We start from the raw sequence: 57,671 nt of genomic DNA, 5'->3' as shown, positions 1-57,671 counted from the left end.
TATTATTCCTGTTAACGCAGAAAAGAACAGACTATCAACATGCACGTTCCAGAAACTAGCATCCTTCCCACTAACCAAAGCGAAGTTTTGCAAAGAAAACGTTAGGTTAGTAAGGTGGTGCTCAATGTATCCGGACGACGTTAGCGCTTCACTTTGCGCAGCCATAACTCATCCTATTTTTTTTTGTTAACGAATAATACTGGCGCACAGAGATTAATCCCAAGAGCCAGCAAATAGGTTAATTTAAGGGGAAGCAAGTCCACCTTCATATACATGTAGGCAACATAAAAAAGCACGACTGTAATAAGGATTTTCAACGTTTCGCCAGTATAGAAAGACGCGGCGACACGCTTTGCTGCGCGGGCCCCACTGAACATAAAAGCAAAAATTGCAAACACTGTGTTAGCAATGACAAAAATGCCACCCCCGACCAGCGCAGAAAGTCCCCATTCAGCATTTACCGCAATCGCTGTTCCTGCTGCCACAAAAATAACCGCACCGAACTCGATCATCAACAATTGCTTTGCAAGCTCTCGCCCTGGTCTCGCTAATGCCGCTACCATGTATTCTTTCCTCTACATCTAATTTCTAATTCTCAACGATGAAAACTAATTTTCTTAAAATGCTGAGAAGTTCGCGGAAATTATACGGCGAGATATGCTGAATGCAACGAAAATAATGCACAAAATGACAAGTTTGTTCGCAGTCTGACAAAATCGCGGTAAATCCCAGTGTTTACCTATAATTAACGCAAATCAATTTGCTGGATTAACCTTGTAAACGAGCAAGTATCTCTTCAAACTTGTGAGGTTCATCAACATTAAGCGTCATTTTAGTTCCACCTTTACTGGTACGGACAATTGACACTTTAACTCCCAATAACTTGGCTAAACTCTCCGACATTTGATGTGTTTCTTGGTCTTGAATCCCTTTTTTTTCTTCAGTTTGCGGGGACAAGCATTTTTTTACCAAACGTTCGGTTTGACGCACAGTCAAATGTTTACTTGCCACTTGCTCTGCAACCTCTTGCTGCTGCTCGTCGTTGAGCATAAGCAGCGCTCGTGCGTGGCCCATTTCCAATTTTTTTTCGACCAATAGATCTTTGACGAGCTCTTGCAATTGATTCAGTCTCAGTAAATTAGTGACAGTTGTTCTCGACTTACCAATCGCATCGGCGACTTGCTGGTGAGTGAGCGAAAATTCATTTTGCAATCGTTCTAAGGCCTGAGATTCTTCTATCACATTCAAGTCTTCACGTTGGATATTTTCAATCAATGCGATTGCCACGGCCGCGCGATCGGTCACGTTTTTCACTAAACATGGCACCTGCTTTAATCCAGCATGTCGAGCGGCTCGCCAGCGCCGCTCTCCGGCGATGATCTCATAATGACCGTCTTCTAATTGGCGAACAACAATAGGCTGAATGATACCTTGCGATTGGATTGATGCTGAGAGTTCGTGAAGCGCATCCGCCGACATATCTTTGCGTGGTTGGTATACCCCTGGACGCAACTGGCCGATAGAAAGCTCGATTAATTCGCCATCTGATGATAACGCTTGGCTCTGGGACGCCACCTGCTGCTTTTCTCGCGCTAACGAACTGGTTGCCAACAAGGCGTCAAGCCCTTTGCCTAAACCTCGTTTCGACATTCAATTATTCCTTTTGGTCAACAAGTTAAACGGGTATTTCTTCTCGGCGCAGCATTTCTCCCGCCAAGGCTAAATAAGCCTTCGAGCCTGCGGAATATTTGTCGTAATACATGGCTGGCTTCCCATGGCTCGGGGCTTCCGCTAAGCGAACATTACGCGGGATTACCGTACGATAGACCTTACTGCCAAAATGCTTTTTCAACTGGTCAGAGACTTCGTTAGACAGGCGATTACGTGGATCAAACATGGTTCTGAGTAAACCTTCTATTTTGAGGTTCTCATTCACAACGGCGGCCAATTTACTGATGGTATCCATTAAAGCAGTTAAGCCTTCAAGGGCAAAGTACTCGCATTGCATCGGTACCAGCACTGAGTCTGCTGCCGCCATGGCATTAATAGTAAGAAGGTTTAAGGAAGGGGGGCAATCGATAAAGATAAAGTCATATTCATCTTTAACTGGGGATAACGCATTTTTTAGACGGACTTCACGAGCAAAGACTTCCATCAACTTAATTTCAGCGGCAGTGACATCACCATTGGCGGCGATTAAATCGTAATGGCCAGAGGTTTGACGGCAAACCACATCGGCAAAAGGGGTATCTTCGACTAATAAATCGTAGGCCGTGGCCTCAACCTGATATTTATCGACCCCACTTGCCATTGTTGCATTGCCTTGAGGGTCGAGATCTATTACCAAGATTTTGCGTTTGGTTGCCGCCATCGAGGCGGCAAGATTAATGCAAGTTGTTGTCTTTCCTACGCCACCTTTCTGGTTGGCAATGGCTACGATTCTTCCCACAGCATTCCTCGCTTTTATCCCTTTCGCGATAAGATGACAAGATGTCGCTCTCCCTCCAACTGAGGTACCTGCAAAGCTTCAATACGATTCACAGAGCTCCAGCTCGGCAATTGATCGAGTTCATCTTGCAATAACTGCCCCTTCAGGGCATAAAACTGGCCGTTCTCAGCATGAGGTAAGTGATGACACCACTCAAGCATATCAGACATTGACGCAAACGCGCGGCTGAGCACACCATCAAACTTTTCTTCCGGTTGAAATTCTTCAACACGGGCTTGCACTGGGGTAACGTTGGTTAAACCAAGTTCGTGTACCACTTGTTTAATAAAACGAATTCGCTTTCCTAAACTGTCTAACAAGTAAAACTGCTGATCTGGGTTAGTGATCGCTAATGGAATACCTGGCAACCCCGGTCCCGTGCCGACATCGATAAATCGCTGACCTTGCAAATGCTGGCCTACGATGATGCTATCAAGAATATGCTTAACTAGCATATCCATGGGATCACGAACTGAGGTTAAATTATACGCTTTATTCCACTTATCCAGCAAAAGAACAAACTTTACCAGCTTCTCTTTTTGCTCAACAGGGAGAGTTAGGTCCGCGAGAACCAGCAACTCATCTAACTTTGCGGTTAATAATTCCATTATGCGACTTCACCTTTTTTAAGCATGCCGTGTTTTTTCAAATAAACAAGTAAGATAGAGATTGCAGCTGGTGTAATACCTGAAATACGTGATGCAATACCAATAGATTCTGGTTTAGCGTTGCTCAGCTTCGCAATCACTTCATTCGACAAGCCCTTTATATCTGAATAATTCAAATCGTAAGGCAGTTGTGTATTCTCGTGGCGTAGCGATTTTTCAATTTCATCTTGCTGGCGCTGAATATATCCATCATATTTCACTTGAATTTCAACTTGTTCTGCCGCTTGTAGATCGTCTAATACCGGACCAAAATGGCTGAGTTTCGTTAATTCTGAGTAAGTCATCTCAGGCCTACGTAATAAATCTTCACCGCTAGCTTCTCGAGCAATCGGCGTTTTCAGCACCGCATTTAATTGCTCAACACCTTCAGACTTAGGATTAATCCACGTTTGCTGTAAACGAGTACGCTCTTGAGCCATATGCTCAACTTTCTCGTTGAATCTTACCCAACGCTTATCATCCACGAGCCCCAACTCACGCGCTTTTTCAGTTAAACGTAAATCTGCGTTGTCTTCACGTAGCAACAAGCGATATTCCGCGCGCGAAGTAAACATGCGGTAAGGTTCTTTGGTTCCCATTGTCGACAAATCATCAATCAAGACACCCATATACGCTTGATCGCGACGCGGGCTCCAGCCTTCTTTCTCTTGACTGTATAGACTGGCATTGAGGCCTGCCATCAAGCCTTGCGCTGCCGCTTCTTCATAACCCGTTGTGCCATTGATTTGTCCAGCAAAGAACAGGCCGTTAATAAATTTGGTTTCGTAAGTTTGTTTCAGATCCCGAGGATCAAAAAAGTCATACTCGATCGCATAGCCTGGTCGGACAATATGTGCATTCTCAAACCCTTTCATCGACTGAACAATTTGTACCTGCACATCAAATGGCAAGCTGGTGGAAATACCATTTGGATACAGCTCATGAGTCGTCAACCCTTCTGGCTCGACAAAAATCTGATGACTGTTCTTATCAGCAAATCGCATAACCTTGTCTTCGATTGACGGACAATAACGTGGACCAATACCTTCAATAACCCCAGCATACATTGGGCTGCGATCTAGGTTGCGACGAATGACATCGTGCGTTTGCTCATTGGTGTGAGTTATGAAGCAAGGGATTTGACGTGGGTGCTGCTGACGATTGCCCATAAATGAAAATACAGGTGCTGGATTGTCACCATGCTGAACTTCCATGACTGAGAAATCGATACTGCGCGCATCAATACGAGGCGGGGTACCGGTTTTAAGTCGATCAACTCGAAATGGTAACTCGCGCAATCGAGCGGCGAGAGCCAAAGCAGGAGGATCGCCTGCGCGGCCTCCTGAGAAGCTTTCCATACCAATATGGATCTTTCCACCAAGGAAGGTTCCAACGGTGAGTACAACCGCTTGAGCGTAAAATTTGAGGCCCATTTGAGTGATCACACCGAGTACGCGATCTTGTTCCACGATCAGATCGTCCACTGATTGCTGGAACAAGGTTAAGTTTTCAGTATTTTCCAACGCAGTTCGAATATAAGTTTTGTACAAGGCACGATCGGCTTGTGCGCGTGTGGCACGAACCGCTGGCCCTTTCGATGCGTTGAGAGTTCGAAACTGAATTCCTGCGTGATCAATGGCATTGGCCATTATGCCGCCCATTGCATCCACTTCTTTGACTAAGTGACCCTTGCCAATCCCACCAATCGCAGGGTTGCAGGACATTTGGCCCAAGGTATCAATGTTGTGTGTGAGCAGAAGAGTTTTCTGGCCAGTACGGGCTGATGCTAATGCTGCTTCCGTTCCAGCATGACCCCCACCAACAACAATGACGTCAAATTTTTCGTGATAAAGCATGGATGACCTCAATAAAAATTGAACAATGAACGGACAAAAAGGACGCGTATTCTACCTTCTTTCTTGAGTAGTGAAAATCGCTTTCGTGTTTTTTTCGAGATCCTAAAAGAATATGGTTACTTTGATAGATCTATATAGATCTTTTTACTAGATCTATTATTAGGATCCACCATATCTGTGGATAAGCGATAAATGATCAACAAGATCATGGTGTTTGGGAGGATCGTTTTTTGTGTTTTTGATCTGATCAACACGAGGATTAGCTGGGATCAAAATGGCATGTTATACACAGGCCAATTGACAGCGCAAAGTTATTAATTGGATAACTATAGGTTGATCACTGATTAGATCTATAGTTATCCACAGGCATGGCGATAAAAAAGCGACCATTCAGTCGCTTTTTGTCAGTGAGATTTGTCTTTTATAGGTCTTGGATGTGCTTATCCAGCCATTCTTCAGCCACGTCTTCTGGTACCGGATCGGTGAGAACGTCGATGGTTAGACACTCGCAAATGGCCTTCGCGCCCAACTTTTTAAGCAGCTGAAAGGCATCTTGGCCTGCTTGGCAAAATGTGTCATAGCTGCGATCGCCGATGGCAACCACCGCAAATCGAACCTGACTAAGATCAGGCATTTTTTCTTGCAGTGCGGCGATGAAAGGTTGGATATTATCTGGAAATTCCCCAGCGCCATGAGTGGAAGTGATCACTAACCAAGTATCTTGCACAGGGATGGCATCAAGATGTGGGGTATTGTGAATTTCATTGGCTTTATCGTGTTGCTCTAGCAACTCACTTAAATGATCGGCGACATATTCTGCGCTGCCCAGCGTACTGCCAATAATGAGATGGATCATGCTATGTCTCCGTTATTTACCAATACAAAAAGATGAGAATATACGGCCAAGCAGATCATCGGAACTAAACTCTCCGGTGATTTCATTGAGCTGCTGTTGGGTTATTCTCAGCTCTTCCGCTAGGATTTCCCCTGCCATGTAGCCTTCTAACTGTTGTTGGCCAATCTCAAGATGTTGCGCGGCACGCTCGAGGGCATCAAGGTGGCGGCGGCGAGCCATAAAGCTACCTTCATGTCCACCTGCAAAGCCCATGCACTCTTTTAGGTGGCTGCGTAGCGAATCCACCCCCTCGCCAGTTTTCGCTGACAGACGAATCAAGGTAGGGTCGTTAACGTGGCAGATACCTAGGCTTTCTCCGGTTTGATCGGCTTTATTACGTACGACAGTAATGCCGACATGTGCCGGCAGTCTATCGATGAAGTCTGGCCATATCTCTTTCGGGTCGGTTGCTTCTGTGGTGGTGCCATCGACCATAAACAGCACTCGGTCGGCTTGTTCAATTTCTTCCCATGCGCGTTCGATACCAATCTTCTCGACGGTATCCGACGCGTCACGCAGCCCTGCGGTATCGATGATATGCAGCGGCATGCCATCAATGTGGATATGCTCTCTGAGGACATCTCGGGTGGTACCAGCAATCTCAGTCACAATCGCAGACTCTTTGCCGGACAGCGCGTTCAGCAAGCTGGATTTGCCTGCATTTGGCCTGCCAGCAATCACCACTTTCATTCCTTCGCGCATAATCGCGCCTTGGTTAGCTTCTTTGCGCACCGCCGCGAGATTATCAATGATGCTTTGTAGGTCGCCAGCGACTTTACCATCGGCGAGGAAGTCGATTTCTTCTTCTGGGAAATCAATCGCGGCTTCAACGTAAATCCTTAGGTGAATGAGTGATTCAACCAAAGTATGGATGCGTTTGGAAAATTCTCCTTGCATGGAGTGCAGTGCTGATTTGGCCGCTTCTTCAGAGCTGGCATCAATGAGATCGGCAATGGCTTCCGCTTGGGTTAAATCCATCTTATCGTTGAGAAACGCACGTTCAGAGAACTCTCCTGGACGGGCTGCACGAATGCCTGGCAGGCTTAGGATGCGCTTGATAAGCATGTCCATGACGACTGGGCCGCCATGGCCTTGCAGCTCCAGCACGTCTTCACCGGTGAAAGAATGTGGGTTAGGGAAATACAGCGCGATACCTTGATCGATCGTACTGCCATTTTGGTCTAGGAAAGCAAGGTATTTTGCGTAGCGTGGCTTGAGGGAGCTGCCCGTCAATTCCTGGGCTACGTGCTGAGCTTTAGGCCCTGAGACGCGGATGATGCCAACACCGCCTCTGCCCGTTGCTGTTGCTTGAGCAACTATCGTTTCTGTCGTCATAATTATTGCCTAATAAACAGCGGCCAAATACTGGCCTCTGAACATAATGAATTAGTTGAATTGTAATCAGCTAAAACGAAAAAGGCGACCAAAAGGTCGCCTTCATATCGAGAGTCAGTGATTAGCTTTTGGCTTTCTTACTGTGCAAGCCTTTCTTTTCCAGACCACGGTAAATCAAGTTCTGCTGAATTAGCGTCACAATGTTCGACACCAACCAGTAGATAACTAGGCCTGATGGGAAGAAGAAGAAGAAGACAGTAAAGCCAACAGGCATAAACATCATGATCTTCTGCTGCATCGGATCGGTTACAGTTGTTGGGCTCATCTTCTGGATGAAGAACATACTGATACCCATCAATACAGGGAGTACGTAGTATGGGTCAGCCGCTGAAAGATCGTGAATCCAACCGAAGAAAGGCGCGTGACGCAATTCTACTGATTCACCGAGTGCCCAATATAGTGCAAGGAAAATAGGCATCTGTAGAACAAGAGGGAAGCAACCACCGAGTGGGTTTACTTTCTCTGTCTTATACAGCGCCATCATTTCTTGGCTCATGCGCTGACGATCGTCACCGATACGTTCTTTCATCGCTTGCAACTTAGGTTGCAGCATACGCATTTTCGCCATTGAGGTGTACTGCGCTTTAGTCAGCGGGTACATAGCACCACGTACGACGAACGTTAGGATGATGATGGCCAGACCCCAGTTGCCAACAAAACCATGAATCCAAGACAATAGAGAATGCAGTGGCTTAGCAATAAACCATAACCAGCCATAGTCAACAACTAGATCTAGGTGAGGTGCAACCGCTGCCATTTGGTTTTGCAGTTTCGGACCAACCCATAGAGTGGCATCGAATTTCGCTTGTTGGCCAGTGCCGATAGTCTTGTTTGGTAGACGAACACCGATGTCAGCGTAGTTACCGACAGTACGGCTGTAGATGTCTGTATTGCTTGCATCGCGAGGCACCCATGCCGCAGCAAAGTAGTGCTGAATCATTGCCACCCAACCTTGACCGTTTTTCAGATCAATAGACAGGTTGCTTTCTTTCATGTCTTTAAAGCTGTACTTCTTATAACGAGTGTCGGCAGTAGAGTACGCGGCACCGTGGTAAGAGTGTGAAGTAAAGCTGCTGCTCGCTTCTGCATTGGCCATGTTTTGGCGTAGGTGAGCATACATACCAACCGTCGCGTTGCTGCCAGAGTTATTGGCCACATCGTATTCGACATTGACTGCGTAGCTGCCGCGTTTCAATACATAAGTTTTAGTGTAAGTAATACCATTGGCCGTGTAGGTCATAGGTACACGCAGCTCATTCTGGCCTTTGGCCATAGTAAAGCTGTCGGTGGCGACTTTATAATGAGGACGCTCGCTGGTTTTTAAATCAACGCCTTGAGGGCCAACCAAACCACTTTGAGCAATAAATTGCTTACCGGCTTGATCGTCAAGCAGTGCGAATGGTGTTGCGGATTTCAACGTAGCAGGGTATTTGTTCAAGTCTGCATCTAATACATCACCGCCTACCGTGTCGATAGTCAGTGTTAGTACGTCAGTTTTAACTTGAATGGTTTTACCCGTCGACGTGACAGTTTGTTGAGCTGGAACAGGGTCTAGACCTGTGTTGCTCGTAGAAGTGCCCGGAAGGGTGTTTTGCGTTTGTGTTACCGCTGGCGTGCTAGGAACTGGGTTTTTCGTTTCATGCCACTTGTTATAGAGCAGAAAAGAAATCACAGCCAAGGCGATTAACAGGAAATTACGTTGAGAATCCATTGTTATTTATCTCGGTCTTGTTTTTGGGTAGGAGGGACAGGGTCAAATCCTCCCTCATTCAAAGGGTGGCATTTTAATAGACGTTTACCTGATAACCAACACCCTTTTACAAAACCGTGAGCTTTCAACGCATCAATGGCGTATCGAGAACAGGTTGGAGTAAATCGGCAGCGTGGGCCAATAAAAGGACTAATGATCCATCGATAAAGATAGACCAGCCCGATGGCTAGGCGCGCGAAGGGCGAGACAGGCGATGCCATAATTTATCAAACAACGTAAACATTTCTTCATTGCTTAAACCTTGCGCACTTTTTTTTGCAATGACGACAAAATCTTTGTTTGGTAGATTATGTTGTTTGTTGCGAAAGCTTTCGCGAGCGAGGCGTTTAAATCGATTTCGACCAACGGCAGTTTTAATCTGCTTTTTAGGTACGGCTAACCCTAATCTCGGGTGAGATAGTGTGTTGTCGCGAGCAATGATTGTGAAATGAGGGGAGCCAGCTCGGTGAGCTTGCTGGAAGACGGTTTGATAATGCTCGGGAGTTAACAAACGTAACTCCCGATTGAACGCGTAGGTTTTCAAAATAAACTAACGATTATTTTGAAAGGCGCGCACGGCCTTTTGCACGGCGTGCATTAATAGTCTTACGGCCGTTCTTAGTAGCCATGCGTGCACGGAAACCGTGTGTACGCTTGCGCTTTAGAACTGTAGGTTGAAAAGTGCGTTTCATGATTGTTACCTTACTGATCAGTAGTTTTAGGTTCTTCGTTAACCCGGCGTGGGCATAATTTATCTTTTAGTTAAAAGATGGATAACCGACGCCTCTCAACAAAAGAGGCGGAATTGTAATCACTGAGACTAAAAGTGTCAATGCCCAAATTCCAGCCGAGCGATTATACGAGGTATCTACAAAATCTCAAGGATCTTTACGTAAAGATCTTTGATCATTGGTTGATACCTACTTTGCTTAAAAATTTCTTTAAGCGATCATCCTGTGGGTGAGCAAAGATATCCTGTGGATGACCTTGCTCGACAATGTGGCCATCGGCCATAAAGATCACTCTATCGGCGACCTCTCTAGCAAACTGCATTTCATGGGTAACCACGAGCATGGTCTGGTGTTGCGATGCTAAGGATTTCATCAGAGCTAAGACTTCCCCAACCCACTCAGGATCGAGCGCTGAGGTTGGCTCATCGAATAATAGCAGCTCAGGTTGTAGTGCCATGGCGCGGCCAATACCCACTCGCTGTTGTTGACCGCCCGATAAAGAGGAAGGATAGCTATCTGCTTTGTCGCCTAACCCTATTTCATCGAGGATCTGCTGAGCGCGTTGATGTGCGTCTGGGCGTTTCCAACCGCGTACGGTCACTAACCCTTCAGCGATATTTTGCTTGGCTGTCATGTGGGCAAATAAGGCGTAATTTTGAAACACAAAGCCGGTTTTTTGCCGTAATTTTTGCACCGAGGACTTGCTGGCGTCACTAACATCTACCTGAACATCATCTATTTTTATCTTGCCTTGTTCGGCTTTTTCAAGAAAGTTGACGCAGCGTAGTAACGTCGATTTACCCGTACCACTGGAACCAATAATGACGACTATTTCGCCTTTTTCTATCGTTAAATCGATACCTTTGAGCACTTCGTTACCCGAAAATGATTTATGGATATTGGCTAATTCAATCATTATACGTACGCCTTATTGAGTTGTTTCTCTGCCCAGCTTTGGATGCGTGTTAATACCAGTACCACGGCCCAATAAATTAAAGCGACCGCTAAGAAGGACTCAAAAAATCGAAAACTGGACGAGGCTTCCATTTGTGCTTTGGCCATCATCTCAGCCACACCTAAGGTAAAGGCGAGTGAGGTCGATTTGATCATATCGATGTAGTAGTTCATCAAAGACGGAAACGCAATCCGAGTCGCTTGCGGCAAAATGACGCGTCTCATTGCTTGTGAGGTGGTCATCCCGACGGATAAACTTGCTTCCATTTGCGATTTGTCGACCCCGATAATCGCCGCTCGGATAGATTCGGCCATGTAGGCCGCAAAGTGCAAGGTTAAGCCAATCACAGCGGCGGTAAACGCATCAAGGCCGACGAAGGCTGGCATGATCTGAGGCAAGCCATAATAGAATAAGAACAATTGCACCAGCAGCGGTGTGCCCCGGAAGAAGCTGATGTAAAGCTGGCTAAGCTGATCTAACACTGGGATCTTAAATACGCGAATATTGGCCACTAATACCGATAAAATAAGCGAAAATACTAGCCCTAATGTTGCCATTTCTAGTGTGATATGTAGGTATTTTAGCAAGATGGGCATCAGCCCCAGCATATAATTAAAATCAAATCCCATAATTTAACCTAAGGTGAACAATTGGTGATCCGCTGGCCAGATAACGGCACAACTTGGTGTTGTGCCGGATGAACACGAGCTAGCTATTCTTTGGTAATGTCGGCGCCAAACCATTTGGTTGAAATTTTCGCCAGCGTACCATCATCTCGCATGGCTTTAATTGCTTGGTTGACTTGGTCACGCAGCATTTTGCCTTTTTTGTTATCAACAAATGGCCAAGCATTTTCAATGGTGGCAAATGGCTTGCCCGCGAGCTGGAAGGGTAAACCGGTTTTTTTGATCAGCTGCACCACAGATAAGCGATCCATGACAAAGGCATCAGCGCGGCCCAATAACACATCTTGCTCGATACCTGTGTCGTAGGTCTTAATATTAATTTTGCCGTCTTTATCATGTTGTTTAAGCAGTTGTTCAAAGTTGGACCCTAAGTTAACCGCCACAGTTTTACCGGCCAGTGATGACAATCCGGTGATTTGGTCGTTGCCTTTTTTTACCGCAATTTGTGCGCCATCGATAACGTAAGGGTCTGAAAATAAATACTTCGCTTTACGAGCGGGCGTCACGCTGATCTGATTGGAAATCGTGTCAATGTGCCCAGACTCAAGCAGACCGAATAAGCCTGAGAAGCTGGCAGTCACGAACTTGACGTTATAGTCGTTGCGTTTTCCTATTTCATTCCAGACATCTACCTCAAAGCCTTGCAGTTTATCTTGCTTAACAAAGGTAAATGGGAAGTAACGACCCGACATGCCAACTTTGACCTCAGTCGCGGCCTGCGCGGTAGCGGTAGACAGTGCTATTACCGCTATGATAGTTCGTAGCCAGTGTTTCATATTATTACTCCTCAAAACGTGAGCAGTTGATACTACATTTATCTTGACTCACAGGATAAATAATCAAGAGGTATATTGTAGAGCAAGAAAGAATAAGGACTCTGAATGAAAGGGTAGTTCATTTTCGTTCGCGCTAACGACAAATAAGTACGAGATATGCACAGAAGATCCGTTTAGAGATATCAGTCATCCACACAGTTATCACCAATAGTACGATCAGGCGATCCACCGATTAATCAGTCTAACTGTGGATCAATATGTGAGTAAACTCGGGGTGAATTGTGGGGATCTAGCAAAATACCCGTAAAAATTGTGAATAAGTTAGATCTTATTCACCGCTGGACCGATCATTTGCTGGCGATCTTGTTTATCAACAGGTAAAATTGTCTGTCTTTCCTGATCATTTTTTCTCGTGGGGTCACCGTGTCATCTTCGCTTTGGTTGCAATGTTTGCAACAACTTCAAGAAGAGCTACCAGCTACAGAATTCAGTATGTGGCTTCGTCCGTTACAAGCGGAGATTAATGACAATACACTGACGTTATTTGCACCTAACCGTTTCGTGCTTGATTGGGTTCGTGATAAATACATCAACAGTATTAATCGATTACTACAAGAGTACTGTGGTAATGATATTCCCAACCTACGTTTTGAAGTTGGCAGCCGGAAGATTAGTGTGCCTAAACCTGCAGCCCCTACGAGAACCAAAGCAGATTTGGCGGCAGAATCATCCGCACCGGCTCAGTTACAAAAAACATGGGACGATGAGGCGAGTGTGATCGCTAATATTAATCATCGTTCGAATGTGAACCCAAAACACAAATTCACCAATTTTGTTGAAGGTAAGTCGAACCAATTAGGTTTGGCCGCGGCTCGACAAGTGTCGGGCAACCCTGGCGCCGCTTATAACCCTTTGTTTCTTTACGGTGGAACTGGCCTAGGCAAAACGCATTTGTTGCATGCGGTCGGCAATGCGATTGTGGAAAACAAGCCCAATGCCAAAGTGGTGTACATGCACTCTGAACGTTTTGTGCAAGATATGGTGAAAGCGCTACAAAATAATGCGATCGAAGAGTTCAAACGTTACTATCGCAGTGTAGACGCCTTGCTTATCGATGATATTCAATTTTTTGCCAACAAAGAACGCTCTCAAGAAGAATTCTTCCATACCTTTAATGCGTTACTCGAAGGCAACCAGCAAATCATCCTAACGTCAGATCGCTATCCAAAAGAGATCAACGGAGTAGAAGACCGATTAAAGTCCCGCTTTGGCTGGGGGCTGACTGTCGCTATTGAGCCTCCTGAGTTGGAAACTCGAGTGGCGATTTTGATGAAAAAAGCGGAAGACCACCAGATTAACCTTGCTGATGAGGTCGCCTTTTTTATTGCTAAGCGCTTACGCTCAAATGTGCGTGAATTGGAAGGCGCATTGAATCGTGTGATTGCCAATGCCAATTTTACTGGGCGACCGATCACGATAGATTTTGTGCGCGAAGCACTACGAGACTTGCTTGCCCTGCAAGAAAAACTGGTGACGATTGATAATATTCAGAAAACTGTCGCTGAATATTATAAAATCAAGATGGCAGATTTGTTGTCGAAGCGTCGCTCACGCTCTGTTGCGCGTCCACGTCAGCTTGCGATGGCTCTATCGAAGGAATTGACTAACCACAGCTTACCAGAAATCGGTGACGCATTTGGTGGTCGAGACCATACTACGGTACTGCATGCCTGCCGTAAAATAGAGCAACTCAAAGAAGAAAGTCATGACATCAAAGAAGATTATTCCAATTTGATTCGGACACTTTCGTCTTAACCAGACCCAGCCCATCACCAATATTGATTAAGAGTAAACTATGAAATTTACCGTAGAGCGTCGTTATCTGATTAAGCCGCTACAGCAAGTTTCGGGCGCCTTAGGCGGCAGACCGACGTTACCTATTTTGGCTAACTTATTGCTGAGTGTTTCTGACGGCGTCTTGTCGATGACGGCTACCGATTTAGAAATTGAATTGATCAGTCGCGTGAATCTGCAAGATGAATTTGAGGCTGGCAGTATTACGGTACCTTCACGCAAGTTTTTAGATATTTGTCGCGGTTTGCCCGACGATGCCGTTATTACTTTTGTATTGCAAGGCGATCGGGTTCAAGTGCGCTCTGGCCGCAGCCGTTTTTCTTTGGCAACGTTACCCGCCAACGATTTCCCTAATATCGAAGATTGGCACAATGAGTTAGAGATTTCTCTATCGCAACAAGATTTGCGTGGCGTAATAGAAAAAACCCAATTCTCGATGGCCAATCAAGATGTTCGTTATTACCTCAATGGTTTGCTGTTTGAGATAGAAGACAGCACGCTCAGAGCCGTAGCTACCGATGGCCACCGTATGGCTGTTGCACAAACTCAGCTCTCTGGTCAGTTCGAAAAAAAGCAGATTATTGTGCCGCGTAAAGGCGTACAAGAGCTGGTGAAGGTATTAGATTCGCCTGATCAAACCGTCGTGTTGCAGGTGGGAAGCGCAAATATCCGCGCTGAAGTGGATCAATTCGTATTTACTTCTAAGCTGGTGGATGGGCGCTTTCCTGATTATCGTCGAGTGGTGCCACAAAGTACTACTAAGACGCTGCTGGCGGGTTGCGATGAACTCAAACAAGCTTTTTCTCGCGCCGCAATTTTGTCGAATGAAAAGTTTCGTGGCGTACGAGTAAACTTGGAAGCGGGTGAAATGCGTATTACAGCCAGTAACCCAGAACAAGAAGAAGCTGAAGAATTGTTGGATGTCGACTTTCAAGGTGACGCTATAGAAATCGGTTTCAATGTTAGTTATGTGCTCGACATTCTAAATACACTTCGTTGCCAACAAGTGACGATTTCCATGTCGGAAGCCAATGCCAGTGCATTGCTGGAAGATGCGCAAGATGACACTGCCATGTATGTGGTGATGCCGATCCGCTTGTAGTTGCCTAGTTAACTTTATGCCCCTTACTCGCCTGGTCATCCAGCAGTTTCGCAATATCAAAGCCTGTGATATTCAACTATCATCAGGCTTTAACTTTCTTATTGGCCCCAATGGCAGTGGCAAAACCAGTTTACTAGAAGCGATTTATTTGCTCGGACATGGTCGCTCGTTTAAGAGCTCTCTGACAGGGCGAGTCATTCAAGACCAATGCGATCAACTGTTCGTCCATGGCCGTTTTTTGACCTCGGATCAGTTTGAGCTACCGATTGGCATTAATAAGCAGCGCGATGGCACGACAGAGGTTAAAATAGGAGGGCAAGCAGGACAGAAGCTTGCCAAGCTCGCCAATGTATTGCCACTGCAGTTGATTCACCCGGAAGGCTTTGATTTATTGACGGCAGGGCCCAAACCCCGGCGAGCATTTATCGATTGGGGTGTCTTTCATACTGAACCTGCCTTCTACGAGGCTTGGGGACGTTTTAAACGTTTAGCCAAACAGCGCAATGCACTATTGAAATCAACCAGAAGCTATCGAGAAATCAGCTATTGGGATCAAGAATTGTCCCGTTTAGCTGAAAATATTAGCGCCTGGCGTCAGCACTATATTGAGCAAGTTACAAAAACCGCGCAAAAACTATGCGGTGAATTTTTACCTGAGTTTGAGATTCAGTTGAAGTATTATCGAGGTTGGGACAAAGATAGCCCCTACCTAGATGTGTTGCAAAATAACTTTGAACGAGATGTTGCCTTAGGCTACACCTTTAGTGGCCCGAACAAGGCCGACTTAAAAATTAAAGTAAATGGCACGCCTGTGGAAGATGTCCTTTCACGCGGCCAATTAAAATTGATGGTGTGTGCTTTGCGCGTCGCGCAGGGGCAACACCTCACCGAAATGACGGGTAAGCAGTGCATCTATTTGATTGATGACTTTGCTTCCGAGTTAGATAGCCAACGTCGCCAACGTCTCGCAGATTGTTTAAAAGCGACGGGGGCTCAAGTTTTTGTAAGTTCTATTACCGATCGCCAGATTGCCGATATGCGTGGCGAGAATGGTAAAGTGTTCCATGTGGAACACGGCGCAATAGAGCAGGAATAAATAGAGAGTGACTCATGTCAGAAAATTACGATTCATCGAGTATTAAAGTGCTAAAAGGGCTGGATGCCGTACGTAAGCGTCCTGGGATGTACATCGGCGACACGGATGATGGTACTGGTTTACACCACATGGTCTTTGAGGTGGTGGATAACTCTATTGATGAAGCGCTGGCGGGTCATTGTAAAGATATTATCGTCACTATTCATGAAGATAGTTCAGTGTCGGTTAGCGATGATGGTCGCGGTATTCCTACTGAAATGCACCCAGAAGAGAAAGTGTCGGCGGCCGAGGTTATTATGACCGTGCTGCATGCGGGTGGTAAGTTTGACGATAACTCGTACAAAGTTTCCGGCGGATTGCACGGGGTTGGTGTTTCGGTAGTGAATGCTTTGTCTGAGAAAGTCGAGCTGACAATCAACCGCTCCGGCTCTATTCATACTCAAACTTATCGTCATGGCGAGCCTCAAGCGCCATTAGCTGCGGTTGGCGATACCGATAAAACAGGTACGAAACTTCGTTTCTGGCCAAGTGCTGATACCTTTACCAACATTGAGTTTCACTACGATATTTTAGCGAAACGCTTACGTGAACTGTCATTCCTAAACTCTGGCGTGTCGATCAAGCTTATTGATGAACGCGAAGAAGATAAAAGCGATCACTTTGAGTATGAAGGTGGCATTCAGGCATTTGTTGGCCATCTCAACACCAATAAAAATCCAATTCATGACAAAGTTTTTCATTTTGATTTTGAACGTGAAGATGGCATTTCTGTCGAAGTGGCGATGCAATGGAACGACGGTTTCCAAGAAAGCATTTACTGTTTCACCAATAACATTCCTCAACGTGATGGCGGGACTCATTTAGCGGGCTTTAGAGCCGCGTTGACTCGAACGATGAACACCTTCATGGATAAAGAAGGCTTTTCGAAAAAAGAGAAGACCTCAACTTCTGGTGATGACGCTCGTGAAGGGTTAACCGCCGTGGTGTCGGTGAAAGTGCCGGATCCAAAATTCTCAAGCCAAACCAAAGATAAGCTGGTTTCTTCTGAAGTGAAGTCTGCGGTTGAGTCTGTGATGGGTGAAAAACTATCTGAGTTTCTCGCTGAGAACCCGAATGAAGCCAAAATGGTGTGTTCGAAGATCATCGATGCGGCTCGCGCTCGTGAAGCGGCGCGTAAAGCCCGTGAGATGACACGTCGTAAAGGCGCGCTGGATTTAGCTGGCCTACCGGGTAAGTTGGCGGATTGCCAAGAAAAAGATCCGGCTCTCTCTGAATTATACATTGTGGAGGGCGACTCTGCGGGCGGTTCAGCCAAGCAGGGGCGTAATCGTAAGAACCAAGCCATATTGCCACTTAAAGGTAAGATCCTTAACGTGGAGAAAGCGCGCTTTGATAAAATGTTGTCTTCGCAAGAGGTCGCGACACTGATTACCGCTTTAGGTTGTGGTATTGGCCGAGATGAATACAACCCAGATAAGTTGCGTTACCACAACATCATTATCATGACAGATGCGGATGTCGATGGATCTCACATCCGAACTCTGCTGCTAACGTTCTTCTACCGTCAAATGCCGGAGTTGATTGAACGTGGCTATATTTACATTGCCCAGCCACCTTTGTTCAAAGTGAAGAAAGGTAAACAAGAGCAATATATTAAAGATGAAGAGGCAATGGGCCAATATCAAGTGGCGCTGGCGTTAGATAATGCCGGGCTACATGTCAATGCTGAGGCACCATCATTAGGTGGTGAGGCGTTGGAAAGCTTGGTCCAACAATACAATGCTGGCATTAAGCTGGTTGAGCGTATGAGCCGACGTTATCCGCGTTCTTTGGTGCATGAACTCATCTATGTGCCGCGTTTGACTGCAGAACAATGCCAAGATGCGCAGAAAGTTGAGGCTTGGGGCAACCAATTGGTTGAGCAGCTAAATACCAAAGAAGTCGGTGCGAGCGAATATAGCTTTGAGATGGAGCAGCATGTCGAACTTGGCTTGAACTTGCCGAAAGTAAATGTGCGTACACACGGTGTGAACCATGAGCATGTGTTGAGCATTGATTTCGTCGGTTCTAAAGAATACGGAAAACTGGCTAGTTTGTCTGAAGCGCTACATGGTTTAATTGAAGACGGGGCTTACATTAAACGTGGTGAGCGCCGCCAGCCAGTGAACGGCTTTGCAGAAGCATTAGAGTGGCTTATCAAAGAATCACGTCGTGGCCTTAGTTTACAGCGCTACAAAGGTTTGGGTGAAATGAACCCAGATCAGTTATGGGAAACCACGATGGACCCAGACACACGTCGCATGATGCAAGTGACCATTGAAGATGCCGTTGGCGCTGACCAATTGTTCACCACTTTAATGGGCGACCAAGTTGAACCGCGTCGTAACTTCATTGAGCAAAATGCGTTGAAAGTGACCAACCTAGACGTCTAGTTACTGCTGATAAAATGGAAAACCCCGCTAAACACCACGAAGTGTTTAGCGGGGTTTTTGTTTTAATACTATGAAAAGTAACAGAAGATAAAATATTTTATCTTTTTCTCTTGAAACACTGCTACCTCGTCCTTATATCTAGTTATGAAGAGGATGCCGATAGGGCCTCTGCAACGCTTGTCCCGTATCACAGCGAGTTATTCCGCTGGCTACACAGGGAAAGCACACAACTTGAACTGAGATTCCCCATCATTTCCATGCGTATAGGCGCTATATGGAATGATCGTGAACTCTCTTAGCTTAACGCCGAATCATGTGCGTGAGCTAAGGCTATTGCTTCTTAAGAGGATAGTATTATGCGTAATTTAGACTTCACTCCTTTATACCGTAACGCGATTGGCTTCGACCGTTTGTTTAACCTAATGGAAAACAGCAACGCCAAAAACGCATCTGCCGGTTACCCTCCATACAATATCGAGCAGCAAGACGAGAACAAATACCGTATTACCATGGCGGTAGCGGGTTTTGCTGACGAACATTTGGATATCACGCAAAAAGAGAACATGCTGATTGTGCGTGGTGAGCGTCAAACTGAGCAAGAAAAAAATTATGTGTACCAAGGTATTGCTGAACGTGATTTTGAACGTAAATTCCAACTTGCGGACTACGTGAAAGTGATTGGCGCAGAGATGGAAAACGGTTTGTTGCATGTGGATTTAGAACGTGAAATCCCAGAATCCATGCAACCTCGTAAAATATCCATCAACGGTAAAAAATTAATCGAAAACGATTAATTTTCAAAAAACGGATAAAGGGCGCTCTATGCGCTCTTTTTGTTTTTTAGGGCTAGTGGTCGTGATGCTCAACAAGGTTTTTTTCAACAGCGGCCGAGTGATCGTGACCATCATTGGCATGGTGGCCTGACCCCGCCTTATACCAAACATTGGCTAGACGATACTTGCCACAGGAATTACATGTCAGAACTTGGCCTTGCTTTTGAATATACATCACTAACTCGTCTCGTTGCTCTGAGTTTTTTTTGCGTAGATCGATATGGAGATGGTCGTCCACCAAAACAAAGGGGCGATGTATCTCATGACCGGCAACCGTAAATTCTATGATATCGCCATTGAAAGTTAATCGACTTTTGGAATCATCGCCGAGATACATACCAGATAGAGAAGAGGGATCGCTACAACCGCTTAATACAATAAGCAGTGTGCCGACTCGAATAAGAGAGAGCAGTGGGTTCGTCATTTGTTTGCTATCTCCACTGTATTGTAGGGTATCCCTTACTCTAGTATAGCGGGTGAAGATAGCTCTGATCCGGTGCAGTGCGCCTCAATAGTTGGCTTCCAAGTCAGTTGTACTATATTGGAGGCAATTTTCTCTATATGCGTGGCTAGCCGTATGCTTTTTCAATCTCTTCGGCAATAATTTGAACGCCTTTGGACATCATTTCTTCTGATTGAACGTAGTTCATGCGGATACATTGACGGCCATGTGCCCAGTTTTGCTCTTGGCCAAAGAAGAAATATTCCCCAGGGACAATCAGCACACCACGCGCTTTTAAGCGCTGATAGAGCTCCATTGTGGTGATCGGCAATTCATCAAACCATAGCCATAGGAACATGGCTCCTTCAGGCTTATGAATTCGAAACCTCGGGTCGGGGATAGCATTTTGTAGCAAGTTCACCGCGAACTGAGATTTTTCTTTGTAATAGGGGCGGACGACTTGTTTGCTTAGCTTCAGTAGATCGCCACTTTCTATCATGCGATGAGCAATCGCAGGGCCAAGACTTCCCGGCGCTAAGCTGATAATACCATTTAAGTTAGTTAGCGCTTTAGTGATGGCTTCGTTGGCAATAATGATCCCACAGCGTAATCCAGGTAGCCCCAGTTTCGATAAACTTTTGCATAGGATGGTATTTTCATTCCAGAAAGGTTCGACGTCTTCAAAAATGATATTTGGGAATGGGACACCATAAGCATTATCAATGATCAGTGGAATGTTGTTGGCTCGAGCCAGCTGATCAAGCTTCTTAATTTCTTCGTTGGTTAGCACGTTGCCGGTGGGGTTCGTTGGCCGAGAAGCACAAATAGCCGCAATGGTCTCATCTACTTTAAGCTTTTCAAAATCAACATGGTATTTGAATAATCGCTGTTCAAGCAGCTCAATTTCTGGCTGGTACGACTCAAAGATGTCATCGTCGACACCGGCATCGGCATAACCGATATATTCTGGTGCAAGGGGCAGTAAGATTTTCTTGTGGCTGCCATCTAGCTGTTTGCCAGCAAGGAGGTTAAACAAATAAAAGAAACCGCTTTGGCTGCCATTGGTCAGAGTAATATTTTTGTCGCTGATATCCCAGCCATAGGTATCTTTAAGCAGAGTGGCTAGGGATTTTACGAATGCGTCTTTGCCTTGTGGCCCATCATAGTTGGTCATCGCGGAGACAAGCTCACCGCTTTTCAGCATTTCATCGGTGGTTTGATGAAAGTAATCGAGCATTTCGGGGATCGCGGCCGGATTTCCCCCACCAAGCATGATGGCACCAGGAGTGCGCAAGCCATCATTGAGATCATCCATGAGCTGGGTGATACCTGAGTATCGATTAAATTTTTCACCAAACTTTGAAAATTGCATTACGTAAAGTACCTAAGTTATGTGTATGCCTCTAATAAGTCGGTTCAACCGGACTCGATATTATCGTTAATCAACATACCTTAATGTATGGGTTGGTCAAAGTGCTATTTAGCTTGCGGGATCAAAAAAGCCCAGCTTAGTTACTGGGCTTAAAAAGTGTCGCTTACTGATTTTTAAGTCGTGGCGTTTATTTCTGCAGTAGAGAAATATCCGCGATTTCTAAGAATAAGTTGCGCAGTTTGTTTAACAGCGTGAGGCGATTACGCTTCAAAGCTTCGTCGTCGGCCATTACCATGACGTTGTCAAAGAACGCATCAACAGGCTCTCGCAAATCGGCTAACTTGCTCAGTGCTTGCTGGTAGTTACCCGTTGCAAACGCAGGCTCTAGCGCTTCAGTCATTACTTCAACATTTTCCGCCAGTGCTTTTTCTGCATCTTCTTGAAGAAGCGCGAGATCAATCTCTTGGGCTAATTCACCGTCAAACTTGGCTAAGATGTTGCCCACACGTTTGTTTGCGGCTGCCAGTGCTTCAGCTGCTTCTAATTCACGGAAGTGAGAAACGGCTTTCACGCGTTGGTCAAAATCAGCTGGTTTGGTTGGGCGACGGGCCAGTACCGCTTGGATGATATCAATGCTGAACCCAGCATCTTGATACCAAGCGCGGAAACGACCGAGCATGAACTCAATAACGTCAGTTTCAACCTTGTCGTTGGTGAGCTTGTCGCCTAGAAGCGCTTTCGCTTTCGCGATAAGGTCGGTCAAGTCTAGGTTGTAGCCGTTTTCAACGATGATACGTAGGACACCGAGTGATGCGCGGCGCAGAGCAAATGGGTCAGAGCCTTTTGGTGCTTGGCCAATACCAAAGATACCGACGATAGTGTCTAGTTTGTCGGCCATGGCAACGGCAGAAGAAATGCCGGTGCTTGGTAGATCATCGCCCGCGAAGCGAGGCATGTACTGCTCGTAAAGCGCTAAGGCAACTTGCTCATCTTCACCGTCGTGCGTGGCGTAATGCATTCCCATGACGCCTTGAGTATCGGTAAACTCGAATACCATAGAGGTCATTAGGTCACATTTAGCCAACAGGCCTGCACGCTTCGATTTTTCAACGTCGGCACTGATTTGGTCAGCGATGTAGCCAGCAAGTTCGGTGATGCGATCAGTTTTGTCTTTGATAGTACCCAGCTGCTTTTGGAAAATAGCTTGGTCGAGTTCAGGTAAACGGTCGATCAGAGGGCGCTTACGGTCTGTGTTGAAGAAGAACTCTGCATCCGCAAGACGTGGACGAACGACTTTTTCGTTACCTTCGATAACGTAGCGAGGTTCTTTAGACTCGATGTTAGATACGAAGATAAAGTTAGGCAGTAGTTTCTTGTTGTCGTCATAGACAGGGAAGTACTTTTGGTCACCTTTCATGGTGTAAACCAAAGCTTCAGAAGGTACTTTGAGGAACTCTTCTTCGAACTTCGCTGTTAATACCACGGGCCATTCAACCAAAGATGTCACTTCTTCAACAAGATCATCTTCTAGGTCAGCTTTACCGCCAACCGCTGCGGCTGCTTTTTTTGCATCGGCTAGGATGATGGCTTTACGGGCATCGTAATCGGCCATGACTTTGCCACGTTCCGCTAAGATTTCAGGGTATTGGTCAGCAGATTCAATAGTGAACTCTTGCTCACCCATGAAGCGGTGACCACGAATGGTACGGCCTGATGCAACGCCTAAGATTGAGCCTTCGATAAGTTCATCGCCGAGTAGGACAGTGAGTGTTTTTACTGGGCGGATAAATTGGATGTCCGAGTTGCCCCAGCGCATTGCTTTCGGGATTGGTAACCCTGCTAGCGCTTTGGCTGCGATATCCAATACTAATGCTTGAACGGGTTTGCCAGCCACTTCTTGTTTGAAAAGAAGCCACTCGCCTTTGTCGGTTTTTAGGCGGTCTGCTTGATCAACGGTAATGCCGTTGCCACGCGCCCAGCCTTGGGCAGCTTTGGTTGGGATGCCGTCAGCATCAAATGCGACAGAAACAGCCGGGCCGCGTTTTTCAACGATTTTATCGGCTTGGCCTTCTGCTAGGCTTGCGACTTTGAGGGCAAGGCGGCGAGGGGAGGCATACCATTTTACGCCTTCGTGAGAAAGCTCAGCGGCTTTCAGACCAGCTTCAAAATTGGCAGCAAAAGCTTCAGCTAGTGAACGCAGTGCTGTGGGTGGTAGCTCTTCCGTACCTAGCTCAATTAGAAAATTCTTCGCCATGATTACTTCTCCTCAACCTTTTTACACATAGGGAAGCCAAGTGCTTCACGTGACGCGTAGTACGCCTCGGCAACCGCTTTGGTTAGGTTGCGGATACGTAGGATGTAGCGCTGACGCTCCGTCACCGAAATGGCTTTACGGGCGTCAAGCAGGTTGAAGGCGTGACCAGCTTTTAAAATGCGCTCGTACGCAGGAAGTGGTAGCGGCTTTTCAAGAGCGAGCAACTCTTTACACTCTTTCTCACATTGGTCAAAGAATCCGAATAGGAAATCAACGTCGGCGTGCTCGAAGTTGTATGTTGATTGCTCAACTTCATTTTGGTGGAAAATATCGCCGTAAGTGATGATAGAACCGTCAGGTCCTACGTTCCAGACTAGGTCGTAAACGGAATCCACTTCTTGAATGTACATCGCTAGGCGCTCAATGCCGTAAGTGATCTCACCGGTGACGGGCTTACACTCAAGGCCGCCAACCTGTTGGAAATAGGTAAACTGAGTGATTTCCATGCCGTTTAGCCAAACTTCCCAGCCTAAACCCCATGCACCAAGCGTCGGGTTTTCCCAGTTATCTTCAACAAAGCGAATGTCGTGGACTAGCGGATCGACACCAAGAACTTCAAGGGACCCAAGGTACAACTCTTGAATATTGTCAGGAGACGGTTTCAGCGCCACCTGAAATTGGTAGTAGTGCTGTAGGCGGTTAGGGTTTTCACCATAACGGCCATCAGTCGGACGACGTGAAGGTTGTACGTAAGCGGTCGACATTGGCTCTGGGCCAAGCGCTCGTAGACATGTCATTGGATGAGAGGTGCCAGCACCGACTTCCATATCTAGTGGTTGAACAATAGTACAACCATTTTGAGCCCAATAATCCTGCAGCGCGAGGATCATTCCCTGGAAGGTTTTGATATCGTATTTTTGCATAGTCAGGTTCGCGCGATCTTGTTAAATTATTCGATAAATTAGCGGGTCAGTATAGCGATTTATCGCTTGGCCGAGTAGGGGTAATCTTGCTTATTTAATCGTCTCAGAGCAATTTTTCTGGAATTTGGCATCAAGATGAAATGTCGACCGCTAAGAAGACTTGCGAGCAGCCAGAATAGTCATTACAATTCGCCCGTCTTTGGGGAGTAGCTTACTTAACTTAACCCTATTAAGTTAAGTTTGTACGTCAACATACTTGGTGCACAATCACCATGGCGTACAAGACTAAAGCCTTTTAGTTTAGCAAGACCTTAGACAAACATCATGAACCAAGGTGGGGCATGGCGTTTGTCTATGGTTGAAATTCATCATCCCCGCCTTATTGAGTATAAATTGTGAGTGTATTAGCTGCCTCGATCACCAGTATCACTTTGGCTGAAATTGGCGATAAAACTCAGTTGTTATCTTTCCTGCTGGTAAGCCGTTACCGCAAGCCGATCCCAATCATCCTAGCGATTTTGTTGGCGACGGCTATCAATCATTTTGCATCGGCGTGGCTGGGTGTGATGTTGGCAGGTTGGTTATCCCCACAGGTTTTGAATTGGGTGGTAGTGGCAAGTTTAGTGTCGATGGCGGTGTGGATATTAGTGCCAGACAAATTAGATGACGACGACACTGTCCCCAATCGAGGGCCGTTTATGGCGAGCTTTATCGCGTTCTCATTGGCAGAGATTGGCGATAAAACGCAAGTCGCCACATCTATATTAGGCGCTCAATATAGTGACGCCGTTGGATGGGTGGTTCTGGGCACAACCATAGGTATGATGTTAGCCAACATCCCAGTGGTGCTTCTGGGGCAGTTTTCTGCGGACAAAATACCTATGGCGTTGGTTAGGAAACTGACCGCTTGTGTCTTTGTCGTCATGGCCGCCTTTGCGCTGGCGCGGATTTAGTCGCACAGACTTAGTGTTAGGCCATGCCTTTTTGGATTAAGAACAAATAAGGTAGGTCTTGAGTTTGCTCGGCAATGAGTTGGTGATCCATAAATCGGCAGAAACTTGGAATGTCTCGCGTGGTTGAAGGGTCGTCAGCTTGTACTAGCAATACTTCGCCCTCTTTCATCTTGCGAATGGTTTTTCGCACCATCATCACCGGTTCTGGGCAACGCAATCCTTGTGCATCAAGGGTATGGGTGGCGAGTTCAGAATTTAGTGTCATGGCGGTATCTACCTAGCTTTGCAATTGGAGGTTAGATAATACTTAGAGAAAAAAAATATTCAATAACCTCTTGGCAAAGCATCACTTTTCCTTTAATTTAATTAACAACCTGATAACAAGTGTATTGGTTGACGTGCAGGATCATTTGTTGTTTAGGGCGCAGAGTAATATAGCCAGTTGGTTATGTGTACCCTACGCTAGGTTGTTAGGCATTTGTAAGATTTCGTTCAGATATATTCCGACACTATCCCCAATTTCTTGGGCTTACCCGCTGACTAAGGCGGGATTTTTTTATCTATTAATCCGTGCCGCCCTCGAAAGGTTCACCGACCCTAGGTACACTTAACTCATAAAAGCCAACGGGAATAAGTGAATTGGAAATTGAGGAAGTGTACCGTCGCGATCTGAATTTACTGGTGGCGTTGCGCGTTTTAATTGAAGAATCCAGTGTGAGCAAGGCGGCGGCTAGGTTGCATTTAACGCAATCGGCGATGAGCCGGGTGTTGGGGCGATTGCGCGACATGCTTGATGATCCGCTATTTACCCGCCAAGGACAGCGCCTAATACCAACTGAAAAAGCGCTGGAAACTAATCGCATGTTTGCAGAGCCGCTGCAGGTGATGTGTCAAATGTTGTCGCAGCAGTCGTTTGAACCAAGTCAGTGTGATAAAACCTTTGTGGTAGCGACGACCGATTACGCGATGAAAGCGCTACTTCCTCATGCGTTACCGAAGATTTATCAACACGCTCCGCAAGTGGCGTTTGAATTTATCCCAGTACAACACGAGCGATTGACGGAGCAGTTGACGCACGATGGCGCAGATTTAGTCATTTGCCGACCAACGGTTCCATTAGCAGGGCTTCATAGTGAACGGTTAGGTGATGTAGGGGTCATGTGTTTGCTTGCTGCCAGCCACCCGTTAGCCGAGCAGAACCTAACTCTGGACGATTATCTTTTTTATCCGCATGCGATGATCGCAATTAGTGATGGCGTGAGGGCGTTAATCGAACAAGCATTGAGTCACCACCCTGCGCGCAAAGTCTCTCTGTCAGCATCCCATCTTGAAGTGGCCTTAGCACTGATTGACTCGATTCCATTGATCATCACAGTTCCTGCTGACTTAGCGTATTTAGTTGCTGCACGGCATAATATGGTCGTGAAACCCTTGCCGTTTTCATTTGCACCGTTTGAGTATTCGATGATTTGGCACCAGCGCAGTGAATATTCCAAATCTCAGCAATGGTTGCGAGATATGGTAAAAAAGCACTGCGGCGAAGCGCTGGACCACCCAAAAAGCAGTAAGGATGCAACATAATTCGGCTAGACCCTAGCCTAGCCGAAATGAAGCGTTAGAGTTTTATCACGACGCGGCCAGTGATTTTTCCGGCGATGATGTTATCGGCATATTCAGGTGCTTGCGCCAGTGTAATTTCAGTACACGCTTGCGCAAAGTAGCTCTCAGGCAATAGGTTGGCGAGTGATTGCCAAGCTTTTACTCGCTTATCTGTTGGGCATGACACTGAATCTACTCCTTGTAAGCGTACATTACGTAGAATGAAGGGCATAACAGAAGTCGGTAAGTCTGCGCCGCCAGCTAATCCACACGCCGCGACAGCGCCATTATAATCAATCTGTGCCAGAACTTTGGCGAGCATTTGGCTACCAACGGTGTCGATTGCCCCAGCCCATAGCTGCTTTTCTAACGGTTTCGCCGGTTGCGCGAATTCACTGCGTTCGATAACGCGTGAGGCACCAAGCTGTTTTAATAACGGCCCATTTGTTTCCACGCGGCCGGTAACCGCTGCGACACGATAACCAAGCTTAGCCAGTAGTGTGACGGCGACGGAGCCCACACCACCACTTGCACCCGTGACCAGTATTTCTCCTGAATCAGTTGTTACTCCGGCATCAATCAGCGCTTGTACACATAGCATGGCGGTAAACCCCGCAGTGCCAACCATCATGGCTTGTTTACTACTAAGCCCTTCTGGCAGAGGGACTAACCAATCAGCTTTCAAGCGTGCTTTTTGCGCCATGCCGCCCCAGTGTTTTTCGCCTACCCCCCAGCCGGTTAAAACGACTTGGTCACCAGTTTGGTAGCGTGCATCTTCTGAGCTGATGACTTTTCCCGCCAGATCGATCCCCGGCACCATAGGAAATTGACGAACGACTTTGCCTTTCCCTGTAATGGCCAGCCCATCTTTGTAATTGAGTGACGAGTAATCGACCTCGACCAACACTTCTCCGGCTGGCAACGCTGATTCGTCTAGCGCTTCAATGCTGGTGAGGGTCTGCTTATCTATTTGATTTAGAACTAAGGCTTGAAACATGTTTTTCTCCATGGGGCCGTTACGGAAGACGTACTCAGTGTAGGCCTTTCTTAGCTATGATAAAAATGAAACTTTATCATTAGTACTATGCGCTCTGTGCATGACTGGTATTTCTTTTGTCGGGTAGTGAGGGTTTGTTATTGTTGCTGTATGGAAACAGTATTTTGATTTAATGGCTATATATCAACACGACCATGTTCGACTATTATTCTCCCATCGCAACGACAGTCGTGTTGTTGCTCACTAAACAAGATATATTTGGAGCAAGTTATGAAAAAATTAGTCGTGATTACAGGTGCAAGTTCTGGTATCGGTGAAGCAATTGCACGTCGTCTAAGTGATGCGGGCCACCCGTTACTATTGTTAGCACGTCGCGTTGAGCGTTTAGAGGCACTGAAACTGCCAAACACATTATGCGAAAAAGTGGATGTGACGGACAAAGCGTCATTTGAAGCCGCGATTGCGAAAGCGGAAGAAGTGTATGGCCCAACAGATTGCATCGTTAACAACGCAGGTATGATGCTACTGAGCGAGCTAGACGTACAAGATGCGGCAGAATGGAAAACCATGTTCGATGTGAATGTGATTGGTTTGATGAACGGTATGCAAGCTGTGCTAGCGCCAATGAAAGCGCGTCAATCTGGCACTATTATTAACGTGAGCTCTATTGCTGGTCGTAAGACATTTCCTAACCACGCTGCTTACTGCGGAACTAAGTTTGCGGTACACGCAATTTCAGAAAACGTACGTGAAGAAGTGTCGGAGTCTAATGTTCGTGTGACGACCATTGCCCCAGGCGCTGTCGAAACAGAACTTCTGTCCCACACAACGTCAAACGATATCAAAGACGGTTATGAAGATTGGAAAGGGACCATGGGCGGCGCTCTGCAAGCGGATGACATTGCTCGCACCGTAGAGTTTGCTTACCAGCAGCCTCAAGGCGTGTGTATCCGTGAAATCGTGGTCGCGGCAACTCGTCAGCAACCTTAAGGTTTACTCTTAAAGAGCACCGACTCTTTGAGGTAACCACGACAGTTGCGCGGCTAGCCCGCGCAAAATAATCGGGGCGGTTTAACCTGAGCTAATGACTTTTAGTGTCTTATGATTTAGGTTAAGCCGCTCCGATTTTTTATTGTTGGCTATGAAAGAAAGAACTGATAAGACGGATTGTCGGTCTCATCTTTGTAATGGTAGCCAAGCTCTCTAACATGGCTGGAAAACTGGCCAAGATCTGATTCATCCAATTCAAAACCACATAGCACTCGACCATAATCGGCGCCGTGATTACGGTAGTTAAATAGGCTGATATTCCAGTGTGTGCCCAAGGTGCTGAGAAACTTGAGTAATGCGCCTGGGTATTCTGGAAACTCAAAGCTGTATAACCGTTCCTTGAGCGGCTTAGATGGTTTGCCGCCGATCATGTAACGAATGTGCAGTTTGGCCATTTCATCATCGGAGAGATCAACCACGGGATAGCCGCCATTACGTAAGTCTTGGATGATGCCATCGAGTTCTTCCTGACCGGATTGCAATCGAACCCCGACAAAAATATTGGCCAGTTTGTCATCGTTATAGCGATAGTTGAACTCGGTCACGGCTCGGCCACCGATTAAATGACAAAACTCAAAAAACGCCCCTTGTCTTTCCGGAATGGTCACGGCGAGTAAACCTTCTCGTTTCTCACCTAATTCACAACGTTCTGAGACATAACGTAAGCCGTGAAAATTGGTATTTGCGCCAGATAGCACAGTGGCTAATTGCTTGTCTTGCAGCTGGTGTTGCTCAACATATTTTTTCAACCCAGCCAAGGCCAGTGCGCCCGAAGGCTCGGCGATGGCGCGGGTGTCTTCAAATATATCTTTGACCGCCGCGCAAATTTCATCGCTGGATACGCAGACATGATCGTCAATATAGGCTTGGCATAAACGAAAGGTTTCATCACCAATACGTTTCACCGCGACGCCATCAGCAAACATGCTCACCTGATCCAGTACCACAGGCTCACCGACATCTAAGGCCGCTTTGAGGCAAGCTGAATCTTCAGGTTCGACCGCGATGACTTTGACTTCTGGCATTAATTGTTTGACCAATACTGACACGCCAGCGGCGAGACCGCCGCCGCCGACTGGCACAAAAATGCAATCGAGGTGGCCATTTTGTTGCAGCATTTCCATACCAATGGTGCCTTGCCCCGCAATGACCAATGGGTGGTCAAATGGCGGAACAAAGGTATAGCCGTGTGCCAACGATAGGCGCTCGGCTTCAGTTTTGGCTTCGTCAAAGTTATTGCCATGTAAGATAACTTGGCCGCCAAATCCTTTTACAGCCTCAACTTTTATCGCAGGGGTCGTTTTTGGCATCACGATAGTGGCTTTGATACCCAGTTTTTGTGCTGATAAAGCTAACCCTTGTGCGTGGTTTCCGGCTGACGCCGCGACAACCCCCGCATTTTTTTGCTCGGCCGTCAGGCTAGAGACCATCGCATACGCGCCGCGCAATTTAAAAGAATGCACTGGCTGTCGATCTTCTCGTTTGATTTGAACCTGATTGCCGATGCGTTCCGATAACCGCTCCATACCTTGCAGTGGCGTGACGGTGGCAACCTCATAAACGGGAGAGCGCAGAATTTGGCGCAGGTACTCTGCGCCAGTTTTATTGGTTAAGGTCATCGCTTAATCCTCAAACATCGATTTATCGCGAATGGCTCCTTTGTCCGCGCTGGTGGCCATACTGGCGTAAGCTTTAAGGGCTAACGACACTTGGCGCTGGCGATTAGCCGGCTTCCAACCGAGCGCATCACGTTTTTCACGTCGCGCCGCCAACTCGCTGTCGCCTACGTCGAGCGTAATAGAGCGACTTGGGATATTGATGCTGATGGTATCGCCCGATTCAACCAAACCTATAATTCCGCCATTGGCGGCTTCGGGTGATACATGGCCAATCGACAGGCCCGACGTGCCACCGGAGAAACGACCGTCAGTCAGTAGAGCACACTCTTTGCCAAGCCCCATCGATTTCAAATACGTGGTTGGGTAGAGCATTTCTTGCATACCCGGCCCACCTTTTGGACCTTCATAGCGAATGACGACGACATCGCCTGCTTTAACCTTACCACCTAAAATGCCGTCTACCGCGTCGTCTTGGCTTTCAAACACCACCGCAGGACCTTGGAAGATCAAGTTACTTTCATCAACCCCAGCGGTTTTGACGATGCAGCCATCAAGTGCGATATTGCCCTGCAAAACTGCGAGGCCGCCGTCTTGGCTGTAGGCATGTTCTTTGGTGCGAATACAGCCATTCACGCGGTCGTCATCGACTTCATCCCAGCGGCAGTCTTGCGAAAAGGCTTGTGTGGTGCGAATACCTGCAGGACCTGCGCGATAAAAATCAATCACTGCGCGGTCTTCCGTTTGCTTGATATCGTATTGGGTGAGCTGTTCTTCTAAGCTCAGCCCTAGTACGGTGCGAGTTTGGCTGTTGAGAAGACCAGCGCGATTGAGCTCGCCCAGAATACCAATGACACCGCCAGCACGGTGCACGTCTTCCATATGGTATTTCGGAGTGGAAGGAGCAACCTTACATAGATGGGGGATTTGGCGTGACATGCGGTCGATGTCCGTCATATCGAAATCAATGTCACCTTCTTGCGCGGCAGCCAGTAAGTGCAAAACGGTATTGGTTGAGCCGCCCATGGCGATGTCTAGCGCCATCGCATTTTCAAATGCCGCTTTGTTGGCAATGTTACGTGGCAGTGCGCTAGCATCATCTTGTTCATAGTAACGTTTGGTGAGTGCGACGATGCGTTTTCCCGCGTTGACGAATAAGTCTTTGCGATCGGCGTGAGTGGCGAGCATTGAGCCATTACCCGGCTGAGATAAGCCGAGCGCTTCGGTTAGGCAGTTCATCGAGTTGGCGGTAAACATTCCCGAGCATGAGCCACAAGTTGGACAGGCTGAGCGTTCCACTTGCTCACTTTGCTCGTCGGAGACGCTTGGGTCTGCGCCTTGCATCATGGCATCCACCAAGTCGAGTTTGATCAGTTGATCAGACAACTTGGTTTTTCCGGCTTCCATTGGGCCACCGGAAACAAAGATGACCGGAATGTTGAGGCGCATAGACGCCATCAGCATTCCCGGCGTGATTTTGTCGCAGTTTGAGATACACACCATTGCGTCCGCGCAGTGAGCATTAACCATATATTCAACTGAATCGGCGATAAGCTCGCGAGAGGGTAGGGAATACAGCATGCCCCCATGACCCATTGCGATACCATCGTCGACAGCAATGGTATTAAACTCTTTGGCAATTCCGCCCGCACTCTCAATTTCTCTTGCGACCAGTTGACCGAGATCTTTTAGGTGAACGTGGCCTGGAACAAATTGAGTGAACGAATTCACTACTGCAATGATCGGCTTTCCAAAATCTTCATCTTTCACGCCAGTGGCGCGCCATAGAGCGCGCGCACCAGCCATATTGCGACCGTGAGTAGTTGTGGCTGAACGATAGCTTGGCATGTGTTATTTCCTTATTTACTTAGGGTGTCATCAGGGTATACGTAATCTAACCAACCCCATTTGTCATCAGTGGTGCCATTGAATAGGCCGAAGTAGGCCGCTTGCAGCTCTTGCGTGATTGGCCCACGTTTTCCGCTGCCAACCTCGATTTTGTCAACCGAGCGTACTGGCACGATTTCGGCCGCAGTACCTGTCATAAAGATCTCGTCGGCGAGGTAGAGTGCTTCGCGGGCGATGTTGACTTCTTTGACTTCATAACCTTTTTCTCGGGCAATCACCATAATAGAATCACGAGTGATACCGGGTAAAATCGCGCTGGTGGCTGGCGGGGTAAGCAGTACGCCATCTTTAACAACAAAGATGTTTTCACCGGCGCCTTCAGATAGGTATCCGTCTACGCTGAGTGCGATGCCTTCATCATAACCATTGCGACGCGCTTCACCGCCGACCAACAACGAAGATAAGTAATTGCCGCCTGCTTTCGCAGCCGTTGGGGTCGTATTCGGCGCAGCGCGGTTCCAGCTGGAAATCATCGCATCGACGCCATTTTCCAAGGCTTCTTCACCAAGGTAGGCACCCCAAGGGAAAGCGGCGATGATAACGTCCATATTCGTGTCAGCAGGTGGGCAAACGCCCAGACCAACATTGCCGACAAAGCCAAGTGGGCGAATGTAGGCTGACGTCAATTTATTCGAGCGTAGCGTTTCGCGTGTGGCTTCCATTAACTCATCGACAGAATATGGAATCGGGAAACGGTAAATCTTGGCGGAGTTGATCAAACGCTGGGCATGATCTTTATGGCGAAAAACAATTGGGCCATTTGGTGTGTCGTAGCATCGTACACCTTCAAAAACGGAAGTACCGTAATGCATAGCGTGAGAGAGTACGTGGACATTTGCTTCTGCCCAAGGAACCAGTTTGCCGTTAAACCAAATATATTCTGCTGTTGTCGTTGCCATTCTCGTCTTCCTTTATGCGCGTATGTTTTGTTGTAAATTATTATTGGGTAGTTCGTCGCTATTGAGTGCAGTGACTTCAACACTGCGTACATCCCATAATTTCTCAACCTGATTGGTTAAGAAAGAGATAGGGCGATCACTATCGACGATTATTTCGACACTGGCAATCTTGCTTTGGTGGTTTTGTGTTGCGGCAATTTGCTTGATGACGAATCCGCGATGTCGAACAACACGCAGTATACGTTCTACGAGTACAGGCTTATCATCGGCTTTTATATCGATTAAATATCTGTTCATTTTTAGTCCCTTAGGTGTTTTCCAACATATCGCTATTTGAAGCACCCGGCGGCACTAGTGGCCAAACGTTTTCTTCTTCATCGATTAACACATGCAGTAAGTAAGAAGTATCACTTGCCAGCAGTTCTTGTAGTGCAGGCTCTACTTCGTGTTTCTTGGTGATAGTTTTACCCGGAATATCGAACGCTTTGGCCAACATGACAAAATCTGGATTGTCATCAAGAATGGTTTCGCTATGGCGTCCATCGAAAAATAGCGACTGCCATTGTCTCACCATGCCAAGGCGCTGGTTATTCAATAGCACGATTTTGACTGGGATTTGGCGGCGTTTCAGCGTACCCAGTTCTTGCACGTTCATCATAAATGAACCGTCGCCCGTGACTAGAATCGACTGGTCTTGCGGCCTAGAGACAGCTGCGCCCATCGCCGCAGGCAAGCCAAAGCCCATGGTGCCTAATCCTGCAGAGGTGATAAAGTTTTGTGGCTGCCTTGGTTGAATATGTTGAGCCGCCCACATTTGATGTTGACCAACATCAGTCGAGACAATCGCGCTATCGGGCATCATATCCGACAGCTGCTTTAGCAGCAGTGGGGCAAAAATAAGCTCGCCAGGATGATCATATCGCCATTTGAATCCGCTGCGTAAGCTTTCACTATGGTGTAGCCAAGGTGAGAGATCTTGGGTGACCGTGAGTTGTGGAAGCAGGTGGTTAATATCGCCGCGTAGCGGAGCATTGGCATGACGAAGTTTGTTGAGTTCGGCCGCATCAATATCCAAGTGGATCACTTTGGCGTGAGGTGCAAAAGTATCGAGCTTACCCGTGACTCGGTCATCAAACCGCGCACCGACAACAATGAGTAGGTCGGACTCTTGCACCACAAGGTTGGCAGCTTTGGTGCCATGCATACCCAACATGCCAAGATAGTGAGGGTCATGCCGTTCGATACTGCCAAGCCCTTTTAATGTGCTGACGCATGGCATTGGGTTGCTTCTCAGAAACTCGCGAACGGTGTCCGTGGCGTTGGCCAATTGCACTCCGCCGCCTACATACAAGACAGGTCGGGTGCTTTCAGCAAGCAAATGTTGGGCATCGCTTAACTGCTGAGCTGAAGCCTCAGGTAAAGGGGGCATGATTACGGATGGCAATGTCGTGACAGATGTTTGTGCTAATTGTACGTCTTTCGCGATGTCAACAATGACGGGGCCCGGTCGACCAGATTGCGCGACTTGAAATGCTTCAGCCAATGTTGGCGCGAGATCGTTGATGTCGGTTACTAGGTAGCTGTGCTTAGTACAGGAAAGGGACATGCCAATCACGTCCATTTCTTGAAAAGCGTCGGTACCAATATGGGAGCTGGCGACTTGGCCGGTGATGGCCACGATAGGGATAGAATCAAGTAAGGCATCTGCGAGGCCCGTGACTAGGTTGGTGGCTCCCGGTCCGGAGGTAGCCATGCACACTGCGACACTTTGTGAGGCTCTGGCCATACCAATAGCCGCCATAGCCGCACCTTGCTCATGCCGACACAAAATGTGCTCTACGCCGCCATCGTATAGAGCGTCATAGATGGGCATGATTGCTCCGCCTGGGTAGCCAAATATGGTTTGGATATTTTGTTGCCTCAGAGCGGCAACGACTAATTCAGCTCCCTTCATTACCTAAATCTCCTTTGGTGCTGGGCTAGGCTATTGCCTTGGACTCTGTTCATGTGTGCTCCCATCCTTCTTTGGTACTGATACTGTCAACGGCCGACAAGTTATCAATATACTGTGCATGTTGTGTTTTAAAGGTTAAAAAAAACCCCCGGACTTTTCAGTGCGGGGGTTTTTTGAAAATTTGTGGTTACCTTTCTTCCACTCGCCCCCGCGCGGTATCAATAATGACCACGACAATCAGGCTAATAATAGTGTTTAAATGAAGGTTCAAGCGCATTTTAATTTTCTTGTGTTGGGCTTCGGTAACTGCTGTAACACTAGTGGTATCACACATTTCTGTTACGTGACAAGTAAAAACTCATTCTTTTTTCATCGTTTCTCATTCGCGAGCCAAGGTATAACCGTGGGTATGCTGTCATTCATTTGGCTGAATGAGACGAAATGAGGATAGAGGCAGGGATGGGATTAGCAGTGATTTATAGCCGTGCATGTGTTGGAGTTGAATCGCCACAAGTTACGGTGGAAGTTCATATAAGCAATGGTATGCCCGGCTTTTGTTTGGTGGGGTTGCCAGAGACCACAGTGAAAGAATCGCGTGACCGTGTTCGAAGTGCGATCATTAACTCTCGTTTTGAGTTTCCATCGAAAAGGATCACCGTAAACCTTGCGCCCGCTGATTTACCCAAAGAAGGTGGCCGTTTCGACCTGCCGATTGCGCTCGGAATATTATTGGCATCGGCTCAGGTTACCTGCGCTGATATTGAGCAGAGGGAGTTTATTGGTGAGCTCGCGTTGTCTGGTGAACTTCGCCCCGTTAAGGGTGTTTTGCCAGCAGCATTGGCCGCGAATAATGCGAATCGGAGTTTGTTGGTACCACATGATAATGGCGATCAGGCCGCATTAGTGGGTAAGGAGTGTCACCAATCAGCCCAAACCTTGCTTGAAGTTTGTGCTGACTTGTTGGGCCAACAAAAACTGGGCTTGTATCAATCCCCACCTAGAGAAACGGTCAAAACTCATTCACGAGACTTGTGCGACATTATTGGCCAGCAGCAAGGGAAACGAGCCTTAGAAATCGCCGCGGCCGGAAGTCATAATTTATTATTTCTCGGGCCACCAGGAACAGGAAAAACAATGCTGGCCTCCCGTTTGTGTGATTTGCTGCCTGAGATGAGCGACGCAGAGGCGCTAGAAACGGCTTCGATAGCGTCGCTAACGCAACAAGAAATTACGGCCAATAATTGGAAGCAGCGTCCATTTCGAACGCCGCACCACTCCAGTTCAATGGCGGCGTTAGTTGGCGGCGGTACTGTGCCACGGCCTGGGGAAATATCTCTAGCGCACAATGGATTACTGTTTTTGGACGAGCTGCCAGAGTTTGAAAAAAAAGTGTTGGATTCGCTGCGCCAGCCGCTTGAAGCTGGCGAAATAGTTATCTCACGAGCGCAGGGGAAAACGCGTTTCCCAGCCCGATTCCAACTGGTTGGCGCGTTGAATCCTAGTCCTACGGGATACTATGAAGATCACCAGTCTCAAGCGAATCCGCAGATGGTGCTGCGCTATTTGAGCCGTTTGTCTGGCCCTTTGCTTGATAGATTTGACATGTCGGTGGAGATCCCCGCGCTGCCAAAAGGAACCCTAGCACAAGGTGGAGAACGTGGTGATAACACATCGACAGTGAAACAAAGAGTGATTAATGCACGGCAACGGATGAGTTTGAGGGGGACCACCAATGCACTCTTAACCAGTCAGCAGTTGGATAAATACTGCCCTTTAGACCAAAGTGACGCCGAGTTTTTAGAGGCGGCTTTACATCGGTTGGGCCTTTCGGTTCGTGCTTACCATCGAATCATTAAGGTGGCGCGAACCATTGCGGATCTGGAGGATTGTGTGCAAATTCAGCGTGCTCATTTAGCCGAAGCTCTGGGCTATCGAGCTATGGATCGTTTGCTACTAAGGATGAGTGCGAATGCGGTGACGAGTTGAGTCTGTCGAAATATACTGGTGAACAAAGAGAAAAGTTGAACTAATCAGACCATGAGCTGAGTTGTTCCAATGCGAGACGTGCACTGTATAATGATGCGCAATTTTATCGTTGGGCGAATGGTTCACTCAACGTCAGTGACTTTTCTCGATTATGTTTGCATACCTATTACTTATTCTTAATGCCTTATTGGTTATTTTAAATACCGCAGTGTGCTCTGCGCTTATCTGTTTTGCTGCTTTGCTTAAAGTGATTTTGCCCGGTGCTCGTCTGCAATCGTACGCGACTCGGGCCGCGAACTATATGATGTGGGTGTGGGCGACCGTCAATGCTCAGATCTTATCCTTGTCCAATCCTGTTGATTGGGATATTCAAGGCGGGGAAGATCTGAGAAAAGATGGCTGGTATTTGATGATCAGCAATCATTTAAGTTGGACGGATATTGTTGTCCTTTGCTGTGTGTTTAAAGATCGCATGCCAATGCCAAAGTTTTTCATTAAGCAGCAACTGTTGTACGTGCCTTTGATGGGGATGGCTTGCTGGGCACTAGACATGCCGTTTATGCGCCGTTATTCACGAGAGTATCTTATTCGTCACCCTGAAAAGCGCGGCCAAGACTTGGCGACAACGCGCCGTTCTTGCGCTAAGTTTCGTCATACCCCGACGACGGTGGTGAATTATGTAGAAGGGACTCGATTCACCCCGAGTAAAAAGAAACGCGGTGGCCAATATGAATATCTATTGCAACCTAAATCGGGTGGTATTGCCTACACATTGGCAGCGATGGGTGATCAGTTTGATTGTATTGTGGACGTAACACTGGCCTATCCAGAGAATCGTGCTCAGCCTTTTCAGGACATGCTGATGGGCAAGATGAGCAAAATTGTGGTGCGAACCCGCATGCTGCCAATTTCTGAACAGGTCACTGGCGATTACTTTAATGACAAACCGTATAAACGCCAGTTCCAGCAGTGGTTGTCGGCAGTATGGCAAGAGAAAGATCAATTGCTTAAAGATATCCATCGAGACATCAACCTCGATAGTCTCGATAGAGACTGAGAAACGAACAGATATAAAATGGGGAGCCAATTAGGCTCCCCATTTTTTTATCTGTTTCTACCTGATAGCGCTATGCTTTCGGTTGGCTTGGTGTGTCTTTTAGTAGGTATTCAACCAATGCGATGTATTCTTGTACCGATTTGATGTGCTGTGGGTTAATCACGTAATGGTTGTTGATGATGACCGCAGGCACGCCGCCTTGCCCTGAGGCTTTGAAATCTTTGTCATAGCGCCCCGCCATTGAATCGACGGCGAAACTGTTAAAGATAGAATCAAATTCATCTCCGCTGATACCTGCGTTTACAAAGATTTGGCGAAGTTGTGTGATGTCTTGTGGTGCTTTATGTTGCTTGTGAATAGCATTGAACATCACTGGCACCATCTTATCTTGCACGTTGAGCATGACCATGGTGGCGTAGGCCTTACTCATATTCTCACCCATTGACCCGCCTAAAAATGACACGTGTTCTTTCTTAAATACCACGTCTTTAGGCAGTTCGTTTTTCATTTGCTCAACAATAGGTTCAAAGGCGAAACAATGTGGGCAATAGAAAGAGAAAAACTCTGTTACCGTTGGTTTCTCGGATGCTGGAAGCTTCAGGGTGGTGTATTGTACCCCGTTGGTAAAGGTCTCGGCATAGGCCGATAGGCTTAGCAATAAGGTGGCCGCAAGGACAAACAGTTTCTTCATATACACTCCATATTTAATCATCGATAAGTTTACCAGTGTGGGGCGAGCTCAAGTGGTGGCTCATTTAATGCTGCAATCTGTTCTTTAAAAGATAACACCTGACTTTCCCAGTATTTAGGGTCATTGAACCATGGGAAAGCAAGAGGGAAAGCGGGATCATTCCATCGTTTGGCCAACCACGCCATATAGTGGACCATTCTTAAGCCACGTAATGGCTCAATCAGCTTGAGTTCTGCTGGGTTGAAATCACAAAACTCTTGATAGGCTTCTAGAACAGTATCCAGTTGAGCTAGTTTATCGTGTTTTTCGCCATTGAGTAACATCCAGATATCTTGTATTGCAGGACCGTTACGTGAGTCATCAAGATCCACAAATAGTGGCTGGTCGCGCCATAGGATGTTGCCAGGATGGCAATCTCCATGCAGGCGAATATTGTTGGTCTGTTTTGGCCAATGGCTTTCAAGTTGTTTAATCAGTATGTCGAGATCGCCAAAAAAAGCGTTTTCTAGGTGCATGGGAATAAAGTTAGATTGCTCTAGCAGGGCTTTAGGCTGGTAGAGGTATTCTTCCAAACCAATAGTCGGGCGGTGCGAGAAGGTGCCTTGGCTACCAACTTTGTGAATACGACCCAAGTAGCGGCCAACCCCTTCCAATTGATCGAAGTTATCTACCTCAAATTGGCGCCCGCCGACGCTTGAAAATAACGTAAAGCGGTAACCTTTATAATGGTGCAACGATTGACCATTGAGCACAAGCGGTGGCACAACAGGAATATCGGCGTCACCGAGATCGAAACTGAATTGGTGCTCCTCTAAGATCTGAACGTCACTCCAGCGTTGTGGGCGATAAAACTTAACCACATAACGTTTTTTGTCTTCATCGCTAAACTGGTAGACCCGATTTTCATAACTGTTGAGCGCAAGGAAGCCCGACTCTGCGCGCACGCCAATACTCTCCAGTGCGTACCACATGAGATCTGGCGTGAGCGCGTCAAAATTAAAGGTTTGTTCGGTCATACATTATAAGGCTCATTGCTGAACCTAGGTCCATAATAGGTTATCGATTTGGGGAGAGCGGTTTAATAAAACGGCTTTCCACACTGATAGATAAATCGCGATTGTCGGACAGTATAAACTGTATCTTGGATACAGGTGAACTAAGCATGTTTGATTTTACGCCTAACGACAAAGGCAGGTTCAAGACTTCTCCGGGTTGAACCCGTACACTTTGCTTGCCATACCACGAGACCTTGTTTAATCCCACCACAGAGAGTGAATACTGTTGTGGGGTTTGAGTTTTATTGATGATTTTGAGTGTGTAAGTATTCTCAATCTCGCCAGAGGGGTTAGTGCGAGCAAGTTGATTTCGATCCCGTAATACGCTCATGCCTGCCGGTTCGACACTTTCGATTTGAACCGTAAACAGACCAAGCATCAGCAGCAGCACAGCGCCATATCCCATTAGTTTCGGTCGTAAAATCTTGTTTTTCTTCTGGGCTAGTTTGCGCTCGGTGGTATAGCTAATCAGATTGGCGGGATAGCCCATTTTGTCCATCGTGTGGTTGCAAGCATCGACACAAGCACCACAGTTGATGCATTCATATTGCAGACCGTTGCGGATATCTATCCCAGTTGGGCAAACTTGCACGCATAAGTTGCAGTCAATACAGTCGCCTAGTGTACTATCGCTGGGCTTGGCTCGTTTACTACGCGGCCCGCGCCGCTCTCCGCGGTCATTATCGTAACCCACGATAAAGGTATCACGGTCAAACATTGCTGACTGAAAGCGCGCGTATGGGCAAATATGTAAACACATAATCGATCGTAGCCATCCCGCATTTGCGTAGGTGCAGCCAGAAAATAGTGCGATCCAAAAGGCTGGCCAAAATGTTATTTGGCCGCTGAACATATCGCTGGTGAGTTGCCTAATCGGAATAAAGTAGCCGATAAAGGCGATTCCGGTCGCGAGCGCGATGAATAACCAAGCGAGATGTTTTAACGTTTTTTTATACAGCAGTCGCGAGGTCATCGGCTGACTATCTTGCCTGCGTCTCTTATTCGCGCTGCCTTCCAGTTTTTCTTCAAACCAGATAAACAAGAAGGTCCATACGGTTTGCGGGCATAAAAATCCACACCATACCCGGCCTAAAAATGTCGTGAGAAAAAACAATCCAAACGCTGCGAGGATAAAGAGTAGCGCTAATAGAAGTAAATCTTGTGGGTACAAAGTGGTCGAAAAAAAATAAAAATGTTGTTGGCTGACGTCGATTAATATCGCTGGTCGATGATGATAGTTGAGCCAAGGTGTGAGGAAAAACAGCAGCAGAAAAAACCACGCGCCTAACCGGCGCAACTTTTGAAAGTAACCTTGGCTAGCGCGGACATAAATTTTGCCCGAATGGGGGGAGTCTGGAGGGAGTTGTTTGATATCAATCTTATCCTGACTCATCGAGTGCTCCTTATGATATTGAATGTAACTCGCTGTTTTTAGTCTTCAGTAAGTATGGTTGCTTTCGCTGTGGGGCGTGTTTTTTTTATAAAGGGTAGGGGAAATAAAAAAGCGCAGTGGATGGCTGCGCTTAAATACGTTGATACTCAACTAGTTGCTATTGTTTTTCTTTGCCACTGGCGTCGGAGCGAAACCGCTACGGCGACCGGCACTGCGACTATTATGGGCGAATCTAATAGGCGTGTGGTGCATGGATTTACCTAACTATCAGACATTCCGTTGTCAGTTTATAGGCCTGAATAATCATGAGGTTTCTCCTACAGCAAAATGGAGTAAGCCTCTGTTGGCTGGTGCCAATCCCAATCAGTATTCAGGAAGATTGATATGCGCTTGATATCGTAAAAAGAATATCACTATGACCCGCATTGGTCGATAGATAAACAATCAATCTAGTCTATAGGTACTAAAATAGTGAAATAGGTCCATTGAGTTGAGGTAGTAAACCAGACTAATATGGATTTTTGCCATTGGAGGTGTCTATGTCGTTTTTAAATAAAACCCTCTCAAGCTTCGGTATTGGTTCTGTGAAAGTGGAATCGCTATTGAGCCATGAAGCATTATGCCCGGGCCAAACGGCCAATATTAAGGTTTCTGTTTATGGGGGTGGCGAGGAGCAAGAAGTCGACAATATTAAACTTAAACTCTGTTGTCGTTACATCAAGGAAGGCCCGTTTGAGCAAGGAGAGTATCAGCGAGAGCATCAAGAATTTGTGTTAATGGAGTGGGCTCTGCCTTACGCGTTTACCATTGCAGCGAAAGAAGAACGCCAGTTCGATGTTGAATTGGCCATCCCTTGGAACACTCCAATTACGATTAGCGACACCAAAGTTTGGTTAGAAACCCAGTTTGAGATTGGTAAGCAGACTGCTTCGACGGAAACGCAAGCACTCACCGTTCGGCCAGATTCGCTCATGGATGGTGTTTTTAGTGCGCTAGAGCATAAAGGGTTGAAAATTCGTCGGGTGGAATGCGAAGCCGTGGACGGATTGAGTTTGCCATATGTTCAGGAGTTTGAGTTCGTGCCGACCGATGGGCCATATCATGGCCGTTGGCGTGAGTTGGAAGTGGTGTTTTATTATGAGCCTGATGGGGTGCAGATGTGGTTTGAGATCGATCGGCATCGCGATCGCAATCAAGGTATGTTGGCAAGCTTATTGAGTGAGGGCAAGTTAACCCATCATTTATTTGTGCCTCTAACATCGAGCCAGCAGCAGGCCGGGGAAAAGGTTGTTGAATATCTCGAACAAACCTATTAATTGGCTGCTGTATGAGGCATTCGCCCGTTGAATATGGTCGAATGCCTATTTTTTAATTGCTTAGTACTGAAGTACGACCGCTGCGAGCCTACTAGCGAGCTTCTACCTCAATGATTTTTGCCACTATTTGATACTGCTCACCTTTGGGGACGCTGAAGTGAATTGCTCGACCAGTTTTCGCTGTTTGTGGGCGTAAGTAGGTTTCTGCCATTCGCTTGATAGATTGCCAGACCTCAGTTTGTTTCTCTGCCAATACTTGCCCTGTTTTGTCCGTAAGCGTCACTTGAAGCCGAACCAAGATCACTGACTGTGTTCCTTGGTTGGTGATGGCGGTCGGTAGGATAAGTTCACCGTCTTGATAATGAGCGGCGTTGAGCAACACATCGACCCCTGAGCGAGAAAGCTGCATCACAGGTTTTTTCGCCCCGAGTGTAATCACGCTGTGAGTACTTTGCTTGGCAATTGGAATCACGACTGGGTTGGCATGCGCAGGGATGGCATTTTCGTTCGCCGATGTGGTGATGTATTGCCATGTAAAGTCATCGTTCAGCCTGACCTTGCGGCCGTCTTTCAGTGTGACTTGCTGAGCGGCAAAACAAGACGTAGATACGGTCAACGCCAATGCGAGCCATGGAGAGAGCTTCATAAACATTCCTCGTTCGGATCTGGCATTAGCGGCGCCAGAATGCTGGGAAAAATAGCACCAGTAAAGTTAAGATTTCCAATCGTCCCATCAACATACCAAAGCTCAGAGCCCATTTGGCTGCATCTGGTAGAGGCGCAAAGTTGCCAGACGGTCCGATGACGGGCCCAAGTCCCGGGCCAACGTTCGCCACGGCAGTCAGTGCACCCGAGATGCTGGTGATCGGATCTAAGCCAAGCGCACTGAGAAAAGCGGCTAAGACAATGATGGTCATAAAGTAAGTAAGCGCAAACGCCACGAGTGAGCGGATAATATCATCGGTGACGTGGCGGTTATTGTAGCGTTGAACAAAGACACCGGACGGGTGAATGAGACGCATGATTTGCTTACGCAGCAGCGTCATTGCGATTTGAATCCGGAAAACTTTGAAGCCCCCAGAGGTCGACCCTGAGCAAGAGCCAACAAACAGTAAGAAGGCAAAAATGGTGGTTGGCAGCGCGCCCCAAGCAGAAAAATCGCCCAAGCCGAAACCTGTAGTGGTTAAGACAGAGACGACGTTAAAGGTGGCTAAACGCAGCGCATCTAGCAAACTGTAGCCATCTTTAAAGGTCATCCACAACGCGATTGAAACACTGGTGACCAAAATCAGATAGGTAAAACCCTTGACCTGCTCGTCACCGAATAAGGTCTGCGGTTTGCGTTTTTGTAGTGCGGTGACGAACAATAAAAATGGTAGACCACCAAGATACATGAATACAGTACCAACCCAGTCGGCGGCGTGTGAGAACTGGTTCATGGAGCGATCGGTGGTGGAATATCCACCCGTTGAAATGGTGGTGAATGCGTGGTTGATAGCGTCGAATAGCCCCATACCTGCAAACATATAAGCAACCAAGCATAGTCCTGTCAGCACGAGATAGACACTCATGATGTTTTTCGCCACGGTTTTCGCGCGAGGGCTGCTTTTATCCGACCAATCGGAAGATTCGGTTTGGAATAGCTTCATACCACCGACGTTGAGCATAGGTAAAATCGCCACGGCCATTACGATAAAGCCAACCCCGCCAATCCATTGCAGCAGTGAACGCCATAAGATAATACTCGGCGCCATATTACCTAAGCCGCTGAGAACGGTAGAGCCTGTCGTGGTAATGCCAGACATGGTTTCAAAATAGGCATCGGTGAAGCTGATGTGATTAATGAATACAAACGGTAACGCGGCAAAGGCGCTGGTGATGACCCACACAAGGCTGGTGATGAGGAACATATCACGTACATTGAGTTTGAATGACTTTGTCCGGCCAAAAGATAAACAGATCAATGAGGCGATGTAGGTAATTGCGACGGCTTTACCAAACTCGATAAAGCCGCCGGTACCGGTAAAAAAGGCAACGGCCGTGGGCACGCACATAAACAATGACAGTTTAGACAGTACGGCACCAATGACGAATAATACGGGGCGAAAGTTAACCATGAACAGCGGAGCCTATAAGAAAAACGGACTAGGCTGGAATAGGGCTTCCACGTCAGGTACGTATTTTTTGTCTACTAAGAACATGACCACGTGGTCGTCTTGTTCAATGACAGTTCTATCATGCGCAATCAACACTTCTTCCCCGCGAACAATCGCGCCGATGGTTGTGCCTGGTGGTAGTTTAATGTCGCTGATTGCCCGTCCAACAACTTTCGAGGTGGTTTCATCACCGTGGGCGACGGCTTCAATTGCTTCCGCTGCGCCGCGGCGTAACGAGGAAACATTGACGATATCGGCTCGGCGAACGTGAGTGAGTAGCGCAGAAATTGTTGCTTGCTGAGGAGAAATAGCCACATCAATGCCACCGCCTTGCACCAAGTCAACGTAGGCGCCACGCTGGATGAGCACCATGACTTTTTTCGCGCCCATGCGTTTGGCCAGCATCGCTGACATGATGTTAGTTTCGTCCTCATTGGTGAGGGCAATAAACACGTCAACTTGGTCGATATTTTCTTCTGATAGCAATTCTTGGTCGGCGGCGTCACCACAAAAGACGATGGTGTTTTCCAACTCTTCCGACAGCTTTTCAGCGCGTTGATAATTACGCTCGATAAGTTTAACGCTATAGGTCTGTTCAAGGCGTTTCGATAAGCTCGCGCCTATGTTACCTCCGCCGACGATCATGATACGTCGATAAGGCTTTTCTAGCCGTTGTAATTCACTGATGACCGAGCGAATATGATTGCTGGCGGCAACAAAGAAGACTTCATCGTCCGCTTCTATAATAGTGGTGCCTTGCGGACGAATAGGTCGGCCTTGGCGGAATATTGCGGCTACGCGAGTGTCTATGTGTGGCATATGTTCGCGCAGCGCCGACAGGGCGTTCCCGACAAGCGGGCCGCCGTAGTAGGCTTTGACGGCGACTATGCTTACCCTCTGCTCCGCAAAACTCACTACCTGCAGCGCACCTGGATATTGGATCAGGCGTTCAATATAGCTGGTGACCAACTCTTCAGGCGCAATCAGATGATCTACCGGAATCGCTCCAGATTTAAAGAGTGCCTCTTTCTCGGCGAGATATTGCGGTGAACGGATGCGAGCAACACGGTTAGGTGTATTAAACAGAGAGAAAGCCACTTGGCAGGCCGCCATATTAATCTCATCGGTATTGGTGACCGCAACTAACATGTCGGCGTCTTGAGCACCGGCTTCAAGCAGGGTATGTGGGTGACTTGCGTGTCCGTTGACGACTCGCAAATCATACTTATCTTGCAGCTCTCGCAGGCGATCGTGGTTTTGGTCTACGATGGTAATATCATTGTTTTCACCAACGAGATTTTCCGCGAGCGTTCTGCCAACTTGACCAGCACCTAAGATAATGATTTTCATTGCTACATTCTCTGTTTTATCGCTAGGTGGCGAACGTATTAATTAAGGCGCGCCACCGGATAACCTTATTTATGTTTGGTCAGTACGGCGTAGTAGAAGCCGTCCATGTCATCGTCACCGGGTAAAATCTGCAATCCAGGTTGCTCAGTATTGGTGCTATTGAGCTGAGCGTTTGGTGTACGCTGCAAAAAGGCGCTAACTTGCAGGTGATTCTCTTGTGGGGTCACTGAGCAAGTTGCGTAGACCATGGTTCCACCGGGCTTAAGTTGTAGCCAGATAGCATCCATAATTTCGCGTTGCAATTCAGCTAAGGCTTCGATGTCGTCCGCGCGGCGTAGCCATTTGATATCAGGATGGCGACGGGTTACGCCTAAAGCTGAGCAAGGTGCATCGAGTAAGATGCGGTCAAACTGCTGACCTTGCCACCAATCTTCTGGGTAACGGGCATCACCGCACAGAACTTGAGCGGTTAACTGCAAACGTTCTAGGTTGTCATACACGCGTTGCAAGCGTGATTCGTCGCAATCTACCGCGACAACTTGAGCGCTTGGAGCACGTTCCAGAATATGCGCAGTTTTACCACCCGGCGCGGCGCAGCAGTCTAAGATCAGCTCATTTTCAGTCGGGGCGAGTAATTCAACGGACAATTGAGCCGCGGCATCTTGCACCGACACCCAGCCTTCAGCAAAGCCAGGTAGTTGTGAAACATCGCACGGTGAGGTGAGACGGATTGCGTCGTGGGCGTCGGCATGACCACTGCCCGTAATGCCTTCTTGCTCAAGCAACTGCAAATACTCGTCGCGGCTATGGTGACGTCGATTGACACGCAGCCACATTGGTGCTTTTTGATTGTTGGCGTCTAATATTGTCTGCCATTTATCAGGGTAGCTTTCTTGCATCAGCTTGATAAACCAACTTGGGTGCAAATATTGCCCCGCACTGTTGGTCAATGCTTTTTGGTCTAACGTATCTTGGTTACGTTGGTAGTTACGTAGCACAGCGTTGATCAAGCCACGCAGGCGCGGCCCTTTGAGCTCTTTAGTGCCCTCAACGGTTTCGCCGACCGCGGCATGTGCCGGGATTCTCATAAAACTGAGTTGGTAAATACCCACCAAAATCAAATGATGAAAAACCCTTTGCTTACCTTTCAGCGGTTTATCCATTAATTGGCTGCTAATAGTTTCTAAGCGAGGCAAATAACGGAGTGCACCAAAGCAGATCTCCTGCAATAACGCGTGGTCTCTTGGCTTGATGGTTTGCTGCGCAAGTGGAAGCGCAGTAGAAAGGGATTGTCCTTTGTCGACAACCTGAAATAACACTTTGGCCGCCGCGGCACGAACATTCATAGAGCTAACCTTTAAATAGGGGGGCATCTCTGCCCCAAAATGTACTAATTGAGTGTAGAAGAAACGTTGAACCAGCTGGCTCTTGCGTTCAGAAGATCTTGTACCGACATGGCTTTTTTGCCAGGAACTTGCAGTTGCTCCAACACAAGAACACCATCTCCCGTCGCGACATAAATCCCGGTTTTATCTGCTTGGATGATTTGGCCGGGTTGAGATTGTTCGACATGCGCTCCTGCGCGGCTTTGCCACACTTTGATGGCGTGGCCTTCTACTTCAAAATGGCTCATTGGCCAAGGGTTGAAGGCGCGCACGCAGCGTTCAATGTGCTCGGCAGAATCCAACCAGTTGATTTTGGCTTCGGCTTTGCTGAGCTTTTTCGCATAATTGGCTTGTTCGTCATCTTGCTTAGTCGCTGTGACGTTTCCTGTTGCGAGGTTATCGATACAAGAAACCAAGGCCTTCGGGCCTAGCTCCGCCAGTTTGTCATACATGGATGCACTGGTATCATCTGCTTCAATAGGAAGCGTCGCGATTTCTAGCATATCGCCAGTATCAAGGCCGATATCCATCTGCATGATGGTGACGCCAGTTTCTCGATCGCCAGCCCAAATTGAGCGCTGAATAGGCGCCGCCCCACGCCAACGTGGTAGCAGGGAACCATGAACGTTAATACATCCTAGTTTAGGTGTATCGAGCACCGCTTGTGGCAGCAGTAGACCATAGGCCACCACAACCATTAAATCGGCGTTTAAATCGGCTAACTGTTGTTTATCAGCCTCAGATTTAAAGTTTTCTGGTTGGAGCACAGGGATGTCGTGTTCCATCGCGAGGTGCTTAACGGGGCTGGCAGTCAGCTTTTTCCCTCTTCCAGCTGGTCGGTCTGGCTGGGTGTAAACGGCAACAATTTGGTGCTGGCTAGACAATAACGCCGCCAAGTGACGGGCGGCGAAATCAGGGGTGCCTGCGAAAACAATTCTTAGCGGCGAACTCAAGGTAGACTTCCTTTTAATATGACGAAAGAGAATTAGGCCTTGTTGGCGTGTTTCTCGTTGTAACGTTTTAATTTGGTCAGTTTGTCTTGAATGCGCTTGCGTTTTAAAGGCGACAAGTAATCGACAAACAGCTTACCATTGAGATGATCCAGTTCGTGCTGAATACAGATAGCTAATAAGTCGTCGGCTTCAAAGGTGGTTTCTTTGCCATCTCGGTCAAGCGCTTTGACGGTGACTTCCGCCGCTCTTGGCACCAAAGCTCGCGCTCCCGGTACCGATAGACAGCCTTCTTCAATGCCATCTTCGCCGCGTTTTTCAAGGATTTCAGGGTTTATCAACACCATAGGTTCGTCGCGACTTTCCGAGACATCGATAACCACAATACGTTGATGGAAGTCGACTTGCGTCGCCGCAAGGCCTATACCTTCCTCGTCGTACATGGTTTCAATCATGTCGTCGACAGTCTTTTGGATCTGTGGAGTCAACTCCTCAACTGGCTTGGCAACCGTACGCAGACGATCATCTGGAAATGTTAATACTTCTAATACAGACATATACACTCAAAATATTGAATCGCGCCGAAACAGCGTAAACATAATTGGGTCAATTCTAGACATTTTAGCCACTAAATGACAGCATTCTACGCGAGAAATCCTTCTTTTTTACCGTTCTCTGTGCTTATCCAATCGCCTTTAATTCGCGCAAGATTGAGTTGAACTTAACTCTTGCTTTGGTGGGAGCAAAATACGACTTTGAATCAGACAATGTTATCGGCTTGGCTGACGTTGGCGTTGACGCCAAAAATTGGCGCTCAGGCCTTATCTCGCCTGCAATCACACGACTCCGTAGATAAAATCGTTGCTTATAATTCGGCGGATTTACGTGAGGTTGGGTTTTCTGCAGAGCAAATTCAGTACATCCAGCATCAATCTGAGCAAGAGGTCAGCCGTTGTTTGAATTGGGCGATGCAGGTAAATCATCACCTATTGATTCCGCTTGATGGTCAGTATCCAGCCCTCTTGAAGCAGTGCCGCCTTCCGCCACCCATCTTGTTTGTTAAAGGCGAATTAGAGGCCTTACATCAGCCACAAATTGCGATGGTTGGCAGTCGACATGCCAGCTTGGAGGCGCTGAACACTGCCCGCGACTTTGCCGAGGAGTTTGTCAATCATGGTTTAGTGGTGACCAGTGGTCTTGCTTTGGGTATCGATGGGTATGCGCATGATGGCGCGCTAATCGGCAAGGGTAAAACCATTGCCGTATTGGGCTCTGGATTAGATAATATTTATCCTAGTCGGCATAAGAATCTTGCGCACAGAATTGAACAGCAAGGGGCGTTGGTGTCCGAGTTTTTACCCAATTGTCAGGCGAAAGCGGCTCATTTCCCACGACGCAACCGCATCATCAGCGGTTTGTCCGTTGGCGTATTGGTGGTCGAAGCAGCAGAAAAAAGTGGTTCGCTTATCACAGCTCGCTATGCCGGTGAGCAAGGCCGTGAAGTGTTTGCTATCCCCGGTTCGATTCATCACCCGAACAATCGCGGCGGCAACCAATTGATCAAATCAGGCGCCTGTTTAGTGCAAACGACACAGGACGTTTTGGAAGAAGTAGAACTCTTGATAAATTGGTCTGCTCAGCAAAATAAAACAGGTGTACACTCAGTCTGTAATCAAATAGATGAAGAAGAATTGCCATTTGCCCAACTGTTAGCTAACGTAGGAGTAGAGGCGACACCAGTTGATATTCTGGCAAACAGGACCCATATACCTGTTCACGAAGTCATGACGCAACTCTTGGAGCTTGAACTCTTAGGGTATGTGGTAGCGGTTTCTGGTGGCTATATTCGAAAGGGGAGGGGCAAGTTATGATGATGGACATCCTTATGTACTTGTTTGAAACATACATTCATAGCGATGCTGAGTTGCAAGTCAACCAAGATGAATTGGAAGACGAACTAACTCGCGCTGGGTTTCATCAAGAAGACATTTATAAAGCCCTTCACTGGTTAGAAGGATTGGCGGCATTGCAGCAAAGTGATGCCCACTCCGCAATCTCGACCAGCGCGGCAACATCGACACGTATTTATACTCGCACAGAAATGTCGAGGCTAGATCTGGAATGTCGAGGTTTCATTCTATTCCTTGAGCAAATTAAGGTCCTGACTACTGAAATTAGAGAGATGGTCATCGATCGAGTGATGGGACTAGAGACAAACGAATTTGAGCTGGACGACTTAAAATGGATCATTTTAATGGTGTTGTTTAATGTCCCTGGCAATGAAAATGCTTACACGCTGATGGAAGAGCTGTTGTATACCAAAGAGCAAGGGATTCTGCACTGATCGCACAAGAAGTGGTATGAACCAAAAGATTGATCGTCAATTGTTCTCAGTCCAACAACCTACGACTGAGATTGAGCCTTGTCCTCAATGTGAAGGCCAGTTGCAACTGAAATACGGTAAGCACGGCGGCTTTTTAGGCTGCGATCATTACCCTAATTGCGACTATCGACAGCCTTTGCATCAAAACGATGGTCGCCTTGTTAAATCGCTCGGCGTTGCTTGCCCAGATTGTGGCCAAGAGTTGGTGCTACGGCAAGGGCGCTATGGCATGTTTGTCGGTTGTAGCGATTATCCAAATTGCCAACATATTGAAAACCCAACCCAAGCGGCGAAACCTGTTTCTGACTTAGCCGAGTCCTTAGCTTGCCCTGAATGTCATAAGGGGCATATCGTTGAGCGAAATACGCGTTTTGGTAAAACATTTTATGCGTGCGACAATTATCCGAAATGTCGCTTTTCACTCAATACTCGGCCGATTAAAGGACCGTGTGAGGAATGTGGTTATCCGCTACTGGTAGAAAAGAAGTTAGCGAGAGGTATTAAGACTCAATGCGCTAGCCGAAAATGTCAGAATGAACAAACGGCGCCCGAATGAGCGCCGTTTTTTATGCGAGGTGTTGTATTCTAGGTTAGCTATTACGGCCTGCGACGACTTGGATGGCGGGAAAAGCGACCGGATCCAAGATATCCGCTAGAGAGCAGAGTTTGCGCTGCAAGTCTGCGGGATAATCGGCACTCAGGTTGATGTGCCCCATCTTTCGCCCTTGGCGCTTTTCTTTGCCATACCAGTGGATATGGCAGCCTTCCATTTCTAGCAATGCATCGGGCAAGGTATCCTCACCTAAGATATTGATCATCGATGTCATCCTGACCAATTTAGTGCTGCCTAGCGGCATGCCACAGACTGCGCGTAAATGATTTTCAAATTGGCAGGTTTCTGCACCTTGCTGCGTCCAATGCCCAGAGTTATGGACACGCGGCGCAATTTCATTGACCAATAGCTCACCATCATGATCAAAAAATTCAATGGCGAGTACACCCACATAATCCATGGTGTTGGCCACAGCGCTGAATATCTGTTGAGCGCGATTTTGCAGTTCGATGTTGTCGATCGGTGTCGACAAACTCAGCACGCCATCGGTATGCACATTTTCTGCAAGTGGATAGACAGCGATGTTGCCGTCTGCGTCGCGTGCACCAACCATAGATACTTCACGTTGAAACGGGATAAATTGCTCAGCCACAATCGCTTGTTCTGGGCTGCTTTCAAGATTGGCTGCAATCTCAGTCCAGATACTTTCAATATCCTGTTGGCTTTTGAGCCGCCACTGACCTTTGCCGTCATAACCGCCCAATGCCGTTTTTAGCACCATAGGAATACCGACGTGCTGAATGGCTTGCTCAAAATCGCCACGATTGTTGATGACATGGTATTTGGCGCTGCGGACGCTGGCTTTATCGAGTAGTGCTTTTTCAACGCGACGATCGCCGCCCGTCATAATAGCCTGTTTACCCGGGAAGAATTTTCCGCTCTTCTCGCACGTGTCTAAGATATCTAAAGGAATATGCTCGAACTCGGCGGTGACTACATCGGCGTGAGCGATGGCATTGACTAACCCTTGGCCAATGACAGTATGAGTGAGCGGGTGGACAACATTTCCACTGCTGACATCAAATGCGCAAATGTCGAGGTTGAGCGGCGCGCCTGCTAGCGCCATCATGCGCGCCAATTGTCCCGCGCCAAGAACTAAGACTTTCATTCCGTTAATCCTCTGCTGGATTTGGATTGGCTAATACGGTTTCGGTTTGTTCGTTGCGGAATGCTTCAACTTTGGCCATTACATCTTCGTGATGGGTGCCGATAATTTGTGCGGCTAGGATGCCAGCGTTGGCAGCCCCAGCTTCTCCAATGGCCAGCGTACCAACGGCAATCCCTTTCGGCATCTGCACGATAGAAAGCAGTGAATCCATGCCTTTTAGCGCACGTGATTGAACTGGTACGCCTAACACAGGAACACTAGTAAAAGCCGCCGCCATGCCAGGGAGGTGAGCCGCACCACCCGCGCCAGCGATAATCACCTTGATGCCACGGTCTTTTGCACTATTGGCGTAATCGGCAAGGAGCTGAGGGGTTCGGTGAGCTGAGACGACTTTGGTCTCATAAGGAACGCCAAATTTTTCCAGCATTTCTGCGGCAAGTTTCATCGTAGGCCAATCAGATTTAGAACCCATAATAATTCCGACTTTCATCTCAAACTCCTTCAAGCTTCTACATTGGTGAGCAGGTTGTTTGTGCGCATTATACGGCGAAAAAAACGGAAAGCAAACGTTTGCGCGAGTGCTCGCTAGGATTTAAATAATGATGGTTAAATAAACATTTAGAGAATAGAGGATTTGTCGGTAAACTTGCGGATATTAGTGTCAGGTAATTGAAGAAAGTAGGTTGACCGCGTGAATAAGTTAGATGATGTCGTCCAAGCACTGCGACAAGGTGAAGTTATCGCTTACCCAACAGAAGGCGTGTTTGGGCTGGGTTGCGATCCCGATAATCCTGTAGCGATTCAGAAACTGTTATCAATCAAGCAGAGAGCGGTGGAAAAAGGGCTTATTTTAATCGCGGGTGAGTTTAGCCAGCTGTTTCCTTATGTTGAAACCAGCCAACTCACTGAAGCACAAATTCAGCAGGCTAAGCAAACGTGGCCCGGCCCCGTGACTTGGATTATGCCTGCGAGTGAGCTCACGAGCTCTTGGGTGTCAGGGGAGTTTGATACGGTCGCTGTTCGAGTGACAGATCATCCTTTAGTCGCACAAGTTTGCCAAGCCTTTGGCAAGCCGCTGACTTCGACGAGTGCCAACCTATCAGGTCAGCCACCTTGTAGAACGACTCAAGAAGTGAGGCAACAGCTAGGTGATGCCGAGATTGTCGTGTTGGTAGGAGAAACGGGTGGGCGAACCAACCCAAGTGAGATTCGTGATATTCAAACGGCGCAAATAATCAGAAAGGGATGAGTGGATGACATCGGTAATAAATAAAGAGGCAGTGAAGAGCTTTTTACTGAGTCTGCAAGATTCGATCTGTCAGCAGCTTGAACAGGTTGATGGCCAAGCGAGTTTTGTTGAAGAAGCATGGCACCGAGAGCCTGGCGAGAAACTCGGCGGTGGTGGGCGAACGCGAGTCATGAAAGATGGCGGTGTATTTGAACAAGGTGGGGTGAATTTTTCTCACGTGACCGGTAAACAAATGCCTGCATCCGCCACAGCTCATCGACCAGAATTGGCGGGACGACACTTTGAAGCCATGGGGGTGTCATTGGTGATGCATCCACATAACCCTTACGTACCGACTTCGCATGCGAATGTGCGCTTTTTTATTGCCGAAAAAGATGGCCAAGATCCTATTTGGTGGTTTGGCGGCGGCTTCGATCTGACTCCTTTCTACCCTTTCGCTGAAGATTGCCAACATTGGCATGATGTCGCGAAAGACTTGTGCCAGCCGTTTGGAGATAAGGTCTACGCTGAGCATAAGGCTTGGTGTGATGATTACTTCTATCTACCACACCGTGACGAAACGCGCGGTGTCGGTGGTTTATTCTTTGATGATTTAAACAAATGGGAATTTGAGAAGTGCTTTGACTATATTAAAGCGGTCGGGGAAGGGTATGCTCGCGGTTATGTGCCTATTGTCGAGAAGCGCCATGCTAAGCCGTTTGGAGACAGAGAACGTCAATTCCAGTTGTATCGTCGTGGCCGTTATGTCGAGTTTAATCTAGTTTACGATCGCGGCACCTTGTTTGGATTGCAAAGTGGGGGGCGTACAGAATCCATTCTTATGTCGATGCCACCATTAGCTCGTTGGGAATATTCCTACCAACCGGAATTAGGTACAGCTGAAGCTGAGCTATACAGCGATTATCTAAACCCGCGCGATTGGTAACCTTTACCATTGATGGATGTTTTTTGGCTATATAGAGGCTGGCTATTTATATGGTGATGCCGCTTATCGTTATACCCACTATATAGCCATACTGAGCCCCTTGAGGTCATTTGGGGATGATGATAGGGTCATCGAAACCCCGACATCCCTATATAAGGCAGTACCATGACCCAGCATGTTGATCGCTACGCCGTATTTGGCAACCCAATCCAACACAGTAAATCACCGTTTATTCATTCCGAATTCGCTCGCCACACTCAGCAAGACCTAATCTATACCGCAGAGCTCGCTGACATCGATGCGTTTGAGCCAACTGTGCGTGCGTTTTTTGCTGAAGGAGGAAAAGGGTGCAATGTTACGGTTCCTTTTAAAGAACAAGCCTACCAGTTTGCCGATCAGCTGACAGAACGGGCGAAACTCGCTGGTGCGGTCAATACGTTGCAACTTCTAGCTAATGGTTGTGTACTGGGTGACAACACGGATGGCGAAGGGTTAGTGCGGGATATATTGCAACGCCAAGTCGTGCTGAAAGGAGCAAGAGTGTTATTGATTGGTGCTGGTGGCGCCGCGCGCGGTGTCCTTAAGCCATTGCTCGACCAATGTCCTGGTGAAATTGTTGTAACGAACCGTACTCAATTTAAGGCCGAGCAGTTAGCTGAGGCTTTTTCTTCTTTTGGATCAATCCGAGCTGTGGAGATGAGTGATATTCAACAAGACTTTGATTTGGTGATTAACTCGACATCGGCGAGTCTCAGTGGTGAGCTACCTGCTATTCCACCTACTATTTTTTCAAGCCATACGGTGAGCTACGACATGATGTATGGCTCAGGGCTGACGGCTTTTAATCAATGGGCTGTGAAATATAACGTAGCGAATAGTTATGACGGGCTTGGGATGTTAGTCGGTCAGGCCGCAGAGAGTTTTCAGTTGTGGCGCGGCGTTCGTCCAGATACTACGCCTGTAGCCGAAGAATTGCGTCGTCAATTGGGATGTCAGTCATTATGAATCAATCGGTTTTATTTCCAGACCGCCAACACTGGGACGAGAAACGCCAAGTCGTCAGTTTTCCAGTTCAGGCTAGTGGTTTGCTTATCGAATGTTTTGTCTCTAAAGGGTATTTAGAAACGTCGGTCGGCGATGAGTTACTTCAAGAGCGACAGATCATGTTGGCATTTGAGAATTTGCGATTTGATCTCGAAGAGTTAGTCGAACAGTTACTTGAGGAAGAGGCCTTCAATGAAGAAGGCCATCTAGTTATAGGTTAATGACTTTTACTTGGTGTAAGTAGTCATTTTTGTTTTGTACGTAGTTGTCGGCAGATTTTTGTAGAAAGGCTGTTTCTTTCTCTGTTAGCGGGCGAGCCTGTTTAACTGGACTTCCGACATAGAGGTATCCACTAGCAAGGATTTTACCTGGTGGGACTAAACTTCCGGCTCCAATCATTACATCAGACTGAATCACAGCGCCATCCAATACGATGGCTCCCATGCCAACCAATACGCGGTCGTGAATCTGGCAACCATGTAGCATTACTTTGTGCCCAACGGTGACATCATTCCCTATGATTAATGGGTAACCTTGTGGATTCTCTTTGTTCTTGTGTGTGACATGCAGCACGCTACCATCTTGGATATTGGTTCGCTGACCAATGGCTATATGGTTAACATCCCCGCGTGCGGCGACAAAAGGCCAGATACTGGAGTCGTCGCCTATATTGATATCACCTACTATGATAGAGCTGCTATCTATATAGACGCCTTGGCCGATTTTCGGCTCAATTCCTTTGTAGCTGCGTATCGTCTCCATAATGTCTCCTTATCTAGGTCAAATTGAATAGATTTTACGTTCAAAGAGTAAGGAAAATAGCCCTTTTTGGCTAGGAAATACTCAAACATGAGAAAGTGGTAAAAAAACCATAAAAAATACTTGCCAAGTTCCGGCTGATCTCTATAATGCACCCTCGCTGACACGGGAAGGCTTCAACGCTTTTTAGCTGAGAATGAAGAACGAGTTAGCAGGGTCATCTAGCTAAGCCAAGTGCTTAAAAAAGTTTTGAAAAAAGTGGTTGACACTAAAACTTAACTCGCTAAAATGGCCGTCCACTTCGAGAGTGTCTCGAAGTAAGCTCTTTAACAATTTAAACCTATCAATCTGTGTGGGCACTCGTTGATGATAATCCAAAGGCTTTTCTGTTCTTTTTATAAAGAGCGGTCAAGCAGCTTCTTAGAAGCACTTTAGGTATCAATGAACTGAGTGACCAATACGAATAATGACTTTCTTTAGAGAGAGGCGTTATTTGGCACAGTCAATTCATTACCATTCTGTTGGAATGGTAATAGCTTTAGAATTACATGTTTACTTCGGTAAATATTAGTTTTGAAGTCAGTATTCATTGAGCCGACAAAATCTTAAATTGAAGAGTTTGATCATGGCTCAGATTGAACGCTGGCGGCAGGCCTAACACATGCAAGTCGAGCGGTAACAGGAATTAGCTTGCTAATTCGCTGACGAGCGGCGGACGGGTGAGTAATGCCTAGGAAGTTGCCCAGTAGAGGGGGATAACCATTGGAAACGATGGCTAATACCGCATA

General features: G+C 47.2%; 56 protein-coding genes, 1 rRNA gene and 1 riboswitch (1 of these 58 running past the window's edge). Of the genes, 19 read left to right on the top strand and 38 right to left on the bottom strand.

Features of this window, described 5'->3' with window-relative positions:
• The 15 genes from atpB to L4C34_RS16545 all read right to left on the bottom strand — a co-directional run.
• Positions 1-165, bottom strand: partial view of a F0F1 ATP synthase subunit A gene (gene atpB / locus L4C34_RS16615; protein ID WP_428790464.1) — the 5' end (the start) only. It extends 657 nt beyond the left edge of the window; only the first 165 of its 822 coding nucleotides appear in the window; it begins with the start codon at positions 163-165; its stop codon lies off the left edge, out of view.
• Positions 166-173: 8 nt separating this feature from the next.
• Positions 174-563 (bottom strand): F0F1 ATP synthase subunit I, encoded by a 390-nt coding sequence (locus tag L4C34_RS16610; RefSeq protein WP_428790463.1) that lies wholly within the window; start codon positions 561-563, stop codon positions 174-176.
• 205 nt (positions 564-768) lie between these two features.
• Positions 769-1,650, bottom strand: coding sequence for a ParB/RepB/Spo0J family partition protein (locus L4C34_RS16605; RefSeq protein ID WP_428790462.1), 882 nt, complete (start codon positions 1,648-1,650; stop codon positions 769-771).
• Positions 1,651-1,675: 25 nt separating this feature from the next.
• Positions 1,676-2,449 carry a ParA family protein gene (locus tag L4C34_RS16600; protein WP_428790461.1) on the bottom strand — a complete coding sequence of 258 codons (774 nt, stop codon included), beginning with the start codon at positions 2,447-2,449 and terminating at the stop codon, positions 1,676-1,678.
• A gap of 14 nt (positions 2,450-2,463) precedes the next feature.
• A complete protein-coding gene (gene rsmG, locus L4C34_RS16595; RefSeq protein WP_428790460.1) occupies positions 2,464-3,096 on the bottom strand; it encodes a 16S rRNA (guanine(527)-N(7))-methyltransferase RsmG in 633 nt (210 codons plus the stop codon).
• Positions 3,096-4,991: a tRNA uridine-5-carboxymethylaminomethyl(34) synthesis enzyme MnmG gene (mnmG, locus tag L4C34_RS16590; protein ID WP_428790459.1), complete on the bottom strand. Its 1,896-nt coding sequence runs from the start codon at positions 4,989-4,991 to the stop codon at positions 3,096-3,098. The genes rsmG and mnmG overlap by 1 nt, the downstream gene beginning before the upstream one ends.
• 421 nt (positions 4,992-5,412) lie before the next feature.
• Positions 5,413-5,847, bottom strand: coding sequence for an FMN-binding protein MioC (mioC, locus tag L4C34_RS16585; RefSeq protein ID WP_428790458.1), 435 nt, complete (start codon positions 5,845-5,847; stop codon positions 5,413-5,415).
• Positions 5,848-5,859: 12 nt separating this feature from the next.
• A complete protein-coding gene (gene mnmE, locus L4C34_RS16580) occupies positions 5,860-7,221 on the bottom strand; it encodes a tRNA uridine-5-carboxymethylaminomethyl(34) synthesis GTPase MnmE (protein ID WP_428790457.1) in 1,362 nt (453 codons plus the stop codon).
• A 121-nt stretch (positions 7,222-7,342) separates the two neighbouring features.
• Positions 7,343-8,992, bottom strand: coding sequence for a membrane protein insertase YidC (yidC, locus tag L4C34_RS16575; protein ID WP_428790456.1), 1,650 nt, complete (start codon positions 8,990-8,992; stop codon positions 7,343-7,345).
• A 2-nt stretch (positions 8,993-8,994) separates the two neighbouring features.
• Complete coding sequence (gene yidD, locus L4C34_RS16570) at positions 8,995-9,252, bottom strand: membrane protein insertion efficiency factor YidD (RefSeq protein WP_428790455.1); 258 nt, start codon at positions 9,250-9,252, stop codon at positions 8,995-8,997.
• On the bottom strand, positions 9,219-9,575 hold the full coding sequence (gene rnpA / locus L4C34_RS16565) for a ribonuclease P protein component (RefSeq protein ID WP_428790454.1): 357 nt from the start codon (positions 9,573-9,575) through the stop codon (positions 9,219-9,221). Before rnpA ends, yidD begins: the two co-directional genes overlap by 34 nt.
• A 13-nt stretch (positions 9,576-9,588) precedes the next feature.
• Entirely contained in the window at positions 9,589-9,723 is a 135-nt protein-coding gene (rpmH, locus tag L4C34_RS16560) for a 50S ribosomal protein L34 (RefSeq protein WP_428790453.1), read from the bottom strand.
• A 214-nt stretch (positions 9,724-9,937) separates the two neighbouring features.
• Positions 9,938-10,678, bottom strand: a complete 741-nt coding sequence (locus L4C34_RS16555; protein WP_428790452.1) for an amino acid ABC transporter ATP-binding protein — start codon at positions 10,676-10,678, stop codon at positions 9,938-9,940.
• Entirely contained in the window at positions 10,678-11,346 is a 669-nt protein-coding gene (locus L4C34_RS16550) for an amino acid ABC transporter permease (RefSeq protein ID WP_428790451.1), read from the bottom strand. Before L4C34_RS16550 ends, L4C34_RS16555 begins: the two co-directional genes overlap by 1 nt.
• 83 nt (positions 11,347-11,429) lie before the next feature.
• Positions 11,430-12,179, bottom strand: a complete 750-nt coding sequence (locus L4C34_RS16545; RefSeq protein ID WP_428790450.1) for an amino acid ABC transporter substrate-binding protein — start codon at positions 12,177-12,179, stop codon at positions 11,430-11,432.
• A gap of 423 nt (positions 12,180-12,602) precedes the next feature.
• Between L4C34_RS16545 and dnaA the strand changes: the two genes are divergently transcribed.
• The 5 genes from dnaA (at position 12,603) to L4C34_RS16520 (ending at position 19,457) form a co-directional block, all read left to right on the top strand.
• Complete coding sequence (gene dnaA, locus L4C34_RS16540) at positions 12,603-13,994, top strand: chromosomal replication initiator protein DnaA (RefSeq protein WP_428790449.1); 1,392 nt, start codon at positions 12,603-12,605, stop codon at positions 13,992-13,994.
• Positions 13,995-14,034: 40 nt separating this feature from the next.
• Positions 14,035-15,135, top strand: a complete 1,101-nt coding sequence (dnaN, locus tag L4C34_RS16535) for a DNA polymerase III subunit beta (RefSeq protein WP_428790448.1) — start codon at positions 14,035-14,037, stop codon at positions 15,133-15,135.
• Positions 15,136-15,151: 16 nt separating this feature from the next.
• Positions 15,152-16,231: a DNA replication/repair protein RecF gene (recF, locus tag L4C34_RS16530; protein WP_428790447.1), complete on the top strand. Its 1,080-nt coding sequence runs from the start codon at positions 15,152-15,154 to the stop codon at positions 16,229-16,231.
• Between the two features lie 14 nt (positions 16,232-16,245).
• Positions 16,246-18,663 carry a DNA topoisomerase (ATP-hydrolyzing) subunit B gene (gene gyrB, locus L4C34_RS16525; RefSeq protein ID WP_428790446.1) on the top strand — a complete coding sequence of 806 codons (2,418 nt, stop codon included), beginning with the start codon at positions 16,246-16,248 and terminating at the stop codon, positions 18,661-18,663.
• 356 nt (positions 18,664-19,019) lie between these two features.
• Positions 19,020-19,457 (top strand): Hsp20 family protein, encoded by a 438-nt coding sequence (locus L4C34_RS16520; protein WP_428790445.1) that lies wholly within the window; start codon positions 19,020-19,022, stop codon positions 19,455-19,457.
• A 52-nt stretch (positions 19,458-19,509) separates the two neighbouring features.
• Here L4C34_RS16520 and L4C34_RS16515 read toward each other — a convergent pair whose 3' ends face one another.
• The 4 genes from L4C34_RS16515 to glyQ all read right to left on the bottom strand — a co-directional run bounded on the left by L4C34_RS16515 (position 19,510) and on the right by glyQ (position 24,487).
• On the bottom strand, positions 19,510-19,920 hold the full coding sequence (locus L4C34_RS16515; protein ID WP_428790444.1) for a hypothetical protein: 411 nt from the start codon (positions 19,918-19,920) through the stop codon (positions 19,510-19,512).
• A gap of 145 nt (positions 19,921-20,065) precedes the next feature.
• A complete protein-coding gene (locus tag L4C34_RS16510; RefSeq protein ID WP_428790443.1) occupies positions 20,066-21,310 on the bottom strand; it encodes a valine--pyruvate transaminase in 1,245 nt (414 codons plus the stop codon).
• A gap of 187 nt (positions 21,311-21,497) precedes the next feature.
• Complete coding sequence (gene glyS / locus L4C34_RS16505; RefSeq protein WP_428790442.1) at positions 21,498-23,564, bottom strand: glycine--tRNA ligase subunit beta; 2,067 nt, start codon at positions 23,562-23,564, stop codon at positions 21,498-21,500.
• Between the two features lie 2 nt (positions 23,565-23,566).
• On the bottom strand, positions 23,567-24,487 hold the full coding sequence (gene glyQ, locus L4C34_RS16500; protein WP_428790441.1) for a glycine--tRNA ligase subunit alpha: 921 nt from the start codon (positions 24,485-24,487) through the stop codon (positions 23,567-23,569).
• A 189-nt stretch (positions 24,488-24,676) separates the two neighbouring features.
• Positions 24,677-24,789: riboswitch (yybP-ykoY riboswitch) on the top strand.
• 93 nt (positions 24,790-24,882) lie between these two features.
• Between glyQ and L4C34_RS16495 the strand changes: the two genes are divergently transcribed.
• The gene (locus L4C34_RS16495; protein WP_428790440.1) at positions 24,883-25,440 is read left to right on the top strand and encodes a TMEM165/GDT1 family protein; all 558 of its coding nucleotides are present in this window, start codon (positions 24,883-24,885) and stop codon (positions 25,438-25,440) included.
• 16 nt (positions 25,441-25,456) lie between these two features.
• On the opposite strand, the gene tusA is transcribed toward L4C34_RS16495, so the two are convergent.
• Positions 25,457-25,705 (bottom strand): sulfurtransferase TusA, encoded by a 249-nt coding sequence (tusA, locus tag L4C34_RS16490; protein WP_428790439.1) that lies wholly within the window; start codon positions 25,703-25,705, stop codon positions 25,457-25,459.
• 374 nt (positions 25,706-26,079) lie between these two features.
• Between tusA and L4C34_RS16485 the strand changes: the two genes are divergently transcribed.
• Positions 26,080-27,021 carry a LysR family transcriptional regulator gene (locus tag L4C34_RS16485; protein WP_428790438.1) on the top strand — a complete coding sequence of 314 codons (942 nt, stop codon included), beginning with the start codon at positions 26,080-26,082 and terminating at the stop codon, positions 27,019-27,021.
• 34 nt (positions 27,022-27,055) lie between these two features.
• Here L4C34_RS16485 and acuI read toward each other — a convergent pair whose 3' ends face one another.
• The gene (gene acuI, locus L4C34_RS16480) at positions 27,056-28,036 is read right to left on the bottom strand and encodes an acrylyl-CoA reductase (NADPH) (RefSeq protein ID WP_428790437.1); all 981 of its coding nucleotides are present in this window, start codon (positions 28,034-28,036) and stop codon (positions 27,056-27,058) included.
• Between the two features lie 270 nt (positions 28,037-28,306).
• Here acuI and L4C34_RS16475 point away from each other — a divergent pair, with 270 nt between their 5' ends.
• Positions 28,307-29,026 carry an SDR family oxidoreductase gene (locus tag L4C34_RS16475; protein WP_428790436.1) on the top strand — a complete coding sequence of 240 codons (720 nt, stop codon included), beginning with the start codon at positions 28,307-28,309 and terminating at the stop codon, positions 29,024-29,026.
• Between the two features lie 149 nt (positions 29,027-29,175).
• Here the strand turns inward: L4C34_RS16475 and ilvA are convergent, their stop codons facing one another.
• From ilvA to ilvG, 5 genes are read right to left on the bottom strand one after another with little or no spacing between them, the layout of a single operon-like run.
• Positions 29,176-30,705, bottom strand: coding sequence for a threonine ammonia-lyase, biosynthetic (gene ilvA, locus L4C34_RS16470; protein WP_428790435.1), 1,530 nt, complete (start codon positions 30,703-30,705; stop codon positions 29,176-29,178).
• Positions 30,706-30,708: 3 nt separating this feature from the next.
• Entirely contained in the window at positions 30,709-32,550 is a 1,842-nt protein-coding gene (gene ilvD, locus L4C34_RS16465) for a dihydroxy-acid dehydratase (RefSeq protein WP_428790434.1), read from the bottom strand.
• Between the two features lie 11 nt (positions 32,551-32,561).
• Positions 32,562-33,509 (bottom strand): branched-chain amino acid transaminase, encoded by a 948-nt coding sequence (locus L4C34_RS16460; RefSeq protein WP_428790433.1) that lies wholly within the window; start codon positions 33,507-33,509, stop codon positions 32,562-32,564.
• A 12-nt stretch (positions 33,510-33,521) separates the two neighbouring features.
• On the bottom strand, positions 33,522-33,806 hold the full coding sequence (gene ilvM / locus L4C34_RS16455; protein ID WP_428790432.1) for an acetolactate synthase 2 small subunit: 285 nt from the start codon (positions 33,804-33,806) through the stop codon (positions 33,522-33,524).
• Positions 33,807-33,816: 10 nt separating this feature from the next.
• Positions 33,817-35,463, bottom strand: a complete 1,647-nt coding sequence (gene ilvG, locus L4C34_RS16450) for an acetolactate synthase 2 catalytic subunit (RefSeq protein WP_428790431.1) — start codon at positions 35,461-35,463, stop codon at positions 33,817-33,819.
• 459 nt (positions 35,464-35,922) lie between these two features.
• Here ilvG and L4C34_RS16445 point away from each other — a divergent pair, with 459 nt between their 5' ends.
• Both L4C34_RS16445 and yihG read left to right on the top strand, forming a co-directional pair.
• Positions 35,923-37,449, top strand: coding sequence for a YifB family Mg chelatase-like AAA ATPase (locus L4C34_RS16445; RefSeq protein ID WP_428790479.1), 1,527 nt, complete (start codon positions 35,923-35,925; stop codon positions 37,447-37,449).
• A gap of 151 nt (positions 37,450-37,600) precedes the next feature.
• A complete protein-coding gene (yihG, locus tag L4C34_RS16440) occupies positions 37,601-38,506 on the top strand; it encodes a 1-acylglycerol-3-phosphate O-acyltransferase, YihG family (RefSeq protein WP_428790430.1) in 906 nt (301 codons plus the stop codon).
• A 70-nt stretch (positions 38,507-38,576) separates the two neighbouring features.
• Here yihG and L4C34_RS16435 read toward each other — a convergent pair whose 3' ends face one another.
• From L4C34_RS16435 to ccoG, 3 genes are read right to left on the bottom strand one after another with little or no spacing between them, the layout of a single operon-like run.
• Positions 38,577-39,197 (bottom strand): thiol:disulfide interchange protein DsbA/DsbL, encoded by a 621-nt coding sequence (locus tag L4C34_RS16435; protein WP_428790429.1) that lies wholly within the window; start codon positions 39,195-39,197, stop codon positions 38,577-38,579.
• A 29-nt stretch (positions 39,198-39,226) separates the two neighbouring features.
• Positions 39,227-40,213: a serine/threonine protein kinase gene (locus L4C34_RS16430; protein ID WP_428790428.1), complete on the bottom strand. Its 987-nt coding sequence runs from the start codon at positions 40,211-40,213 to the stop codon at positions 39,227-39,229.
• Between the two features lie 40 nt (positions 40,214-40,253).
• Positions 40,254-41,645: a cytochrome c oxidase accessory protein CcoG gene (gene ccoG / locus L4C34_RS16425; protein WP_428790427.1), complete on the bottom strand. Its 1,392-nt coding sequence runs from the start codon at positions 41,643-41,645 to the stop codon at positions 40,254-40,256.
• 539 nt (positions 41,646-42,184) lie between these two features.
• Here ccoG and L4C34_RS16420 point away from each other — a divergent pair.
• Entirely contained in the window at positions 42,185-42,961 is a 777-nt protein-coding gene (locus L4C34_RS16420) for a sporulation protein (RefSeq protein WP_428790426.1), read from the top strand.
• Positions 42,962-43,052: 91 nt separating this feature from the next.
• Here the strand turns inward: L4C34_RS16420 and L4C34_RS16415 are convergent, their stop codons facing one another.
• From L4C34_RS16415 to def, 6 genes are all read right to left on the bottom strand, one after another.
• The gene (locus L4C34_RS16415; RefSeq protein WP_428790425.1) at positions 43,053-43,607 is read right to left on the bottom strand and encodes a DUF3157 family protein; all 555 of its coding nucleotides are present in this window, start codon (positions 43,605-43,607) and stop codon (positions 43,053-43,055) included.
• 25 nt (positions 43,608-43,632) lie between these two features.
• Positions 43,633-45,078 (bottom strand): TrkH family potassium uptake protein, encoded by a 1,446-nt coding sequence (locus L4C34_RS16410; protein ID WP_428790424.1) that lies wholly within the window; start codon positions 45,076-45,078, stop codon positions 43,633-43,635.
• A 12-nt stretch (positions 45,079-45,090) separates the two neighbouring features.
• A complete protein-coding gene (trkA, locus tag L4C34_RS16405; protein ID WP_428790423.1) occupies positions 45,091-46,467 on the bottom strand; it encodes a Trk system potassium transporter TrkA in 1,377 nt (458 codons plus the stop codon).
• 65 nt (positions 46,468-46,532) lie between these two features.
• Positions 46,533-47,813, bottom strand: coding sequence for a 16S rRNA (cytosine(967)-C(5))-methyltransferase RsmB (gene rsmB, locus L4C34_RS16400; protein ID WP_428790422.1), 1,281 nt, complete (start codon positions 47,811-47,813; stop codon positions 46,533-46,535).
• A 44-nt stretch (positions 47,814-47,857) separates the two neighbouring features.
• Positions 47,858-48,805: a methionyl-tRNA formyltransferase gene (gene fmt / locus L4C34_RS16395; protein WP_428790421.1), complete on the bottom strand. Its 948-nt coding sequence runs from the start codon at positions 48,803-48,805 to the stop codon at positions 47,858-47,860.
• 32 nt (positions 48,806-48,837) lie between these two features.
• Positions 48,838-49,359: a peptide deformylase gene (def, locus tag L4C34_RS16390; RefSeq protein WP_428790420.1), complete on the bottom strand. Its 522-nt coding sequence runs from the start codon at positions 49,357-49,359 to the stop codon at positions 48,838-48,840.
• Positions 49,360-49,557: 198 nt separating this feature from the next.
• Here def and dprA point away from each other — a divergent pair, with 198 nt between their 5' ends.
• Genes dprA through L4C34_RS16375 form a run of 3 tightly spaced genes read left to right on the top strand, consistent with a single transcriptional unit; the run spans position 49,558 to position 51,741 of the window.
• On the top strand, positions 49,558-50,673 hold the full coding sequence (gene dprA, locus L4C34_RS16385) for a DNA-processing protein DprA (RefSeq protein ID WP_428790419.1): 1,116 nt from the start codon (positions 49,558-49,560) through the stop codon (positions 50,671-50,673).
• The gene (locus tag L4C34_RS16380) at positions 50,670-51,146 is read left to right on the top strand and encodes a DUF494 family protein (RefSeq protein WP_428790418.1); all 477 of its coding nucleotides are present in this window, start codon (positions 50,670-50,672) and stop codon (positions 51,144-51,146) included. Before dprA ends, L4C34_RS16380 begins: the two co-directional genes overlap by 4 nt.
• A 16-nt stretch (positions 51,147-51,162) precedes the next feature.
• Positions 51,163-51,741: a DNA topoisomerase family protein gene (locus L4C34_RS16375; protein ID WP_428790417.1), complete on the top strand. Its 579-nt coding sequence runs from the start codon at positions 51,163-51,165 to the stop codon at positions 51,739-51,741.
• Positions 51,742-51,775: 34 nt separating this feature from the next.
• Here the strand turns inward: L4C34_RS16375 and L4C34_RS16370 are convergent, their stop codons facing one another.
• Complete coding sequence (locus L4C34_RS16370; protein WP_428790416.1) at positions 51,776-52,906, bottom strand: 5-(carboxyamino)imidazole ribonucleotide synthase; 1,131 nt, start codon at positions 52,904-52,906, stop codon at positions 51,776-51,778.
• A gap of 4 nt (positions 52,907-52,910) precedes the next feature.
• Positions 52,911-53,396 carry a 5-(carboxyamino)imidazole ribonucleotide mutase gene (gene purE / locus L4C34_RS16365; protein ID WP_428790415.1) on the bottom strand — a complete coding sequence of 162 codons (486 nt, stop codon included), beginning with the start codon at positions 53,394-53,396 and terminating at the stop codon, positions 52,911-52,913.
• A gap of 201 nt (positions 53,397-53,597) precedes the next feature.
• Between purE and tsaC the strand changes: the two genes are divergently transcribed.
• The 4 genes from tsaC (at position 53,598) to L4C34_RS16345 (ending at position 56,345) form a co-directional block, all read left to right on the top strand.
• Positions 53,598-54,155 carry an L-threonylcarbamoyladenylate synthase type 1 TsaC gene (gene tsaC, locus L4C34_RS16360; RefSeq protein WP_428790414.1) on the top strand — a complete coding sequence of 186 codons (558 nt, stop codon included), beginning with the start codon at positions 53,598-53,600 and terminating at the stop codon, positions 54,153-54,155.
• Positions 54,156-54,159: 4 nt separating this feature from the next.
• On the top strand, positions 54,160-55,080 hold the full coding sequence (hemF, locus tag L4C34_RS16355; RefSeq protein ID WP_428790413.1) for an oxygen-dependent coproporphyrinogen oxidase: 921 nt from the start codon (positions 54,160-54,162) through the stop codon (positions 55,078-55,080).
• Between the two features lie 165 nt (positions 55,081-55,245).
• Positions 55,246-56,085 (top strand): shikimate dehydrogenase, encoded by an 840-nt coding sequence (aroE, locus tag L4C34_RS16350; protein ID WP_428790412.1) that lies wholly within the window; start codon positions 55,246-55,248, stop codon positions 56,083-56,085.
• On the top strand, positions 56,082-56,345 hold the full coding sequence (locus tag L4C34_RS16345; protein ID WP_428790411.1) for a DUF1488 family protein: 264 nt from the start codon (positions 56,082-56,084) through the stop codon (positions 56,343-56,345). The genes aroE and L4C34_RS16345 overlap by 4 nt, the downstream gene beginning before the upstream one ends.
• Here L4C34_RS16345 and L4C34_RS16340 read toward each other — a convergent pair.
• Complete coding sequence (locus L4C34_RS16340; RefSeq protein WP_428790410.1) at positions 56,335-56,886, bottom strand: gamma carbonic anhydrase family protein; 552 nt, start codon at positions 56,884-56,886, stop codon at positions 56,335-56,337. The two genes, L4C34_RS16345 and L4C34_RS16340, sit on opposite strands and share 11 nt — an antisense overlap.
• Before the next feature lie 604 nt (positions 56,887-57,490).
• Here L4C34_RS16340 and L4C34_RS16335 point away from each other — a divergent pair.
• Positions 57,491-57,671, top strand: a 16S ribosomal RNA gene (locus L4C34_RS16335); the annotation flags it as partial.

The organism is Vibrio profundum (assembly GCF_050337555.1).
In the GTDB taxonomy this organism is placed as follows: Bacteria; Pseudomonadota; Gammaproteobacteria; order Enterobacterales; family Vibrionaceae; genus Vibrio; species Vibrio profundum.
This window is presented reverse-complemented; position numbering and strand designations above follow the sequence as displayed.

What these genes read in the sequence shown, in the direction of transcription:
- L4C34_RS16610 (WP_428790463.1), bottom strand. Translation starts at nt 563, where the DNA reads ATGGTAGCGGCATTAGCGAGACCAGGGCGAGAGCTTGCAAAGCAATTG.
- L4C34_RS16605 (WP_428790462.1), bottom strand. Translation starts at nt 1,650, where the DNA reads ATGTCGAAACGAGGTTTAGGCAAAGGGCTTGACGCCTTGTTGGCAACC.
- rsmG (WP_428790460.1), bottom strand. Translation starts at nt 3,096, where the DNA reads ATGGAATTATTAACCGCAAAGTTAGATGAGTTGCTGGTTCTCGCGGAC.
- mnmG (WP_428790459.1), bottom strand. Translation starts at nt 4,991, where the DNA reads ATGCTTTATCACGAAAAATTTGACGTCATTGTTGTTGGTGGGGGTCAT.
- mioC (WP_428790458.1), bottom strand. Translation starts at nt 5,847, where the DNA reads ATGATCCATCTCATTATTGGCAGTACGCTGGGCAGCGCAGAATATGTC.
- mnmE (WP_428790457.1), bottom strand. Translation starts at nt 7,221, where the DNA reads ATGACGACAGAAACGATAGTTGCTCAAGCAACAGCAACGGGCAGAGGC.
- yidC (WP_428790456.1), bottom strand. Translation starts at nt 8,992, where the DNA reads ATGGATTCTCAACGTAATTTCCTGTTAATCGCCTTGGCTGTGATTTCT.
- yidD (WP_428790455.1), bottom strand. Translation starts at nt 9,252, where the DNA reads ATGGCATCGCCTGTCTCGCCCTTCGCGCGCCTAGCCATCGGGCTGGTC.
- rpmH (WP_428790453.1), bottom strand. Translation starts at nt 9,723, where the DNA reads ATGAAACGCACTTTTCAACCTACAGTTCTAAAGCGCAAGCGTACACAC.
- L4C34_RS16555 (WP_428790452.1), bottom strand. Translation starts at nt 10,678, where the DNA reads ATGATTGAATTAGCCAATATCCATAAATCATTTTCGGGTAACGAAGTG.
- L4C34_RS16550 (WP_428790451.1), bottom strand. Translation starts at nt 11,346, where the DNA reads ATGGGATTTGATTTTAATTATATGCTGGGGCTGATGCCCATCTTGCTA.
- L4C34_RS16545 (WP_428790450.1), bottom strand. Translation starts at nt 12,179, where the DNA reads ATGAAACACTGGCTACGAACTATCATAGCGGTAATAGCACTGTCTACC.
- dnaN (WP_428790448.1), top strand. Translation starts at nt 14,035, where the DNA reads ATGAAATTTACCGTAGAGCGTCGTTATCTGATTAAGCCGCTACAGCAA.
- recF (WP_428790447.1), top strand. Translation starts at nt 15,152, where the DNA reads ATGCCCCTTACTCGCCTGGTCATCCAGCAGTTTCGCAATATCAAAGCC.
- gyrB (WP_428790446.1), top strand. Translation starts at nt 16,246, where the DNA reads ATGTCAGAAAATTACGATTCATCGAGTATTAAAGTGCTAAAAGGGCTG.
- L4C34_RS16520 (WP_428790445.1), top strand. Translation starts at nt 19,020, where the DNA reads ATGCGTAATTTAGACTTCACTCCTTTATACCGTAACGCGATTGGCTTC.
- L4C34_RS16515 (WP_428790444.1), bottom strand. Translation starts at nt 19,920, where the DNA reads ATGACGAACCCACTGCTCTCTCTTATTCGAGTCGGCACACTGCTTATT.
- L4C34_RS16510 (WP_428790443.1), bottom strand. Translation starts at nt 21,310, where the DNA reads ATGCAATTTTCAAAGTTTGGTGAAAAATTTAATCGATACTCAGGTATC.
- glyS (WP_428790442.1), bottom strand. Translation starts at nt 23,564, where the DNA reads ATGGCGAAGAATTTTCTAATTGAGCTAGGTACGGAAGAGCTACCACCC.
- glyQ (WP_428790441.1), bottom strand. Translation starts at nt 24,487, where the DNA reads ATGCAAAAATACGATATCAAAACCTTCCAGGGAATGATCCTCGCGCTG.
- tusA (WP_428790439.1), bottom strand. Translation starts at nt 25,705, where the DNA reads ATGACACTAAATTCTGAACTCGCCACCCATACCCTTGATGCACAAGGA.
- acuI (WP_428790437.1), bottom strand. Translation starts at nt 28,036, where the DNA reads ATGTTTCAAGCCTTAGTTCTAAATCAAATAGATAAGCAGACCCTCACC.
- L4C34_RS16475 (WP_428790436.1), top strand. Translation starts at nt 28,307, where the DNA reads ATGAAAAAATTAGTCGTGATTACAGGTGCAAGTTCTGGTATCGGTGAA.
- ilvA (WP_428790435.1), bottom strand. Translation starts at nt 30,705, where the DNA reads ATGACCTTAACCAATAAAACTGGCGCAGAGTACCTGCGCCAAATTCTG.
- ilvD (WP_428790434.1), bottom strand. Translation starts at nt 32,550, where the DNA reads ATGCCAAGCTATCGTTCAGCCACAACTACTCACGGTCGCAATATGGCT.
- L4C34_RS16460 (WP_428790433.1), bottom strand. Translation starts at nt 33,509, where the DNA reads ATGGCAACGACAACAGCAGAATATATTTGGTTTAACGGCAAACTGGTT.
- ilvM (WP_428790432.1), bottom strand. Translation starts at nt 33,806, where the DNA reads ATGAACAGATATTTAATCGATATAAAAGCCGATGATAAGCCTGTACTC.
- ilvG (WP_428790431.1), bottom strand. Translation starts at nt 35,463, where the DNA reads ATGAAGGGAGCTGAATTAGTCGTTGCCGCTCTGAGGCAACAAAATATC.
- L4C34_RS16445 (WP_428790479.1), top strand. Translation starts at nt 35,923, where the DNA reads ATGGGATTAGCAGTGATTTATAGCCGTGCATGTGTTGGAGTTGAATCG.
- yihG (WP_428790430.1), top strand. Translation starts at nt 37,601, where the DNA reads ATGTTTGCATACCTATTACTTATTCTTAATGCCTTATTGGTTATTTTA.
- L4C34_RS16435 (WP_428790429.1), bottom strand. Translation starts at nt 39,197, where the DNA reads ATGAAGAAACTGTTTGTCCTTGCGGCCACCTTATTGCTAAGCCTATCG.
- L4C34_RS16430 (WP_428790428.1), bottom strand. Translation starts at nt 40,213, where the DNA reads ATGACCGAACAAACCTTTAATTTTGACGCGCTCACGCCAGATCTCATG.
- ccoG (WP_428790427.1), bottom strand. Translation starts at nt 41,645, where the DNA reads ATGAGTCAGGATAAGATTGATATCAAACAACTCCCTCCAGACTCCCCC.
- L4C34_RS16420 (WP_428790426.1), top strand. Translation starts at nt 42,185, where the DNA reads ATGTCGTTTTTAAATAAAACCCTCTCAAGCTTCGGTATTGGTTCTGTG.
- L4C34_RS16415 (WP_428790425.1), bottom strand. Translation starts at nt 43,607, where the DNA reads ATGAAGCTCTCTCCATGGCTCGCATTGGCGTTGACCGTATCTACGTCT.
- L4C34_RS16410 (WP_428790424.1), bottom strand. Translation starts at nt 45,078, where the DNA reads ATGGTTAACTTTCGCCCCGTATTATTCGTCATTGGTGCCGTACTGTCT.
- trkA (WP_428790423.1), bottom strand. Translation starts at nt 46,467, where the DNA reads ATGAAAATCATTATCTTAGGTGCTGGTCAAGTTGGCAGAACGCTCGCG.
- rsmB (WP_428790422.1), bottom strand. Translation starts at nt 47,813, where the DNA reads ATGAATGTTCGTGCCGCGGCGGCCAAAGTGTTATTTCAGGTTGTCGAC.
- def (WP_428790420.1), bottom strand. Translation starts at nt 49,359, where the DNA reads ATGTCTGTATTAGAAGTATTAACATTTCCAGATGATCGTCTGCGTACG.
- L4C34_RS16380 (WP_428790418.1), top strand. Translation starts at nt 50,670, where the DNA reads ATGATGATGGACATCCTTATGTACTTGTTTGAAACATACATTCATAGC.
- L4C34_RS16375 (WP_428790417.1), top strand. Translation starts at nt 51,163, where the DNA reads ATGAACCAAAAGATTGATCGTCAATTGTTCTCAGTCCAACAACCTACG.
- L4C34_RS16370 (WP_428790416.1), bottom strand. Translation starts at nt 52,906, where the DNA reads ATGAAAGTCTTAGTTCTTGGCGCGGGACAATTGGCGCGCATGATGGCG.
- purE (WP_428790415.1), bottom strand. Translation starts at nt 53,396, where the DNA reads ATGAAAGTCGGAATTATTATGGGTTCTAAATCTGATTGGCCTACGATG.
- hemF (WP_428790413.1), top strand. Translation starts at nt 54,160, where the DNA reads ATGACATCGGTAATAAATAAAGAGGCAGTGAAGAGCTTTTTACTGAGT.
- aroE (WP_428790412.1), top strand. Translation starts at nt 55,246, where the DNA reads ATGACCCAGCATGTTGATCGCTACGCCGTATTTGGCAACCCAATCCAA.
- L4C34_RS16345 (WP_428790411.1), top strand. Translation starts at nt 56,082, where the DNA reads ATGAATCAATCGGTTTTATTTCCAGACCGCCAACACTGGGACGAGAAA.
- L4C34_RS16340 (WP_428790410.1), bottom strand. Translation starts at nt 56,886, where the DNA reads ATGGAGACGATACGCAGCTACAAAGGAATTGAGCCGAAAATCGGCCAA.